Here is a 57,671-nt window from a genome sequence, read left to right as displayed (position 1 = left end):
TCAAAAGATGTTCCTGTTGATAACATACTTTTCGAATAGCGTAGGCGGTAAGATTTACCTGTATAAGTGTTATCTAGTTTCGCACGAGATAAAGTCACATCAGTAGAAAGAGCACCAAATGAGCCTAAAGAGAAGCCAGTACCAACGACCAGAGAAGAATAATCTTTAGCGAGTAACGCACCACCATATAATGTAATATTTTTTGGTAAACCATAAACTAAAGTTCCTAATACGAAATTACTTTTCTTAGAATTTTCTCGTATTGAACCATCATATTTACCAGCAGCAAATTCATACTCAAACTGCCCTTCGCGAGTCATCAATGGTAAAGATGAATAAGGTTGTGTCATAACCCGTTTAGAACCATCTTCTTCTTCGATAGTAATTTCTAAATCCCCAGAGTTACCACTAGCTGGGATATCTTCAATTTTAAAATTACCAGGAGCTACAAATGTTTGATAGATAATATTACCATTTTGGCGAATAGTAACTGTCGCATTAGAATTAGCAACCCCCGAAACAACAGGCGCAAATCCGCGCATGCTACTAGGTCTCATTAACACATTAGTTGCTAAAGAGATCCCTTTCATTGGAATACTATCAAATAAATTACCACTCGTACTAACTTCACCCATTTTTAAAGTTGATGCGAGATGATTGATTGCCCGCATAATATAGGTATTAGAGAATTTGGAATAAGTATTTTTAAAATTTACATTATTTTCCGATTTTACAGAGTCTTTAGAATAACTATAAGTTGTACGTAAACGCCATGGACCAATATTTGCCCCACCATTTAAATTAACATATACATTAGAACTATTTGATGTACCTGAAGACGTTTGTTTATTCCTAGAAAAGTTAGCCATATAGTTAAATAATAAGGCAGTAACCCCATCATCTAATAGCTCAGGAGGAATTTCCCCACCAAAAGAACTTTTCATATAAACTTGAGGGATTGAAATATTTAGCGTTAACTGACTAATATCTTCAGTTAATTTAGCATTAGGAATATACTGTTCTATATTAAAAATAACAGTATCATCAGCTAACCCTTTTAAATCTTTTATTTTATCTACATCAACACCAAATAGTTGTAATAATTTAGGTGTTAATGTTGGTATAACTTTACCCTGATCATTCTTTTCAAACTTTATATCATAATCTCCCATAGGAGATAAATTAACATTAACGTTTAAATTATAAGTTCCTACTGAAAGTGTATTTTCCTGATAAAACTGACTTAAATCAATATCTTCTGATCCTTGCATTAATAAATTAGGATCAAAGTAATTATCAGCTTTAGCTAGAGATGGCATAGTAAGGTATAAAATACAAATAAAATTTGTAAATCCCTTTATATTATTCAATTTAAAACACTTCATAATCTTATGCCATTCCTTAAATTGTTATTAAATGTTACTCTCTAAACGATGAAGTTTTAGATCAAGCATATTTTCATCACTTAGTTGCCAATAAATATCACCAGAAACATTAGGTGGAATCACTAAATTTTTCTGACTAAATGGAGGTAAAAAAATAGGTCTTCCTTTTTCAAAATATAAAGGTGTTTCACCTACTAAAACCTTAGAAAAAGTGATATATAAAGGAGAGTTATTAGTTAATAAAATAGATGAACCCTCTCTTTTTATAACTATTTTTTTATCGGACTCTACTTTTTCTACAGAGAGTTCTTCAATACTTTTAGGCCTATAAATTAATTTAAAAAAAAATGTCGGTGTTACTACTAAAGATGTTTCTTTTTTATCATCACTATTTTTTCTTTCTTTTTCTTCTGGAATTGCTCTTAATGCAATCCAAAATAAAGTTTCTCTGTCTTCTGGTAATTTTTGATTTTTATATTCATTACTAGAACGTTTTATTCTCCAACTAAAAGCTGAATTAGGTGCTAACTTGTATAAAGGAGGTAAGATAATAAAAGGAACTTCATTACCTAAATTATTAGGATTATTTTTTTGATTATCATTTTCAAAAATAGAAGTTTCTATTAAGTAATTGATATCATTATTATTAGATAATTCTATGCTTACACCATTACTAGATTCATTATAAATATAATTTTTTAAAGAAAAACTAATCCCTGTATCGATATTGCTATTTTGCATTAAATGAATATCACTAGCCAATGTACTTTTATAGAAGAACATTAGCATAAAAGTTAAAATCAACACCTTTATATTAAATATATTTTTGGGAATATTAGTTTTTTTCATAATAATGTTATCTATTGTTTTTTTCAATTAAGGATTGTGAATAAACAGATGAATATCCACCAAAATCATCAATAATTTGCCAACTAACATCTTTCACTTTTTCATTATTATCTAAAGCTATTTCCGATAATGGCGGAACCATTACTGGGATAGGTGAAGAATATAAAACTCCATTTAATTTTAATTGAGATAGTGACATAAAATATGGACTAGGGTTTTTTATCACCAGTTTGTTATTAACTAATGAAAAGGATAGTTTATCAGCAAAATCACTACTACTCTTTTCAAGCAATGATTCAGGGCGATAAAATAATTTTATTACAAATCTTGTAACAACAGTAATTTCTGTATTTATTTCGCTCTTTTCTTGACTATTTATTTTTTTACTTTCTGGTATTAACTGTATTGCTATAAAAAAAACAGACTCTTTATCCTTAGGTAAATGTGATAATGACTGAGGTAAAATTTTCACTGTACTTGATAGATTAGGCTCGACTCTAACAAGTGGCGGAATAATAATAAAACTATTATCAATTTGTTGATTATTCAGTGTCAAGTTTATTTGGCTTTGTGCTAAGTAAAGATTAGGAGAATTATTATAAATAACAACACTTTTACTTTTATCTGTTGCTTTAAAAATAACACGGGTCTGTTTTAAAGAAACGCCCGCAATAGTGTATAAAGAAAAACTAGAAATAAATAAATAGATTATACACTTTATTAATAATATTTTTTTCATATCTCCTACTTTATTTATCTTTTAGTTAACATAGTAACTTAATGTCACAGAAGCTGTAAATAAACCAATATCTGGTTCGCAATTTTCAGTTTTACAGCGAAGAGATGCTGTTAATTGTTTCTTTTCAGCTTCTGATTTTATATTATCCCACACAATAGAATTAGGATCAGGTGCCGCAGAATTAGAAGTATTGACTGAGAATACTCTATTATTAGCAACGTCCTTTATCTGAACACCAATATTACCATCTGCTTTATTATTAAAAAAATTAGTTGTATCTGCTAATGTGTTTCCTTGAGAAATATATATGCTAACATTACTTAAATCTTTTGATGTGCATTTTTGTAAACCTATAGTAAAAGGAATATTAATTGAATCATTTTTGATATCTATTGAAGACACAATCCCTGTATCAGGTGTTTTTGATAAAATAATACTCTCAGGTGTTTCAACATCACATGTATTTTTAAAAAATTGCACAGAGAAATTATATTTAATAGAATCTTGTGATGATGCTATTAAAGGGAATAGATATAGAGTGAGAAATAAAATAATTACTTTCTTTTTAAATTTAATTAATTTCATATTCACTCCTGAATATATTCTAATATTACAGCAGCATTGGATATACCTGATGTAACATTTTCAGCTCTTTTCACAAAACTGACTTTATAATTTATCCCAATTAAACTATCAGAATTAGTTGTAAATATTGTTTTATTCTCTACATCTACTTTCTGACAGTTTAAATTTTCACCATCACATACAGTTAATTTAAATCCAGTATTAGTTTTATCATTGGAGCCGAAAAAAACACCATTATCAAAATTTGTACCAGAAGCAGGTTTAGCTGTTAACGTTATATTTTTTTCACTACCTTCGGGAAAGTCTTTACATCTTATTAGATATGAAAAACTTTTAGAATCAATAGATTCCATAATGGATTTTTTTTCAACATCACTGACAATATAATATTTGTTAAAGTCAATTGACTTATTTAAATCATTAGAACTATCAAACTCACAAGTTCCGGCTATAACAGTTGTTTTAAAATTTATTGTTCCGTTAGCAATCGTAAAATTAAAATAAAAGATAGCTATCAAAATTGTACAAGTTCTAATTAATTTTCTGAGAAAACTCATCTAGGCCTCCCAAATCATTAAATACACTCCATTTCACCATACCTTTTTGCTTAATTGTTGAAAATGTCGATGTTGAAAAAGGGTAAAGAATGTTATTCTCTTTATTAAGTTTTATAGCTACTTTATTTATAGTTAGTGATGCGAGATTAATATGGTATGGTGTATTATTCTCAACTACTAACTGAGAACCATTAAATGTAAACTTTGGTTTTGAAAAAGCCATACTTGGTGACATTGATAAACCTTTTGGACGATAAAAAAGTTTAATTACATTTTCTAAACCAATATTCATACCATCTTCATTATTTTTTGATTCAGGAATATTGCGTGAATGAAAATAATAGAGAGATTCTCTGTCTTTCTGAAAATTATTATTAGAAACAACCTGAATCTTTACTGCATTATAACTATTTGGTTGTGCTTTAAATAAATTAGGCGTAATTAAAAACAAACCTTCCATTGGTCTATTTTCGTCATATTTCTTAGTAATATAATTTGCGACTAGATATGGCTTACTACTTCTATTTTGGATATTTATAGCTGTGCTTTTACCCTCTTCCATAACAATCCTTGTTTGACTTAAACCAACCCCGCCTTCCTGAGCCAATACAGGCTGAACAAAAAAGAGAGTTAAAAATAAGCTAAAGAAGATGGATGAAAACTTGAACATAGTCATACCTTAATTTTTAATATAGGGAATAACTAATGAGTTAGTTTATCCCCTAATTATTTTATATAGTTAATGCCTACTCTAAAGAGCAAAGTTTTTCTTATTAGTCGTATGCAACACTAAATGTAACAGGCACATTAATATCTTGTGCTTTCAGTGTGTCACCTTTTACTGTGGTCATTAACCCAGCAGTTACAGGTACAACGAACTCAGTTTCACCTTCTTTTGCATTCAGTACGGCCACTGATTCATTTGGTGTTAATTCAGTATTAAGCATACCTTCATAGTTTGATGTTAATTTAACACCAACCTGTGTAGCTGTAGAACTTGAGAATAAATCATTGTGACCAGCCAGAGTGTTACCTGTAGCAATTATTGTTACTGGAGTTTCTACAGCTTGACCTTCTTCACCAGCGCTTCCTGGGAATACTTTAGTGCAGTTATTTAGCACTAAGTTAAATCCTTTTTCTGCGATAGGAGTAGAAATATCACCAGTAGTAAGTGAGCCAATAGCATGAGTACCTAAATCTACTTTCGCTGTATTTGCACTAATGTCACAAGTTGCAGTCACTAAACGCGCAGTAAAGTCTACTTTCGCATTTTCAGCCGCCATTGATTGACTAGATACGCCAGTCAAAACTAGAGCCATAGTAATTAAGCTTAATTTAGATTTTAATGCATTCATATTTATATACCTTAATTTTAAGAAGTAATGCTAGTAATAAATAAATACTAGTTAATCATCATTATATAAAACGCATTGATAAGTTTTTTATTAACCAATCAATATTTAATTACTATAATAAATATTAATAAAACTTCAATTACTCAAAAAAAGAATGCTTTGATATATTCATTAAATAATCAATTATTTATATTATTCTTAATAATTAATTATTAAGAATTATCCTAATAAGCAATATTAATCTGATTATCATTAAATGATTTTTTTATTTATATATAGGATTAGATATTAATTTGATTATCATTAAATGATTTTTATTTATATATAGAAATAAATATTAATAATTAACTTTAGCATATATTTATTTTAAGTAAGAAGGCGTTAAAAATTGTTTATTGCTTTTTTAGATTAGTACCTTAAACATCCTGACCTTCATAAATATAAAAAATAGATAAAAATGACAATCATAGTTCGATATATTGACTTGAAGGAGACGATCTAGTTAACCAGCAAAATTAAGCAATAATTTTGGAGAATGTACGCAAAATGAAATTAGTTCTCTATCCACCAAAAAAACAAAATACAGTGCATTTCTAGGCCTTGTAGTATTCAATATATTATACTGACTATTAACACCTTTAATTTATTAAAATTTATAATATACTCCCGATTATATCTCTTTTTATTTTGTGATGAAAAAATTAAGAGATTCAAAATCCAGTTTTCCCAGAGCTACCAGTATTGCAAAAATATCATTGATAATAATTTATTTATAGATAATGAAACACCAACTAGAAATAAACATAACTTTGTTTTTCCATAACACTATCTAAAATAATGATGATATATCGTGTTACTTTTTGCTATGCTTCTATAGATTTACGTGTTTGGTGAAGAAGTTAATCCGTGCAGAAAGAAAGGCTAATGCAGGTGAATGACTAATACCGACATATCGGTTAAATAACAGTCAAAAATCACCTAGGATGATCCATCTAAATGATTTAGCATTTTATATAGACCAGCAAAGAGACGAGGCTATAATTGAATTTAATCGCTCAAAATAAAAAAGGTGCTGTATTATCAGCACCCCTAGATACTATAAACTAATTGTTTTAATGTTTTATTCCATCCACTCAGTGTGGAATACACCATCTTTATCAGTACGTTTATAAGTATGCGCACCAAAGTAGTCACGCTGAGCTTGGATTAAGTTTGCTGGTAACACTTCTGCACGATAGCTATCATAGTAAGAAATAGCCGCCGAGAATGTTGGAGTAGGAATACCTGCTTGTACTCCATAACAAACAACATCACGCAGAGCTTGTTGATAATCGTCTGCGATTTGTTTGAAGTATGGCGCTAATAGCAGATTTGCAATACTTGCATTTTCGTTATAAGCATCTGTAATCTTTTGCAGGAATTGAGCGCGAATAATACAACCCGCACGGAAAATCTTGGCGATTTCACCGTAATTTAAATCCCAGTTATATTCATCTGATGCTGCTTTTAGTTGCTGGAAACCTTGAGCATAAGAGACAATTTTACCTAAATACAGTGCGCGACGAACATTCTCGATAAAGGCTTTTTTATCACCTGAGAATGCTTTAGGTGTTGGGCCTGATAGTACTTTAGATGCCGCAACGCGTTGATCTTTTAGTGAAGAGATATAGCGAGCAAACACAGACTCAGTGATAAGAGTCACTGGTACACCTAAGTCTAAAGAGCTTTGGCTAGTCCATTTACCGGTACCTTTATTTGCCGCTTCATCAAGAATAACATCTACAAGGTATTTACCTTCATCATCTTTTTTACGGAAAATATCAGCTGTTATTTCAATCAGATAGCTACTTAATTCACCTTTATTCCACTCGGTAAAAGTTTCTGCTAATTCTTCGTTAGTCAGACCTAAAGAGTGTTTTAATACAGAATAGGCTTCTGCTATCAGCTGCATATCACCGTATTCGATACCGTTGTGAACCATTTTTACATAGTGACCTGCACCATCAGCACCGATATAAGTGACACAAGGTTCACCTTCAGCAACAGCCGCAATCTTTTCAAGGATTGGAGCAACTAATTCGTAAGCTTCTTTTTGTCCACCTGGCATGATTGAAGGACCTTTTAATGCGCCTTCTTCACCACCAGAAACACCTGTGCCGATGAAATTGAAGCCTTGCGCTGATAACTCTCTGTTACGACGAATAGTATCTTTAAAGAAAGTATTTCCGCCATCGATAAGGATATCACCTTTATCTAAATGCGGTGTCAATGCAGCAATTGTTTTATCCGTTGCTTCACCCGCTTTTACCATTAATAAAATACGGCGCGGTTTTTCTAACGAATCAACAAACTCTTCAATAGAATAATTCGGAACCAGTTTTTTACCTGGATTTTCAGCGATAACGTCGTTGGTTTTATCGCTTGAGCGGTTGTAAATGGATACAGAATAACCACGGCTTTCAATATTTAGCGCAAGGTTACGTCCCATAACTGCCATACCAACCACGCCGATTTGCTGTTTTGACATGAAAATAACTCCCGTCTGAAAATAAACCTGCCAGTATCAATGTACTGACAATTTGTTAACCTGATCACATAGTAACTCACTCTCTCACTTGGTGGTAGTTATTGATGTAATTGGTATCACAATCTTTTAGACAAAATGAAATTATTCCCCTACTACTAATAATAATTTATTGAAAAATTCCTTCAAATTGCTCATTATTCTCAAGTCGGCATATGCCGTCTTTATAGAAGGTAAAACAAACTGTATGGAATGGATCTTGGATCCGACAATCTGGGTAGGACTGTCCACCCTAATTGTTCTCGAAATCGTACTTGGTATTGATAACCTTGTTTTCATTGCTATTCTGGCAGATAAACTCCCAGCAAAACTAAGAGATAGAGCTCGTATAACAGGGCTATTATGTGCCTTAGTAATGCGTGTCGTGTTGTTATTTAGCCTTTCTTGGCTTATCACTCTGACAAAACCTCTTATTACACTGTTTGATCATCCTTTCAGTGCAAGAGACTTAATTATGCTGCTCGGAGGGTTATTCTTGCTGTTCAAAGCCACGATGGAGCTTAATGAACGGTTAGAAGGTAAAGATCACGACGAAGGAAAACAACGCAAAACGACCCGCTTTTGGTCTGTCGTTGCACAAATTATCGTGCTGGATGCGGTATTTTCGCTTGACTCAGTGATAACCGCTGTGGGTATGGTTGATCATTTAGGCGTAATGATTGCGGCTGTTACTATTGCAATGTTCTTGATGATCCTTGCAAGTAAGCCTCTAACAAGTTTCGTCAATAATCACCCAACCATTGTTATCTTGTGTTTAAGCTTCTTGCTGATGATTGGTTTTGCATTAGTTGCCGAAGGCTTTGGCTACGCCATTCCAAAAGGTTATCTATATGCAGCGATCGGCTTCTCTATCATGATAGAAGTCTTTAATCAGCTTGCACAATTTAACCGCCGCCGTTTCTTATCTGCTTCTCGCTCTTTACGTGAACGTACAGCAGAAGCGGTTCTACGTATTATTAATGGTAAGCCCGAATCTTCTGAATTAGATCCTCACACATCTGATTTAGTCTCCAGCTCAGAAGAAGTGTTTGATCCTCAAGAACGCCAAATGATTGTGCGTGTGCTTGGTTTAAGCCAACGTAACGTCAACAGCATTATGACGTCTCGTCATGATGTTGAATACGTAGACTTAAATGCAACACAAGATGATATCCGCCAATTATTAGAGAAGGATCCCCACTCTCGTCTGGTGATCACTGATGAACAACATAGTGATGAACCTATCGGCGTGGTTAATGTTATTCAACTACTGAATCAACAGTTACGTAATGAGCCTCTAAACTTACGTTTATTAGTCACTCAACCTTTGATTTTCCCTGAAGGTTTATCCTTGCTGCAAGCGTTAGAACAGTTCCGTAGTGCTCACACTCACTTCGCTTTTGTTGTAGATGAATTTGGCTCAGTGGAAGGTATTGTCACATTAACTGACGTTATGGAAACTATCGCGGGTAACTTACCGGTCAGTTCTGAAGAAAACGATTCACGCCACGACTTGGTTCAAAATGAAGACGGTTCATGGACTGTTAATGGCTTTACACCACTTGAAGACTTAGTGCTTTATATTCCAATCAAATTGGATGAAAAACGTGAGTATGAAACCTTAGCAGGTTTATTAATGGAGCATTTACAACGTGTTCCAACTGTTGGTGAGAAGATCCTTATTGATGGCATTGAATTTGAGCCGTTAGAAGTGAACCACCATCGAATTAATAAAGTCCGAATTGTTGAACCCACACCAGAAAACGAAGAGAACGTTGACGAAGCGTAATCCCCGTCAAATAGCAAAATATCCGCTTTAAAGGCGGATATTTTTTATCTGTATCTTATAAAGATAAAAAAATGGACTTTGCCAATTAATAACAAAGCCCACCAATAAAATTTAAAACAATAATTTTAGATTAATTTAATGAGTTAGTAATTAACCTAGTGTACTTGGTACAAGAATTTCAGTCGCAACAATCACGATAACTAGGCCGACTAATACGGGTACAGAAACACGTTTCATCACTTCAAACGGTGAAATTTTTGCCATACCTGATACTGCAACCACTACACCAGAGACCGGTGATAATGTACGTCCTAAGTTTGAAGCTTGTAACATAGGAATAGTTAAGTAAGCAGGATTAACCCCCATATTGCTTGCTAAACGAGGAATTAATTCAACAAATGCATAGAATGGCGCATTACCAGAGCCTGTTGTCATTGCTGCTAACATGGTAATTAAGACCAGTGCAATCATCATCACAATCGCCCCCGAACCTAATGATTGAGCACCTTCAATTAACGCATTGATAAAGCCAACTGTTGTTAAACCTTGAGCAAATACCCCGGCCGCCACTAATAACATAACAACTTGAGCAAAGGCATCGGCCATGCCGCGATAAGCAACTTCTAAACCTTCAAAAACTTGTTTTGCGCTAAAGCTACGAATAAATTCGATAACAGCCGCTAAAATCATACAGATAATAATAATGGCGACGATATGTAATTCTGGCAACCATTTACCATCAAAGACAAGAACGCCGATAATTGGCGTGAAAGGTAAAATCGCATAGAAACTTGGTGCGTGAGTTTTGATTTCATTCACGTCTAACATTTCAGTTTCAATGTGCTCTTTGCGGTCAAGGTAACGTTGCCAGAAGAAGTGCGCAATACACATACCAATGATTGCAGCAATAGAGATAGGTAATGTGGTTTTAAATGCGAAATCAATTAGCGGCATTTTAGACGCTTCTGCAGCTAAAATAACATCACCTGATGTTGGTGCTAAAATAATAGAAGCTGGAGACGCACAGATTGCAGCAGCCGCTCCGCGGCTAATTCCCATATTCACCATAACAGGGAACAATGTTGCCATTAATAACACACCTAAACCTGTCGCTGATGAAACAGCCAGTGACATCAAACATGCAACAATGTAAGCCGCAACCATTAGCAGATAAGGTGAGTTGATCATTTTCAGCGGGCGTGATGCTAATTTAACAACAACATCATTAGCGCCGATGTGAGTCATATAAGAAGCAAAACCACAAAGTATCATGATCATCATACCTAAATCGCCACCACGGCTCATTAGTAGATTTTTCACATACTCAACAATATCGATTAAACCATAACCTGTCGCAGTTGCGCTTGCTGGTAAAACGGTTCTTCCCATAATAACGCTGATGATCAGTAATAACAGACCACCCGTCATTAAAACACCTGTTGGTGAATAGCCTTTTACAATATAACGTCCAACACCAACAGCAACGAAGGCGCCGATAAGAATTTCGATCATTTATTTATCCTGTCTAACATAGTCATTTATAAAATGAAGTTTTTTATTTTTATCATCATTTTTGCGTTTAGTGTGATTGACACACTCTGCCCAAAGGCAACGTTCCAGTGTATGACATATATCAAAAAAAACGACTATTTTTTTGTATATACATAGCATGAATGCTTACTTTTCATTCAAAATATAAATTAAATGATAGATATAAAGCAAAAAGAACACAATTATCAAAATAGTGTGCTTTTATTAAGAGTGTGATGAAGTTAAAAATTGTGAAATTAGATTTTCTTCAATAGTTGATTAAGTGCTTTTACTTCAGGACTTTCCGCATCTTGTTTATTTAGCCAATTATCGATAGCTTGCTTGGCTTTTTGCTGTAATTGGTCGCGCAATAATTTTTCAATATTAAGTTCATATTGAATAGCATTCCAATCACCATAGAGCCTTAATGGAATTTCAATTTTAGCCAATTGACGAATAAAATCGTTTTCTTTACCCCAACCTTTTTTAATATTAACCAGTAACATCACATCAAGATCATGACGTTGAAGGTTAACTTTACCCTGCCCTTTAATTTGATAAGCCTCTGCTTGCGCATCAAGTGAATTAATGGTTACTTTCCCTTTGGGCGCTAATTTAAATTGGGCAATCACATTATCTGCTTGGGTATAACTTTCGACATCCTCAGGGTAAATCACTTTATCCGTCGCTTGAGCGACAGATTGCTGAATAACCTGTGGTACATTTAATCCTTGCATTTTAAATTGAGTAACAGATGTATTAAGCGTACCTTGCCAATAATTATAAAAAGCTTTTCGGTTATATCCCGTTCCTTCTAAATTTCCTTTTGCTGAAATTAATCCACTGAAATTTTCAGGCTGATTAAACGCACGCAGTAGAGGTTGTAACGGAATATTATTCATTGTGATATCCATACTAATATGTGCCGGCACAATACTTGTAGAAATCACGGTAGGAAGTGAAAAATCACCCTGAAGAATTTTTCCTGTTAAAGTTTGAACATTCAGCGAGTTAGGATTATTTAGCGCATCAAGTTTAAAATCATTAATCTCTAAATCTTTATAAAGAAGCTTATTCAGTGCTAATTTCAGCGTAAATTCAAGATCACCCCAATGCGTTAAATCATATTCTTTATTTTCAATAGTTACTGAAGTAATAACTGGCTTGGCCATAATCGTAGCATTTGGTGCTGGAGCCGCGTGCGCAGTGTTAAATAATGAAAATGATGATGGTGTCTTATTATCTTTAGGGGACAATGATGCAGTTTCAGTTGTTTTAGCCGCAACTAACGCTGGTAACAAGGTATTTAAATTTAATTGTTCACCTTTTAAATCAACCTGATAACGTGTTTTATTTGCAAACTCCGCACTGACACTACCTTGTAATTGACTGTCATTAGCAGTGAGATTTAGGTTATTAAGTGAGATTTTTCTCACACCTTCATTTTGGATATGAAAATCTGAAGTTAAACTTCCTGCAATTCCATTTTCAGGGATCCCAACTCCCGATAAAGCGTAATCTAACTGTGTGATATTACCTGAAACTTGGTAAGGATAGCTTTTCATATCTGCATCAGCGGCAATATTTAGCGTGATCTCACGACGGTCACGATTCACTTTCGTGCTCATTTCAAGACTAACTTGTTTTTTCTCGTCTGTTTTCAACGATAGGTTAATATCACGTAAATTAAGCTGCTCGCCATCTTTCATTTGCCAAATAATTAAGCTATCTGAAATATTCACTTTGGCGATATTCAACTGCCAATTATTGGTTTTAGGTTCAATCACTTGACGAGAAATATCTCGAGGAGTAGACGGTGGTAATATTTTAGGAATTGCCTTACTTTCAGGTGTTTGGCGAACCACGGCACCTTTAAGCATAACTTCTTTTACTTCAAGTTGATGAGAAAGTAGCGGCAATAACTCAACATCAAGACGCATATTATCTGCTGTGACCAAAGGCATTTCAGCGCCAGGTGCTGTCAATGACATTTTACCACTGATAATGCTTAATTTTGGCCACACATGCCAACGCATATCATCTTGTAATGTGAGTTTGTAACCGCTTTGTTTCTCAACCCTTTCAATAAGGTACCCACGGAAATCATTCGGGTTAATGAGTAAAACTAACGCTGTCAAGCCTGCCAAAATAACCACAAGCAAAATAGCCAGTGTTGTCAAAAACCTTTTCATATAATTACCCGTTTAGTGAACATGATAATGATGATTATAAAGATAGTTAATCTTCACTAATCCGACTACCAACTGCACCTTGTTGATTTTTATATTTTGCATCTTGACGACGATTATAAGGTCTATCAGCAGAACCCGACATAGGTTCAAAACTTAATGCACCAATCACCATACCCGGTCTTAATGCAAGAGGCAGTTTACCTGAATTAAAGAATTCTAATACGATTTGCCCATGCCAACCAGGATCAATACGATGTGCAGTAACGTGCACCATCAAGCCTAAGCGTGCTAATGATGAGCGTCCATCTAACCATCCAACAACATTATCAGGCAAAGTGACTGACTCAAGTGTCACTGCTAACGCCAATTCACCAGGATGTAGAAAGAATGCTTCACCTTCAGGCAAAACTATTTCATCACTCATTACACGCTCTAGCGCAGCATTCACTTCAGCCTTAGGGCCACTCAAATCAATATAAGCTGCAGTATGACCTTGGAAAACACGAAATTGATTTCCCAAGCAAACATCTGCTGTTGCGCCGTTAATTCGCTCGACAGGCGGGCGGGGTTCAATGACTAACTTACCTTCATCCAGCCACTGAATAATATCACGGTCGCATAATCGCATTTTATTTCCTTCTTCAAGTTAAACAGGCAGTTTCATCATGCATGAAAGCTGCCTAAAAATGAATCTATTATTCGCAGAATTGCCCAATTTTTGCTTTCAGAATATCAATCGCAACGCGGTTTTTCCCCCCTCTAGGTACAATAATATCGGCATATTGTTTAGAAGGTTCAATAAACTGGAAGAACATAGGACGAACGGTTTTATTATATTGTTCAATGACTGAGTCTAAGCTACGTCCACGTTCATTCACATCTCGTTTAATCCTGCGCATTAAGCAAATATCTAATGGGGTATCAACAAAGATAGAGAAATCCATCTCTTCACGCAGGCGTTTATCTGTTAATAACAAAATGCCTTCAATGATAATCACTTTTTTAGGTTGAAAAGAAATGGATTCTGTTTTGCGTGTATGAGCAACGTAGTCATACTGAGGGAGTTCGATGGCATTTCCTGCTTTTAATGCGCACAAATGCTGGTATAAAAGTGCATGATCCATCGAATTTGGGTGGTCATAATTGACCTTATATCGTTCTTCCATTGTTAAATCACTTTGGTCACGATAATAACAATCTTCTGGTATCACCCCGATATTATGATCACCTACTTGCGCTCTTAACTCACGGTAAAGTGTGCTTGCAATAAGACTTTTACCCGAAGCAGAGGCTCCAGCGATACCTACAATTGTGCACTGATGTGCTGTGTCAGCCATAATCAAAAAACCTGGTTTGAAATAAAAAGAGGGATAACGTAATAATATGTAAATATTACGCTAGCGCAGATTATAGTTTTGAAATCACTCTGGTTCCAGCGTAAAACCAGAAATCTATTTGTTTTTTATCAAAAACAGCCGGAAATCACCTGTAAAAAATGGAAAGCCAAATGACTCTCCATTTTAATCAGCAAATAATTTCAGACATTATTCTACTGTGATTACACTGCGCGGAAAGAAATTTCCGTTGGAATTGCATCACCATCCCAATACATTTGAGAAGATACGGTAGACGCGATTTCGCGATAAATATCCGCAAACTCACCTTCTGGATCACGCATCACTGTTGGTTGCCCGCGGTCTAGGTCTTCACGTAAAGAGATATGAAGAGGAACTTGACCTAATAATTGACAATGATACTTCTCTGCCAATTTAGCGGCACCACCAGTACCAAAGATAGGTTCAAGGTGACCACAGTTACTACAAATATGTGCACTCATGTTTTCAATAATACCTAATACAGGTACATTGACTTTCTTAAACATGACAATCCCTTTCATTGCATCCACCAGCGCGATATCTTGTGGTGTTGTTACCACAACCGCAGCAGTTACAGGGATATTTTGAGATAAGGTTAATTGGATATCGCCTGTTCCTGGTGGCATATCGATAACCAGATAATCCAAGTCAGGCCACAACGTATCTTGGAGCATTTGCATTAATGCTTTGCTCGCCATAGGACCACGCCATACCATCGCATTATCATCAGTCACTAAATAACCGATAGAGTTAGACGCTAATCCATACGCCATAATTGGCGCCATATGTTGTCCATCAGGAGACGTTGGACGCTCCATCGTGGTCCCTAACATATTAGGAATAGACGGTCCATAAATATCAGCATCAAGAATACCGACTTTAGCGCCTTCTTGTGCAAGAGCTAATGCAAGGTTAACTGCTGTACTTGATTTACCAACGCCACCTTTACCAGAGCTCACTGCAAGAATATTACGCACACCATTAACGCCAGGCAGATCATTTGCACGACGTAAGGTGGAAATATTATGCTTGAGTTTCCATTCAATGGCTTTTGCACCAGTGATGTTGCGAAGTTCGGCTGTCTTTTCTTCAATTAGGGTTTGGAAAGGTTTTTTCCAAACAAACGGCATCACTAACTCGATATGAAGAACATCGTCAATCATCGCACATTGGTGTAATGCTTTTAGAGAAAGCAGATTACGTTTCAATGTTGGGTGTTCAAAAGTAGACAAGACACCTGAAACTTTTTCGTTCAGAATCTCAGGGGTGGTCTGCTCGGGGGATTTATCACTCATCCCGGCTCCTCTCGTTTTCATTATTTATTAAATATATGAGTGTATCTATCATATCAGATAGTAGATGACTACGATAATGCCTTACCTCAATTTGCCAACTGAAATTTCTCTTGCAAAAACTCCATTATTGCCCTAGCGACATCATGACGGATCGGTTACCATCAAAGTCCCTTTTATTAATTTTATGGAAGTAAGATCCTTACTATGTCTCACGTCGCGAATAAATTATTGGTAACCTGCGCGTTACCTTATGCTAACGGTTCAATTCATCTCGGTCATATCCTTGAACATATTCAGGCAGATATCTGGGTCCGTTATCAACGAATGCGCGGCAAAGAAGTTCATTTCATCTGCGCTGACGATGCTCACGGCACACCTATTATGCTGAAAGCCCAACAACTGGGTATCACGCCAGAAGCCATGATTGAAGAAATGAGCAAAGAGCATCAGCAGGATTTTGCTGGTTTCAATATCAGTTACGACAATTATCACTCTACACACAGTGAAGAGAGTCGCCAATTATCAACTAAAATTTATCTTGCACTGAAAAAAAATGGTCACATCAAAAGTAAAACTATTTCTCAGCTTTATGATGAAGAAAAAGGCATGTTTTTGCCTGACCGCTTTGTAAAAGGCACTTGCCCTAAATGTAAAGCGCAAGACCAATATGGTGATAACTGTGAAGTTTGCGGCTCAACCTACAGTCCAACAGAATTAATTAATCCGCGTTCTGTTGTATCAGGTTCAACGCCTGTTATGCGTGAAACTGAACACTATTTCTTCGACTTACCTGCATTTAGCAACATGTTACAAGAGTGGATCCGCTCTGGCGCGCTACAAGAGCAAGTGGCAAATAAAATGCAAGAGTGGTTTGACAGCGGTTTACAACAGTGGGATATCACTCGTGATGCACCTTATTTCGGTTTCGAAATTCCAGATGCACCGGGTAAATATTTCTATGTATGGTTAGATGCACCGATCGGCTACATGAGTTCATTCTTAAACTTATGTGAAAAACGTGGCGATTTAAGTTTTGACGAGTTTTGGAATAAAGACAGCAAAGCTGACCTTTACCACTTTATTGGTAAAGATATCGTCTATTTCCACAGCTTATTCTGGCCAGCAATGTTAGAAGGCAGTGAATATCGCAAGCCGACAAACCTGTTTGTTCACGGTTATGTCACTGTAAATGGCGCCAAAATGTCAAAATCTCGTGGCACCTTTATTACAGCGCGTGCTTATCTTGATCATTTTGATGCTGATTGTCTACGTTATTACTATGCTGCAAAACTTTCATCACGCATTGACGATATTGACCTAAACTTAGAAGACTTTGTTCAACGTGTTAATAGCGACATCGTAAATAAAGTCGTTAACCTTGCATCACGTACCGCTGGTTTTATCAGCAAGCGTTTTGATGGCAAATTAGCTGATTCTTTAGATGATGCTAAACTTTATCAACACTTTGTTGATATGAAAGAAACTATCGCACAGTCATTTGAAAATCGTGAATTTGGTAAAGCTGTTCGTGAAATTATGGCATTAGCTGATGAAGCGAACCGTTATATTGACGAAAAAGCACCTTGGGTAGTGGCAAAACAAGAAGGTCAAGACGCTCAGTTACAAGCAATCTGTACCATGGGAATTAACCTATTCCGTGTGTTGATGACGTACCTGAAACCCGTTTTACCATCACTAACAGAACGTTCAGAAGCATTTTTGCAAACTCAATTAACATGGGATGCACTTGAACAACCGCTATTAGGTCAAGAGATCACTAAATTCAAAGCGTTGTTTAACCGCATTGAAATGGATAAAGCCAATGCAATGGTTGAAGCATCAAAAAGCACCATTGCGCCTGTAAAAGAAGTAACAGGCCCATTAGCAGATGCTCCAATTCAAGAAACCATCAAATTTGATGATTTTGCGAAAATCGATATGCGTATCGCTGAAATTAAACAAGCCGATTTTGTTGAAGGTTCAGACAAACTGCTGAAATTAATTTTGGACTTAGGTGGAGAAACTCGCCAAGTATTTTCCGGTATTCGTACAGCATACCCAGATCCTAAAGTGTTAGAAGGTCGCTTAACGGTAATGGTAGCAAACTTAGCACCTCGTAAAATGCGTTTTGGTATTTCAGAAGGCATGGTAATGGCAGCAGGTCCTGGCGATAAAGATATCTTCTTACTTAGCCCAGATTCTGGTGCAAAACCGGGTCAGCAAGTGAAATAACAACCAAAATTCATTTGCCAAACGAATAAAAGGCGGGGTTCTATTAGAGCCCCGCCTTTTTTTTATTGTGATCCATAGCACACTTTCAAAATCGGTGTATGATAATTCTGTTAGTTGATTTGGGACACTTACTTATGAAATCTAAACGGGCACGATTGCAGATTACACTTTGGCACTATTTACGATCTTTTTTGGTACTTTATCTTTGTCTCTTTGCTGGTAATCTTATTTCAGCCCTTCTACCCTTCGCGGTTCCAGGCAGTATTGTTGGCTTACTGATCCTCTTTGGTTTACTTGCTTTTCAGCTTATCCCTGTGCGTTGGGTTAAACCCGGTGCAAATATCCTCTTAAAAAATATGTCATTACTCTTTATCCCTATCGGTGTCGGTGTAATGAACTATTATGATTTATTAAGTCAGCAACTTTTCCCCATCGTTTTAGCCTGCGTCGTGAGTACCTTTGGTGTTATGGCACTCGTTGCATATTGCTCACACTATGTTCATCGTGAGCGCGTTATCGTGGGTTCGAAACCAGACCAAGTTGAAGATATTGTTGAAACAAAAGAGAAAGACGATGATAAAGCGTTAAGTGAGAAGAAAAAATGTTAGCTATGTTGATGAATATTTGGTGGTCACTTCCTTTAAGTATTTTTATTTTTTACTTAGCTCGTAAGCTGGCGGCCCGATTTAATTTGCCTATTTTAAATCCACTGCTAATTGCTATTATAGTAATTATACCTATTTTGTTAATAACTAAGGTACCTTACGAAAATTATTTCGCAGGCAGTCGAATTTTAAATGACTTACTGCAACCCGCCGTTGTTGCTTTAGCTATACCGCTTTATCAGCAATTACACCAAATTCGCGCACAGTGGAAATCATTAATCAGTATTTGCTTTATTGGTAGTATTGCTGCGATGGTCAGTGGCACAGCCATTGCTTTATGGGCAGGTGCAACACCTGAAATTGCCGCATCAATCTTACCTAAATCAGTGACAACCCCAATAGCAATGGCTGTCGCGGACTCCATAGGTGGTATTCCTGCAATCAGTGCTGCATGTGTTATTGCAGTAGGTATTTTAGGTGCCATTTTTGGTCATACATTATTTAAGCTACTGCGTATTCCTACTCACGCCTCTCGTGGTTTGGCTATGGGCACTGTTTCGCACGCAGTGGGAACAGCAAGAGCGGCAGAAGTCGATTATATTGAGGGGGCTTACAGTTCATTGGCATTAATGACATGCGGGATTATTACCTCTTTACTTGCTCCGTTTATCTTCCCTATTATTTTACATCTTTATAGCTAATATCTTTCTTACCCTCTATTCCTAAATCCCCGATTTAATTAAATTTATTTCGGGGATTTTTACTATAAATTTGAGATACATCTCTCAATTAATGAATTTGTTGCAATTGTTTCATTGAAAATATGATTTTCATCACATATAAAAATAGGTAAAGATGCCTAGAATCTTATAATACAGAAAGATTAATGGGAGACTCATGTATGCATACTCGTTTTCAGGCAGTTTGGTCAGATTTATCCCCTCAGTTGCAACAAGCACTTGCTCCTTATCTTGAGCAGGATGAATTCCCTGCAATGTTCACGGCAGAACAGGTCAATGCCATAAAAACACAATTACAATGTAATGATGATGCCTTAGCTCTCGCACTTTTACCCGTCGCTGCCGCTTGTGCAGTGACACCGATATCTCATTTCAATGTTGGTGCTATTTCACGTGGGGAAAGTGGTAATCTCTACTTCGGTGCCAATATGGAATTTGCTGGCGCCCCACTACAACAAACTGTTCATGCTGAACAAAGTGCGGTAACTCACGCATGGCTACGTGGTGAATCTCGCTTAATTTCAATCACCGTTAACTATACACCTTGTGGTCATTGTCGCCAGTTTATGAACGAACTCAACAGTGGCACCCATATTCAAATCCAATTACCGGGTAGAAAAGTGGCGACATTGGGAGATTATTTACCTGATAGCTTTGGTCCAAAGGATCTCAATATCACCTCTTTATTAATGGATAAAGTTAATCACGGTTACGAAATTGATAACCATAGTGAATTAGCACAACAGGCGCTACAAGCCACCAATCGTAGTCATGCACCTTATAGTGAGTCTCACAGTGGAATTGCTGTTCAAATGAAAAATGGCAAAATTTTCCAAGGTAGCTACGCAGAAAATGCCGCATTTAACCCAAGCTTACCGCCATTACAAGCCGCATTGATTTTATTAAATATGGCAGGTGAGAGTGTGATGGAAATTGAATCTGCCGTCTTAATTGAAAAAGCAGAAACAATTTTAACGCAATGGGATGCAACTCAAGCCACATTAACAGCTTTAGGTTGTCGCCAGATGCAACGCATCACTTTGTAAAAAATTTTAACTTATTCCTCTAAAAATCTCTCCTAAAAAAGCATCAGCATGTAAATTTTGCTGATGCTTACCAGAAAAAGTTGTAACAACTGTATCTATCTCTCATTTCTAAGCATAAAAATCATAAAAAAATAACATAAGCTGTACATATTTTTATTATTTTGTAGGATCTACAATTGTCATGTGACTAACTGCCTTACAAGAGTATTTTTCATGGAACTGGAACACGAAAGTAAACGCCCTCTCTACATCCCGTATGCAGGTCCAATCCTGCTAGAATTTCCCCTGTTAAATAAAGGTAGTGCTTTCAGCGAAGAAGAACGCAGCACCTTTAACTTACATGGTTTACTGCCTGAAGCAGTTGAAACCATCGAAGAACAGGTTGAACGCGCTTATCGCCAATATCTTGATTTCAAAAACGATAACGATAAACATATTTACCTGCGAAATATCCAAGATACCAATGAAACCCTGTTTTATCGTCTATTGGAATCTCACCTAACTGAAATGATGCCAATCATTTATACACCAACAGTAGGTGAAGCTTGTGAACATTTCTCTGATATTTATCGTCGTGCTCGCGGTTTATTTATCTCTTACCCTAACCGCGCCAATATCGACGATATGCTACAAAACGCCACTAAACAAAACGTAAAAGTCATTGTTGTAACAGATGGCGAACGTATTCTTGGTCTAGGTGACCAAGGTATCGGCGGTATGGGTATACCTATCGGTAAACTCTCTTTATATACCGCGTGTGGTGGTATTAGCCCAGCGTACACACTGCCTGTTGTACTTGATGTTGGTACTAATAATCCACAACGTTTAAACGATCCTCTGTATATGGGATGGCGTCATCCTCGCATTACAGGTGATGAATATAACGAGTTCGTTGATGAATTTATTCAAGCTGTTAAACGTCGCTGGCCAAATGTTTTACTGCAATTTGAAGATTTCGCACAAAAAAATGCGATGCCTTTATTAAACCGTTACCGTGATGAGCTATGTTGCTTTAACGATGATATTCAAGGCACTGCATCTGTTACCTTAGGTAGCCTAATTGCAGCAAGTCGTGCTGCAGGTCGCCAATTAAAAGACCAAACAGTCACTTTCTTAGGTGCCGGTTCTGCGGGTTGTGGTATTGCTGAGCAAATTATTGCCCAAATGAAATCCGAAGGTTTAAGCGATGAGCAAGCACGTGAACGTATCTTTATGGTTGACCGTTTCGGCTTATTAACAGACAAACTGCCAAATTTACTGGATTTCCAAAGCAAACTTATCCAAAAAAGCGAAACCATTGCTAATTGGGAAACCACAAGCGATGCGATTTCACTGTTAGAAGTGGTTAAGAATGCAAAACCAACTATTTTGATTGGTGTTTCAGGACAAGCAGGTTTATTCACTGAAGAAATTATTCGTGAAATGCACAAACACTGTGAACGCCCTATCGTGATGCCATTATCTAACCCAACTTCGCGAGTAGAAGCGCGCCCTGAAGATATTATCAATTGGACTGATGGACAAGCTTTAGTGGCAACAGGTAGTCCATTTGCCCCCGTTAAATACAAAGATAAAGAGTATCCAATTGCACAATGTAATAACTCTTATATCTTCCCAGGCATTGGGTTAGGTGTTATTGCCTGTGGTGCGAAACGTGTGACTGATGCCATGTTAATGGTTGCAAGTCGTGCATTAGCAGATTGCTCACCAATGGCAAAAGAGGGCGATGGTTCTCTGTTACCTTTACTGGCTGATATTCAGCAAGTTTCGCGTTATATCGCAAAACAAGTTGCCAAAGAAGCACAAGTACAAGGTGTTGCGACTGTAACGTCTGATTCAGCATTAGAAGAAGCCATTGAACGTAACTATTGGTCACCAGAGTACCGTATTTACAAAAGAACCTCGTTCTAAATAGCTTGAAACACTAAGTACCATTCTGAAAAGCGCGTCATTACTTAATATGAGGCGCTTTTTTCTTGCTTCCCTATTCCTGCTCAAGTAGCCTTACGCATTATGAAAGTCATTCTTTATTTGCGTCATTAAGGCAAGGACATGCTAAAACGCCTCATTTATCTCTTTCTCACACTTTTTATGTTGCTTGCAGTCATCTTGATTGCCTGCGATCGTTGGATTGGCTGGAAAACTAATCCTTATATCTTTGAAGATGTGGATACATTGCCCGCTAAAAAAGTGGGTATGGTGTTAGGCACATCAAAATATTATACCAGCGGTTACATTAATCAATTTTATCAATATCGCATCCAAGGCGCAGTTAATGCCTATAACAGTGGTAAGATCCAATATTTATTATTAAGCGGTGATAATGCAAAACATAGCTATAATGAGCCAAATACAATGCGTAAAGATCTCATTAAAGCAGGCATTCCTGCCTCTCGTATTGTGATGGATTTTGCGGGCTTCAGAACACTCGATTCAGTTGTACGAACAAAAGAGGTGTTTGGTACAGATGGATTTACCATTATTACTCAGCGTTTTCACTGTGAACGTGCTGTTTTTATCGCATTAGAAAAAGGAATCGATGCGCAATGCTTTGCGGTTGCATCCCCCAAAAGCATGTTTAAAGTACGTGTACGCGAAGTGTTTGCAAGAGCCGGAGCAATGATTGATGTTTATATTCTAAACCGCGAACCCCGCTTTTTAGGACCACCAGAAACGATCCCCGCAATACAATCTATTCCTGATGGCATTAAAGGATATCCCGCAGTTTTACCTGAGGAAGTTGAATCACTTCCTCTAAGTAACAACAATAACGAGAAAATCTAAAAGAATTGCGCTAATTTTGAGGCTGATTTACGCCAAATCCACTCTATTGGACCTTGTGGAAAATAGCGTAGCCAAATTACGGCAAAAGCAATGTTAATTGCCCAAATAACGACAACAAAAGGCATCAGTTCAGCTAAGGTAAATTGATTAAATAATCCCATCCGCTGAAACAGGATAATGCCGATAAGACTTTGCATTAAATAGGTCGTTAGCGCCATTTTTCCTACACAACGTAAAGCATAGGCAAAATAAGAGTGACGCATTGTATTCCAACTCCAATAAAACAGCGCAATATACCCCAAGCTTTGCACCACTTGGATCAGCATTGTTAAAGGTTGTGCTAAAATAGCCGCCCAGCGGTAATCCCAATCAAGATAATAATCCACCAGTACAATAACCGTTTGTAAGCTTAAACTTATTGTAAGGAAATAAAGTGCTACACGACCATAATGAGCGCGACTAAATTTCTGTTGCAACCAACCTGATGCCATTAATGCTGATCCCATCAGCATTGCACCGAACAAAAACCAACTGTATTGACGAACAAGATTAAAAACAAACAGAGTTAGCTCATTTAAACGATAATAAACACTATTTAAATAAGGCCCTGTTTTCCAATCTGATTCAGCCAATTGGGAATATGGTGTGCTGTACCAAACGGTATCAATAAAATCACGATAATAATAAAACAACACACCTAGAATAAGTGCGCCACAAAAATAGAGTATCGCTCCCAATATAAATTGGTTTTTTATCGTTATTGATTTGATAAACGCAAAAACAAATAAACCACATATACTATATGGAAATAAAATGTCACCTTCCCAAATAAATAATGTGTGAATAACCCCAATCAATGCCAGTACAACGAGCCGCGATAAATTAAAGCGCGTTCCTTTACGTAGTAGCAGGTAAAGCGTACCACCAAATAGTAATGCAAAAATAAAGAGGAACTTACCTTGGGCAAACAGATTTAATGCCATCCATGTTATACGATCACCAAAAGAGGCTTCCCCCGAATGTAACGGATTAAATGAAGCCACTCTTAATAAAGCAAAACCTGAAATATTGAGCAATAAAATGCCAAGGATCGCCATTCCTCTCAACGCATCAAGTGCTTCGATACGTTGATGAGACGATTCATTCATTTATTTGAAATCTCAAAGGTGACGAACAGCGCGTAAAAATTCCTGACGCGTATTTTGACTTGATTTAAATAACCCACCTAACGAGGTTGTTGTAGTTGCACTTGTTGCATCACGAATACCACGAGCTTTAACACAATAGTGAACCGCATCAATAGAAACAGCCACATTTTTTGTGCCTAGTAATGTTTGTAATGCGATAAGAATTTGCTGTGTTAAGCGTTCTTGAACTTGAGGGCGTTGAGCAAAAAATTGCACAATACGATTAATTTTTGATAAACCAATCACTTTATCTTTTGGTATATAAGCCACAATCGCCTTGCCATCAATAGTAACAAAGTGATGTTCGCAAGTACTGGTTAATGTGATATCTCGTACTGTCACCATCTCATCAACTTGCATTTTATTTTCAATTAGTGTGATTTTTGGGAAGTTGTGATAATCCAATCCTGAGAAAATTTCATCAACATACATTTTAGCAATACGACGAGGCGTTTCAGCTAAACTATCGTCGCTTAAATCCAGATTTAACAGCTTCATCACTTCTGTCATATGATGTTCAATTTGCTGTTTACTCTCACTTGGAGATAGCTTTGATTCACGAAGAGGCGTTTCTAAACCGCGTTCAACTAACGCAGCGTGCACCCATTGCGCCTCTTTACTTAATGATGACATTGGACTCTCCGATAAACACATTAATTAAGTATCTGTTTCGCTGTCAGCGACAACAGCCTACACTTTAGATGACATGAATCACATTATCCAGCGATACCGCATTTTTCGTTATGAACTTATTGCATTTTTGTATGAACTATTTTTAGATTAAGCCTAATTTTTCTCTTTTAAACACACCAGAAAACCACCGATGATCAACACAATAAAGGCGACATAAAGTGCAGGTTCTAATTTTCCGGTTAATGCCGTTGAAAGCGAAGAAATGACAGGGCCAACTAATTGCCCAATAGCATAAAAAGTGGTGAGTAAACCCGCCATATAACGCCCGTGATCGGGCGCTAATTCTCTACCTCGTAAAAAAGCCAGTTGTACTGCACACATAAGACCGCCACCAATTAAGAAAGCGCCAATCGCAAGCCCTGTTATTGTCGGGAGCCACTCTGCAATCAAAATACCTAATGCTTGTAACCAAAGCGTAATAGCTAAACGTAACTGTGTATTTAATACATTACGCGTTAAAATAGCGATCCCAATACATAATGCAGCAGAAGCACCGAATACAGGCCAAACAAATTGCGCAATTAAGCTTCCTGGAAAGCGTTCTGCCGCCATTTGAGAAAGAAATGTAGCTGGTAAAATATAACCAAACCCCGCAAAGGTATAACCCCAAATTAACTTTTTCATTGCTGGTGTCAGTGTTAAAGGTGCAACTTTTACTTCTTCTCGACTCATCGCCCAAGGTTTAGGAAGGTGATAACTGACATATATTGCACAAATAAAAGCAAGTGAACCATAAATTAACCATCCCGCCGTCGCGCTCATTTGCCATTTCATAATTAACACAGCAAGAATACCGCTAATAAATATGCCTGCGCCTGTTCCTGCATACACAGCAACGCTTAATGCCGGTCGATTAAGACGAGCGAGTAATTCGTTTGCCCATGAAGCCACTAGCACTAACGTCCAACCACTTGCCCAGCCAATAAAAAAGCGTGCAATACTATGTGTAAATGCATCATTTAAACATGCAGACAGTAGCGTAATTATCACCGCCCCCCAAAGACCTGCCCACAAGCGATATCCCACACCTTTAACGGCTTTCATCGCGTCATAGGAGCCAGCAAGATAACCAAGATAATTAAATGCAGCGACAATCCCCGCACTTGTCAGCGTTAATTGATATTCTGCAATCATCAACGGCACTTGTGGTGTAAAAGTAAAGCGTCCTATCCCCATTGCAACAACTAAAGCAAGAAAACCACTAAACGCGATATGAAAAGCTTGCGCTGAATGACTTTGGTGATTTGAAGTATTCATTGATATCCATTATTTTGTTTTATCGTTTTATACATTTTAAATGTGCTGTTCATTAATAACAGAACAAGAAACATATTAACCCCAGACAGTTAACATTTTTGCAATAATACGTTTCATTTCTTTCTAGTCACAAGATGATCTCTGACATGATGATGCTCATCGTGATAGATTAGTATCATGAAATAAAACAGAACATTTAGATAGATCTTGGAGTATATGATGAGTCAATGTCACGTGAGCGGTTTATTATCTCTTGATGAAGCGCTAGAAAAACTACTTGAAAAACCGCTGGCAATTACCGATACCCTTAACATCCCATTAAATAATGCAGCCGATTATATCTTAAGTGAAAATATTACATCTCCACTAAATGTTCCGCCTTTTGATAATTCTGCAATGGATGGTTATGGACTTCGTTACGCTGACTTAGCTCCCCAAACTCCTCTTCCAGTGGCAGGAAAATCATTCGCTGGTATTCCTTTTGAAGGAGAGCTTCCTGCTGGTCAGTGTGTACGCATTATGACAGGGGCAATGGTTCCTGCTGGTGTTGATACTGTCATTATGCAAGAAGAAGCAGAAGTCACTGAACATGGTATTCGTTTTTCACAACCCGCTAAGAAAGGCCAAAATATTCGCCGTATTGGTGAAGATATTAAAGAAAATGATATTGTATTACCTGCTGGCACTAAGCTCTCAACAGCACAATTGCCATTAATCGCCTCTTTAGGGATCGCCTCTGTACCGGTTTATCGACGTTTAAAAGTTGCCGTTTTCTCAACAGGTGATGAATTACAAACCATTGGTCAGCCATTAAAAGCAGGCCAAATTTATGATACCAACCGCTTTGCGGTACGTTTAATGCTTGAAAAACTAGGATGTGAAGTCTTAGATTTAGGTGTTATTCCTGATTCACCGGAAAAACTGCGTGAAACTTTTAAAAAGGCTGATCAAGAAGCAGATTTAGTGATCAGCAGTGGTGGTGTTTCTGTGGGCGAAGCCGATTACACCAAACAAATTCTTGATGAAATTGGTGAAATTGGTTTTTGGAAATTAGCGATTAAACCAGGCAAACCTTTTGCCTTTGGTCATCTGCACAATGCGTGGTTCTGCGGTTTGCCGGGTAACCCAGTCTCGGCAACTGTGACATTCTACCAATTAGTCCAACCTTTAATCGCTCGTTTATCAGGATTTAGCCATTGGAAAGCACCACAACGTTTCCAAGCTATTGCACAATCTCCATTGAAAAAATCCGTGGGTCGTCTTGATTTTCAACGTGGTATCGCAAGTATTAATGCGGAGGGTATATGGCAAGTAGACACTTCTGGTCACCAAGGCTCACACGTTTACAGCTCCTTTAGTGTCGCTAACTGCTTTATTGTCTTAGAACGTGAGCGCGGTAAAGTGGCAGCGGGTGAAACGGTCACAATCGAGCTATTTAATTCTCTACTAAAAAGTGAATAGTTTTATGAGTATCGAATTAACCGATGAAGAAACACTGCGCTACAATCGCCAGATTGTATTAAGGGGTTTTGATTTTGATGGCCAAGAGGCGCTGAAAAGTGCCTCTGTTTTGATTGTTGGTGCAGGTGGCTTAGGATGTAGTGCTTCGCAATATCTTACAGCTGCAGGTGTAGGAAAACTCACATTATTAGACTTTGATACAGTTTCCCTTTCTAATCTTCAGCGCCAAATTCTTCATCGTGATGCGACGATTGGGCAACCCAAAGTGCTCTCTGCAAAAGCAACATTAGAAGCAATTAATCCTCATGTCACAATAGAAACCGTTGATGCATTACTTGAAGATGAGGCTTTAGCTAAACTTATTAGCCAACATAATATCGTAATGGACTGTACGGATAATGTGGCAGTACGCGAGCAACTTAATCGCCTCTGCTTTCATCAGAAAAAACCGCTAGTATCTGGTGCAGCTATTCGAATGGAAGGTCAAATCAGCGTATTCACTTACCAAGATGACGAACCTTGCTATCGTTGCTTGAGCCATCTTTTTGGCGATAACGCTTTAAGTTGTGTTGAAGCAGGCATAATGGCACCTGTTGTGGGTACTATTGGTACATTACAAGCTGTTGAAGCAATAAAGTTACTTACTGGCTACGGTGAAAATTTGCATGGTAATGTATTGATGTTTGACGCAATGCGAATGCAATTTCGTGAGTTCAAATTACCCAAAAACCCACATTGCGAAGTGTGTTCTGCCAATTTACCAGACAACTAACCACTTTCTATTCTAAATAAGGTAAGTCTAACCTATTTAAACTTACCTTATCGCCTTTCAAAGATAGAGCTATTAATCTGTTTTTTAAATATTTTAATCGTCCTATAAATCATATTTTTCATTACGTCGATGTAACAAGCTTATAGTATTCACTCTGATTTAATTCTACTATGACCGCCCGCGTCAAAACGCAACAGGATACCCTATAAGCAGAATAATCATTTAAGCACGCATTCTACGTGCTAAAAAAGCAATACAAGGTAGAAGAATGACATTTCAAATTGCAGACACTCTCTATTACAACGGACTTATTTATACCGCTGATCATAATAACAATATTGTTGATGCTATCGCGATCAGCCAAGGTGTAATTATTGCTTCAGGTAAAAAAGAGGCGCTACTTTCTTACTGTAATGAAAATACTGAGCAGATTGATTTGCAGGGAAGAATGGTCATGCCGGGCATTATTGATGCGCATATGCACCCTTTCTGGGGAGGTGCAACGTTAGCTGGTTGCCATCTTGATTATCAATCACTCTCTATCGATGACATTTTATCGCGTATTCAAAAATACCTTGATGAAAACTTTATTGATAATGATACCGAATGGCTAAAAGTCTCTGCATGGTATCGTGAAGGCATGCAACCGGAAGGTGTGCAAATGACACGTTATCACCTTGATACCTTAAAAACGACGCGTCCTATTTTACTCTTTTCTAGTGATTGCCATAGTGTTCTTGCTAATTCTCGCGCTTTAGCGCTGTTAAATATCACTGCAGAAACGCCCGATCCCCCTGATGGAAATATTGAACGTGATAGTGATAGAACGCCTATCGGTATTCTTGAAGATGCACCTGCAATGCAAGCTATTGATAGCTTGCCACCACTCACTGAAGCACAAAACCTACAAATCGCCCGTCATGTTCAAAAACGATTAAATAAACAAGGTGTAACCACTATTATGGATGCGCGTGTGGGTGAGCCTCAATTACGCGCCTTTAATAAATTAAGAAACACGGGTGAGCTGACCCTTCGTGTTGAAAATGCTGTTGAAATTACGCCAGATGATGTGCCATCTATTGATGATATTCCAAACGCTGTACGCCATGCTGCAACTCGTTTTTCACAATGGCATCAAATCAGCAATGGCGCTCAACCCAGTGTTGCGATCCGTCATATTAAACTTTTCCTTGATGGTGTATTACAAGCTCCGATTATGACAGCGCGCTTACATGCACCATATCGTATTAATGTTGGCACTGACGATACGCCACATTGGCAAGACTCTGAACATATTGGTGATCTCTATTTTTCACCTGAAATCTTAACGCCATTAATAACAGAAATTGCTCGTGCGGGTTATCATCCTCATATTCACACTGTTGCTGAAGGTGCAATCAGTACAGCACTGGATGCTATTAGTGAAATGCGTAAAGTCTTACCTGAGAAAGACATTAGACCGGGGCTTGCGCATAATGAATTGATGTGTGAAAAAGATTACGCGCGTTTTACACAATTAAAAACCTACCCTTTTCTCTCTTTCCAATGGGCGGCTGTCGATCAGAGCAATATCGAGAAAGATATTGAAATGCTCGGTAAATCTCGCTGTGACTATTTGGAAACAGCAGGGAAATTTATAGATGCGGGTGTCACTGTAGCTTTTGGTAGCGACTGGCCAATTGATCCACTTAATGAATGGTATGATTTTAAAGTTGCGATGACTCGCCAAAAAGATGCAACAAGTCCACGCCTTGATAACGATCGTAATCTAACATTAGTGGAAGTCTTACGTGCAGCCACCATTAATGCGGCAGAAGCTTTGGATATGGATAGGCAAATTGGATCATTAGAAGTCGGAAAATTTGCCGATTTTATTGTATTAGATAGAAACCTGTTTGAAATATCGGCAGAAGATGTTGAAAATGTCAGGGTATTGTGTACGATCATTGCGGGGAAACCCACAATTTAGCTGAATAATATAATTAATAAACCCGCCATTGAAGCGGGTTTATTTTTATCTGCGCACTTAATCCTATGAGAATTAACGTAAATTGGCTCTGCTATAAAGCAATGCCCATCACTGTGCTCACTTCTTTTAATCCTTCACGCTGGTAAAAACGTTTAGCCGCACCGTTTTCAGCTAATACAGATAACTCAAGATGAGTCATTTTTTCCGATTTGGCCCACTCTTTCATTGCTGTTAATAGCAAGCTACCTACGCCTTGGCTACGAATGGAAGGGTCAACAATAATATCGTAAATATAAGCGTATTTACGTTGAACCAAGCAGTTAAACATAGGTGTTTCTTGAATTTGCGCAATGCTAAATCCAACCACTTTGCCATCTAAATCTGCGACCAAAAGATGAAACTTATTATTTTTTATTCCATTAATAATAAAAGCTTCATCTTGCTTACCCGGTTTTAATCGATCGGGTTGTAAATTAGCCATTTCATTAAATAAATGGGAGTAAAGATCATTAATTTCTTCTACATCAGACAAAATCGCTTTTCTTATTATTATCATTTTTTACCTTTATTTGTCGTAGGTTTTTACTGGAGGTGCAATATATGTTTCAAATTTATCTAATAATTGAATAGGACATTGTTCCACAATCGCCATATTACGGTATTTTTCATGTAAGAATTGTTCATCCGCCATTTTATCAATCATCATTAATAATGGTGAATAAAACTGATTGATATTAAGTATGCCCAATGGTTTTTGATGTAAACCAATTTGGCTCCATGTAAAGACTTCACTAAACTCCTCTAATGTACCAAAACCACCAGGTAAAGCGACAAAACCTTCTGCCAGTTCTATCATTTTACTTTTACGCTGATGCATAGTCTCAACAATATGCAGCTCAGTCAGATTTTTATGAGATATTTCACGCCCTTCTAATAGCGAGGGAATAACGCCAATCACCTTTCCGCCTTCAGCTAATACTGTATCGGCAAGTGTGCCCATAATTCCTACACTTGCACCACCATAAATTAAGGTGATATTACGTTTAACCAGCTCTTTGGCAAAAATAATGGCCTGTTCTTTATAAATAGGTGAAGCACCTAAACTAGAGCCACAATACACTGCGATAGATTTTATTTTATTCATTTTTTATTCTCTTTTAGCTAGTTAAAACGAGTTTGGAATTATACTGAAGGTGCTTTTAATAAAAAAGGTTAAAAAAAATGTTTTTACGCTTTTTATCGCATATATATTTTTAACCATTATTAATATTTATATTCATAAGAAGTTATTTTATTAAATATAAATTAATTTATATTTTAACCAATCTCACTAAACGAAATTAAAATAAAAAATATTTATTAATGAATAGCTATATTAAAGCGGGTAATTTTACTTTATATTATGCGATCCTTTGTTAGCTTTTAACAGAGCACACATACGATTGATTATTGACGAGGTTTTATAGGATGTTGTCAGCCAGGCACTCAGCTAAATTACAGGTGTTTTATCCCGTGCTTCTTTTGCTTCTCTCTATGCTTTCAATTCAAAGTGGCGCATCCCTTGCTAAAAGCCTATTTCCTGTTATTGGAGCCCCAGCTGTAACGGCATTACGTCTATTATTGGGTACGTTGATCCTCTTTTTTATTTTTAAACCGTGGCGACTCAAGTTCACTCGAGAATCGATTATGCCACTGTTTTTATATGGCTTATCTTTAGGGGCAATGAATTACCTTTTCTACCTCGCACTTGAAACTATTCCGCTAGGTATTGCTGTTGCCCTTGAATTTACAGGCCCTTTAGCCGTTGCAATGTTTTCATCACGTAGAGCTATCGACTTTTTATGGATAATTTTAGTGATTGCGGGTTTGGGCTTATTGCTCCCTATTGGTGATAATATCCATGATGGTCTTGATCCGCTTGGTATGCTTTATGCGTTGGGTGCGGGTGTAGGTTGGGCATTATATATCGTATTCGGACAACGTGCAGGAAAAGGCTATGGTACGGCAACAGTTTCAATTGGCTCATTAGTTGCTGCCTTTATTTTCGTACCTATCGGTATGTTACAAAGTAGCCCTGATATTATGTTTAGCTGGTCTATTTTACCTATTGCCTTAGCCATTGCGATTTTATCAACCGCTTTCCCCTATACATTAGAAATGATTGCTCTTACACGTTTACCAGCTAAAACGTTTGGTACTTTAATGAGCTTAGAGCCATGTATGGGTGCTTTTATTGGTATTATTTTCTTACACGAACATTTGACGCTAATACAATGGGTTGCCTTAGCCTTTATTGTTTTAGCTTCTATTGGTTCAACAACAACCATGAAAAGTAAAACTAAAATTGAGGAAGTAAAATAGATATTTAACTCATTTTACTCAGTAAAAATAAATATTAATTTAAAAAGGATCATATGATCCTTTTTACTTATTAAATAATAACTTTACTGACCTATCATTGCTATTTTTCGTTCATTGTCTTACCCTAAATAGACTATTTCGATAGATTAGATTTTTTTAAATAGATGACCTATCAATTTAATAGTATCAATCGATAAGACTAACCATTAATAATTCACTATCATAATTAACAGAAATTAAGATATTAATTATTTAGGGAGAACGATTATGAGTACTGCTAAATTAGTCAAATCCACACCTTCAAGCCTGCTTTATACCCGTAATAATCTCGATGACAGCGTAAAACTACACGCTATCGAGTTACTGCAACAGATGGTAACACAGTTTATCGACCTATCTCTCATCACAAAACAAGCGCACTGGAATATGCGTGGTAGAAACTTTATTTCTGTTCATGAGATGGTTGACGGCTTCCGCGATACCATTAATCAGCACACTGATGAGTTTGCAGAGCGTGTTGTCCAATTAGGTGGCACAGTATTAGGCACTGCACAAGTGGTGAGTAAGAAAACCCCCTTAAAAGCTTATCCTCTGGATATCCATGATGTACAAGATCACCTAAAAGCATTGGCTGATCGTTATGCTGTTGTTGCTAATGATATTCGTAAAGCCATTGACGAAGTTGAAGACGAAGATACCGCCGATATGTTTACGGCTGCATCGCGTGATCTTGATAAATTTTTATGGTTTATTGAAGCCAATATTGAGAACTAATTTACATCATGTAGCAATACGTTGTTAATAACGAGAAAGGCTGTCATTTAAGACAGCCTTTCTCTATTTTCTATTTAGCTAAAATTTATAGACAACACCTGCATTAACGCTAAAACCATTTCCTGGAAAAAGTAAGGCATCATTTTTATTCACACTTGGATTAGCTAACGTACTTGCTGCATAGCGTTTATTCGTTATATTGTCTAAATTCAAATAAGTAGACCATTGATTATCATATTGATAATGTGCATTAAATCCTAATAATGCATAGGGTTTACTCTTTTGAATATTAAGATGGTTACCATGATCGACAGCAACATTTGTTGGTGACCAATACAGTGTAGGGCCGAATCTCAATCCATTTAATTGATAGTTAACTTCACCTGAAATAAGATTTCTAGGAACACCTGCAATATAATTTCGGTTATATTCTCCGCCCATAAAACGAAAATCATTATAAGTCCATGTTGCTCGATAAAGAACATCACCTATTGAAAGTGGCTGAATTGCATTTAAACCGAATTCCACACCTTGGTGACGTGTTTTTGCTGGGTAATTATAAATATCAACAATATTCCCATCGGTGTCATGCGAAGTGATATATTCATCTTTAACAAGGCTACGATAAAATACCGCACTCAAACTTATGTTGTCGGTTAATTCCATATCACTACCTATCTCAAAACTAGTTGCTTTTTGAGGTGAAAGTTTTAACAAATTAACCTTATTTAACGGCGCTTTAGGATTAATAATATCATTAAAAGAAGCGGGCTCTTGGCTCATACTAACATTAGCAAATAAGCGTGTTTTGTAATTAGGATACCAAATCAGCCCAACTTTAGGTGTTAAGAAATTAAAGGACTGTTCAAGGGAATTATTAATCGAAAATACATCTCTTTTCGCATGAGTTCCTTTTATATCCAGATTAAACAACACACTGTTACTAATATGTATTCCTGCACCTAAAGATGCATAAATATTTTCGGCACGTCCATCATATCGCCCTAACCAGCCTTTTGGATTTTTCTCAATATCATCTTTCATTATCGAGTGATCCCACGCTAATGCTGCACGATAACTAATAAGCTCAGTCTCTAATTTATAATTAAATTGCGCCCCTTTAGTGTAATAATTTACAAATTGATAATGGCTAGGCGTTTTAAAATTATCGTGTGTTTGTGAATACCACCATCCAAATTGGATATCCTGAGCACCACTATTCCATATCGATTTATTGACTATACGTAATTGTTCGACATTCCTATGAGGATCTTTTTTCTTAATGGCAGGTAATACGCTTTTCGGATCATCGCTAAGCATTTGTGATGTAGCAGGACCAGGAACATCAAAACGCAAATCAGTCCAATTAATCCATGTTCTATTTTCAAAGTTATCTGAGGTATACCCAAGTGTTGAACGCATTGTTTTACGCTGAGACGCTGAATGCTCACGATAACCATCATAATGGTCATAACTTAGGCTTATTCTGGCATCAATAGGATGATTATCACCATCTCCCCCTAATGCCATTTGTAAACCTTGACGCCCAAAAGAGCCCTGCTCATAACGTAATTGGTTTTGGTTATCTCGTCCTGTATAGGTGATAAAATCAAGCTCACCGCCTAAATTATTACTTTGCAATTGTGTACTATTTGCACCACGGCGAAGACTAATAAATTGTGCATCTCGCACATCGACCATACTGGAGTGAAAGCTGCCATCGGCTTCATTGAGGGGCAGTCCATCTTGTAGTAACAGTACCCCTCTAGAAAGCGGTGCACTTTGAACCCCTGAACCTCGAATGCTTAAACGGGGTTGATCTAATCCTCCAAATAAACTTTGTATAACAACACCCGGTTGATTTTTTAAGGCATCATTCAATGTTAATAAGCGATTATCATGATCAACAGTAATTAAGCTTGTTCCACCAGCAATATTACTTATATTCTCAGATTCAATTTTATAAATACGATTTGACGTATGATCTTCTTTTTGTCCACTGACAATAATGTATTCCGGTTTATTTTCACTCGCTTGCACATAACTGAATATGGGTATAATTAAAAACAAAGAGGATGAAATAAACCATAAGGATTTTTTTAAAATAGGCATATTTATCGTTCTATTTATTATTAAGAAAAGAATAAAAAATATTTTTTGGTTTTGTAGATAAAAGAATGCCCAATAAAATTGGGCATTAAATTAATTAATGTTTGGCGTCATCATGTTCAATAATACGGAAGTTTTCGCAGATAAATAAATAAGCAAGAACACCCATTGCAACAAGACCAATAGTGATAGTTAATTCTGGTAATGATGGCCAATAAGAGACACCTGTTGATGTGACCATACCTGTAACAACCACATTATAACGGTTTAAAATAACTCCCGAAGCCACCAATGCACCAAATGTCACTAACCAGCCTCGACGTTTTATTAATGGAGAGAAACAGATAATTAACGGCACAATAACGCCGAAACCCACTTCAATCCAGAAGAATAAAGATTCAAAGCTACCTTCAAAAAGGTAATGTACTTTACCTTCTGTAATAATACTGCCGAATTTCAACGCTAAATAAACCAGCATTGCATAACCTGAAATTCGCACTAATCCACTTAATACAGACATAGGAACTTTATGATTAAATGCTCTACCTGCTAATGCAGTTTCAACAGCAATCATGGCAGGCCCTACAAAGAATGACGAGATTAAAAATTGAAAGAAAATAATTGGCGACCACCACAATGGATGCAGTTTATCTACCATTAGTAAATAAAGCGCCCCAAGTGATGATTGATGCATTGATGGAATAGCAATACCAATCACCAGTAAAACAGGTAATATTTTGCGGAAAAATTGATGGTATTTGCGCCCAATACGTTCAGTAGCAACTTCACCAAATTCAATTAATTGCACACTGGTATAAACAGAAACACAAATAAAGACTTCAAAAAGCACTGAACTATGCCCTTGAGAAACTAATGGTCGCCAGAAGTTCCACCACTGCCCAATATCAAGAAAAAGCCCTACCATCACCAATAAATAGCCAATTAATGAGGTTAATGCCGCACTACGTGCAATACTTGAAAATTGTTCTTGTTTAAAAACATAAACAATTAATGCAGTACCATATCCCCCACCTGCTAACGCAACACCACACATCACGTCAAACGAAATCCAAAGGCCCCAAGGCCACTCATCATTAAGATTAGTGACTAATCCTAATCCAGTGACTAAGCGAAATAAAATAAGCCCTACTGCAATCAAACTGATAGCAACAAGCACCCAGCGTACTGGTGTCATAGGAAAACGCCACTTATTAAAGCGGGTCATATTATCGATAACACTCATTCTGATCTCCTTGTTTCTTCATCAGTGCTATTCTTCTGGTTATGCTCTATATGCTGATGTGATTGCTCATCTCGGCTCACTTTGTCTTTTCTATGATTAAACATCGCAATACCACCAAGGATCACAGCCCAAGTTGCTCCTGCAATTGGCGTATATTTCATAAAATCAGATGTGTAAGAAGAGAGTGGTTTTTCAGTTAACCCTGTTTTAAAGCCTAGTTTTTCGAATGGCACATCAGAAATGTAGAGCCACTCCGTTCCCCCAACTTCTTTTTCACCATAAATATGCTGAATATAACTAGGGTTATTTGTAATGGTTTCTTTCGCTTTTTCTAATAAGGTTTGTCTATCACCAAAGACTAAAGCTTGCGTTGGACATACTGCGACACAAGCCGGAGATTGTCCCTCTTCTACACGAGAAGAACACATCATGCATTTAGTGACATAAGGAAGTGATTTTTCCCACTCATATTTAGGAATATCAAATGGACATGCCACCATACAATAACGGCATCCCACACAGAGATCAGGATAATAAACCACAGGCCCTGCTGGCGTTTTTTGAAAAGCTTTAGCAAAACACGCTGATGCACAAGCAGGATCAATACAGTGAAAACACTGTTCTTTGACATAACGCCACACTGCTTTATCTTCTTTTTCAACCGTGACTGTTTTGATAACAGTCCAGTTTTCATCCGCGAGTTTGGCATTCTCACCACTTGTGGGTTGTCTGTCTTCTATCCATTTATTTTCGTTGTACATTTTACATGCAACTGTACAACTACCGCAGCCGATACACTTTGTAAGATCGACTAATACACCTTTAGACATAATGTGTTTCCTCAATCTTTAAGCTTTCTTTTTGTTAAAATGAATACTGCGATCTTGATAATGCGTATGAAGTAATTGATGAGCACGTTCACCACAAGGTTCGCCTAAAAATTGTTCGTAAATGCTTTGGATTTCGCTGTTTTCATAACTTAAGCGAATAGTGGCTCGCTCATCTTTGCTATACAGCGCTTTCATACGTAATGCTCGAATTTCATCTGAAGGTGGTAATGCAGAACGAGGTTGGCCTCCCCCCGCAATACACCCTCCAGGACATCCCATAAATTCAACGAAATGCCACGATTTTTCTCCATTTTTAATGGCTTCTAAAACGGGACGGGCATTTCCCATACCAGAACAAACCGCTACACGAATTTCACCCACACTCGGTATATTCACAGTAGCTTCTTTAATGCCTTCTAATCCGCGCACTGGTTGTAAATTAAATAGAGGCTCTGGTGGTCTTTCACCTGTAATAAAGTAATAACTGGTTCTAACTGCTGCTTCCATAACACCGCCTGTTACGCCGAAAATAGCACCAGCACCGCTGTATTCAGACATTAAGCGATCGTAATTTGCGGGTTGAAGGGAGGTTAAATCGATATTATGACTTTTAATTAATCTTGCGAGTTCTCTTGTTGTTATAACGATATCGACATCACGAAGATTAGGTTTTTCCCATAACACACTTGCACCATTCATTTCAGGGCGAGCAGCTTCTGATTTTTTAGCGGTACACGGCATAATGGCGACGGAGATAATTTTACTCGGATCGATATCTTGCTCTTTGGCGTAATACGTTTTTATCATCGAGCCAAGCATCGTCATTGGTGACTTTGCAGAAGAGAGATTAGGTATTAATTCAGGATAAAACATCTCACAAAATTTAACCCACCCTGGAGAACAAGAAGTAAATTGGGGCAAAACACCATTATTTTGAATTCGTTGCAGTAATTCTGTTGCTTCTTCCATAATGGTTAGATCAGCAGAAAAGTTTGTATCAAAAACTTTATCAAAACCTAACTTTCTCAGCGCCGCAACTTGAAGTAATTCGATATCTTCACCTGGTTGCATACCAAACTCTTCGCCTAATGCGACTCTTGTGGCTGGGGCTGTTTGTACAACAACATGCAAGGTTGGATCTAATAACGCTCTAATCACCTTATCTGTGTCGTCAACTTCTGTTATTGCCCCTGTTGGGCACCAAAGCGTACACTGCCCACAATCGATACAAGGAACACTATCAATTAGCGGTAAATCATAGTTCCCCATTACTGTTTGTACTTTTTCACATACCTCAACGCATTGACCGCATAAAATACACTTTTTGTCATCACGACAAATGGCAACGTTATTAGGATCAATAGGAATACGGCCTCTCACTTGGACAGGAAAAGTACCTTTCGCATTATATTGCTCAGGAACCCAACCTGTTCCACCAGAAATATTGCCATCACATCCTGCAGTAACAGCAGTTACCCCTGCGGCAAGGCTTACCTTTCCAGCAAATGAAAAGAAAGAGCGACGAGATAATAATTTCTCATCACTTTCTTCTTTTGTAGGAAGAATAGATTTCATTTTTTACAATGCTCCTGCTTTAATATATAAATAAAATCACCCTTTAATGGCAATAATATATAAAGAGTTAAAATTTATTTTTGTTAAAAACATTTTTATTATTTTATTAATAAAAAGATCAATACTTAAATTAAGCATTAACCTAAGTGGAATCGATTTATTCTGTGTAAAAACACCCTATCAACAATCATCGTTTCATTTAAGAAAATCAGGAGAGATTTTTTTAATTCAATAAGTGATAGGGTGTTTATGAGAGATATTGTACTGAAGAGAAATCAAAAAAAAATAGCTTACAACCTTATTAATTAAATATATTTTATTTTATTGATACATATCAAAATATAAATACAAGAATAAAAACACACCCATCAAAAAACATAAAAACAACAAAGAAATTAAAATAAAAATCACTTTAAAATCAATAAATTAAAATAAATGTTATTTTTTATAAATTTATTGAGCATTTATCTTAACTAAATAAAAAAAAGATTATTGCATAGTATTCAATAGAAAAATATAATTAAAAAAATATTAAGTTAATAATTTCTAAATAAAGTATTCACTTTTTCTAAATCAATAAAAAAGCTCATTATAATATAATTATTTATTTTGTTATAATTATAATTATTTATGTAAAATAATTATTACATTTTAAATATAAGATAATTTTAAATATTAATAAGTTTCATAAGAAATACAAGTTAATAATATTCGGTAGATTACTAATTAAAAACACAATGAAATGATTAAATATATTTAACCATAAGATGAGATGTGTTGTTTTAAACAAAAATATAATCTCTATTTTATTAAGAATATAAAAATTATAGTAAATAGCCTATATTTATTAATAACACATTAATAACGATATCAAAATAAGTTAGAGAAGCATAAATCACTAATAAAAATGAAATCTCTATAAGATAATAGAAAATTATTTCTCTTTAGGCATATCCGGCTGATAGATAGGAAAAACAGGCAGTGCCGTTAATAAGCGTGAACCATAGTTTTTAGTTAACAGACGTCGGTCATAAATCACGATTTCACCGTGGCAATGATGACTACGAATAAGACGCCCAACTTGCTGAATTAGATTAAACGATGCACTTGGCAAGCTCTGCACTTCAAAAGGATAACGTTTCAGCGATTTAAGCCACTCACCTTCTGTCACAATCACCGGGTCCGTCACTGGCGGAAAAGCAATTTTATGAATATGCACTTGCGTTAGATAATCACCTTTTAAATCGAGCCCTTCGGCAAAAGATTGCAAACCTATTAATACACTATTATCACCTGCATCAATGCGCTTACAATGTGTTTCAACTAATCTATAACGAGGCTGATCCCCTTGTACCAATAAGCATAAACGTAAGTCTTTCACTTCTTCTAAAAAGCCTTCCATTGCCCGTTGGCTACTAAATAGAACCAATTGTCCTCGATGGTTATTCTCTTCCATGCTTTGACGAAAATAACGCGCCATCTCTTTTAAATGTTCGCGCTCATGAATCATTGTCGGTTCATAGCGCATTTTAGGAATAACTAATCTACCCTGATCTTTATGTTCAAAAGGTGAAGATAACGTAATAAAGCGATCATCAAAATGCTCACTCAGCCCCGTTAATTCTTGAATGCGAGAATAGCTATTTAACGAGCGCAAGGTTGCAGAGGTAATAACCACATGCGGGATATTTCTCCATAACAATTGTGTCAGTTGTTCGCTGACACGAATACCCGCACAATGAAAATAGAGATGAGACTGCTTTTTATCGTAACGGCGAGTTAACCATTTGGATACTGGTGCTTTTGAGGTTTGCTCTAATGTAGCTAAACGCCACAATTTTGCCATATTCTCTAAATAACCCACCATTCTACTGGTCGTTAAAATGGCACGATGTAAACGCACAATATCTTCTTTCGCTGTCCGTTCTGTTAAATCAGTTAAAATGGCTTCACCCAGCATTTTTAAACCATCCGTTAGCTTAAATAATGTCTGGCAACTTAACAGGAATTGTTCAGGTAATTCACCTAACGGAAAGAGATATTCATCTTGTTCACTGCGTTCTGGTAATAACGTACGCGTAAAGGTATCAACCTCTTGATAAGCCTCACGTAACTTAGCAATATGAGCATCAAAACGAATAGGATCAGCCAATTTAGGTGGTCTTACAGGGATAAATTGCGCTAAATACTGACTAACATGGCGAGTGATATTATCAAGCTGATTATTAAGGGAAACTAAGGTTATTTCCCCTTCGACTTCAAGTGCATCTCGCGCAACATCAGGAATATGATGCCCTTCATCAAGCACCAAAAGCAGATTTTTAGCATCAGGCAATACGGATTCACTTTCCATTGCCGCCATCACTAAAGCGTGATTAGTAATAATTACATCTACTTCATCAATTTCACGACGTGCAATAAAGAAAGGGCAGCGATGATAATATTGGCAATTACGCCCTAAGCAATTCATTTTATCCGTGCTGATTTTGCGCCATAAACTGTCTGTTAGTGCGCGTTTATGGTGATCACGCAAACCATCCCAACCGAAACTAGTGAAATCATTTTTGAGCTCTCGACAAATTTCTCTTTCTGCACTCGTCGCAACATCAACTTTATCTTCAAGCAAAAACATTAAGTCAATTTGTTCGCCTTCTGTTGCACAAATCGCATCTAAATTACGCGGGCATAGGTAACGCCCACGACCGAAAGCGCCTGTAAACGTAAGATCAGGAATGATTTTTTTTAGTAATGGCAGATCTTTGCTATAAATTTGATCTTGCAGTGCCACATTGGCCGTACTGATAATCAGTGGTTTTTTCTCATCACGACTAATGGCAATACCCGGAATAAGATAAGAGAGTGTTTTTCCTACACCAGTTGGGGCCTCTATCACTAAATGACGTCCCATTTCATCAGAAAAAGTCTTAGCCACTTCAGCGATCATTTCACGCTGTGGCGCACGCGGAATAAACCCTTCAATATGATCTGGTAGGGCTTTATACCACTGACTTATTTGATTTTTAACTGATTGAGAAAGGGACATAACCACTCTGCAACTGATTTTAAGAAAGGCGCCATTGTCTCATAACACTGTATAAAAATCAGTAGTTACCTTCGATTGCTCTCCTTTTTCATCAAAGAATGGATAACACCTCGAAATTATTGAGCTTTGTTATGGATTATTAATTCAACTATTCATAGTATGAGTATTCATTATGTAACATCTAAAATAGTCTTATAAAAATATGATTTATTGTTTTTACTAAACACAACATCAGTTAAGAGACTCCTATAATGACCTCTGCAAAGCGCCCTATTTTTAACTTAGAACTTGATTTACTTCGAACCTTTGTTGCTGTTGTCGATGGTAATACCTTTGCTGCAGCGGCGGAATCTGTTTGTCGTACACAATCTGCGGTAAGCCAACAAATGCAACGGCTAGAATCTCTGATAGGCAAAGAGCTGTTTGCTCGCCAAGGTCGAAATAAAACACTGACAGAAGCCGGTACACAACTACTTAATTATGCTCGCCGTATTTTGCGTCTGAATGATGAAGCGTGTCTTTCATTGATGCATGAAGAAATTGATGGGATCTTAAAAATTGGCTCTCCTGATGATACGGCAAACACGATTTTACCTGATCTCCTCGCGCGTTTTTCTGGAGCCTATCCTCGCTTAATCATGGAAATTATTGTGAAACGTAGTCCGTTCTTAATGTCTATGTTAGAAAATAACGAACTTGATTTAGCCATTTCCACCGAAGAACATGTAGGTTATCCCAAAATTGTATTACGCGTTTCCCCCTCTTTATGGTATTGCGGAAAACACTTCCGATTTGATCTTGATGATCCCCTACCATTAGTTGTATTAGATGAACCCAGCACATACCGCGATATGATGATTAATCACCTTGATCAGCAAGGTATTCGTTGGCGAATCGCTTATGTTGCTACAACACTTTCAGGTGCCAGAGCCGCAGTACGTGCAGGCTTAGGTATTATGGCGCGTTCAATTGAACTATCAGGTGATGATTTGCGTATTTTAGGCGAAAAGGAAGGTTTACCCGCTTTACCAGCCATTAGTTATAACCTGTATCTCAATGCCAATAGCCCAGGGAAAGCCGCACAAATACTGTTTGATTCATTAAAAAATGAACAAAATGAAGTGATTAATCATGCTGATATTACTCTTCAACAAGAATAATAAAAATAAATAAACCATTGCGATATCACATCAGAAAGTTCGCAATAACAAAGACTAGATTTTATCTATGCTGGTCTTTGTTATCTATTTAACTCAAATTTCTCAACCAAAAGACAGGCTAACACTGTACGATATTGAATAAGAATGAAATAATAGCCACCCTTTTTGTAAAATAAAGTTTATCCTATCATCATAACGAGGAGAAAATGTATGCCCATTTCCGTCAGTGAAATAATGGAAATATTGCCTCATCGTTATCCATTCTTATTAATCGATCAGGTTATTTCTAAACCCGCTGAACTTGCCAGTGGCAAATTAACCGCTATTAAAAATGTCACAACCAATGACACTGTTGTTTTTGGCGAATTTTACCCACCGTTATTACTACTTGAAAGCATGGCTCAAGCATCAGGCATTCTTGCACATTACTACCTTTCACCTATGAGTGAAGATCAGCGATGTTATTTTGCCAGTATAAAAAATGCACGCTTTTATGATGTGGTTAAAGCCGGTGATCAGCTACTTATTGAGATCCAATTTTGCCGGCAGCGACGCACTATTGTTAGCTTTTCAGGTACGGTGAAAATTGGGGAAAAGATAGTTTGTACCTCTGAATTTATGTGTGCAAGGCAATAAAAAAGGATTGGTAGCTCAAACCAATCCTTCATATCATCATCTTATTGACATTATACTTAACTTAATTGGCCACTTCTTCATTACGCAATAATTGTGTTATCTCAGAAAGAGTGATCTTTTCAAAATTCAATACTTTTTCAACGAGTTGAGCCGATTGTTTATCCTCTATTACTAAAGAGGCATTATCGTAAAACTTACTGATCACATCTTTATCTGTTATTGGATTTTTCGGATTACCATATTGAATATCTAACCTCTCCGTGATCTTCTCGCCATTTTTTAATGTCACAAAAATTAATCCAGGAAAATAGGTAGGAAATGGAATTTCGCCTTTTTCTGGATAACGATAACTCACTTTTTTCGCTAACCTTTGAATATCTTCACGTTGTAGGTTTTCAGGAAATAATGAAGATAGCGTTAAAGCATTATCTAAAAAGCCCGCTGCAAATAGCCACGGTAAACTAAATTTTGCCCCATAAGCTGTTTTAGGCGCCCATTTTGTTTCAAGTGGCTCGCAAATTAAAGCGGCTGCAACAGGATCAACCACGCACTCAACGCTTTCAATATCATCAGCCGTGATCCCTTTTTTCAGCAAATTACGGCCACAATCAATAGTGGCATGAGCAAAATGACACACTGGGTAAGGCTTAATAGAAACATTTAAAAATTCCCATATTTCACCTAATCCCAATGCGACTTGTTCGGGTTGTGCTTGCTCTCGAATACCATGAGTTTGATAAAGACTATAGCGACCTTCAAATATCGTTTCAGGGCCAGTCATTCCACCTTTTGCTAATGATGCTGCGATAATACCAGATTGCGCAGCCCATCCCGCATGAAAGCATTTAGAAGATGAGCTATTAGCAAGATATTCTGCTACTCCTCCTGCTTGGCTTCCTGTTAATCCTAATGCATTCACAGTTTGTTCAGGCGTTAATTTTAATAGTGAGGCTGCACAAGCTGTTGCACCAAAAATACCAGCAATCGCTGTGGCATGAAAACCACGCTGATGAAATCCACTATGGCTTGCTAAGCCCACTCTTGCTGCTACTTCCCAGCCAATCACCCATGCTGTTAAAATATCTTGTGATGATGCACCAATAGATTCACCCAATGCAAAAGCAATCGGCGTTAATACCGCACTGCCATGTGCAATCGAGTCTGTGTGTGTATCATCAAAATCTAATGCATGTGAAGCAATACCATTTGTCAATGCAGCCACAGTGGTACTTGCCGTTAGCGAACTCCCCCAGATTGGAACATTTCCTTGACTATCAGGTAAAAAAGCTACACCTTGGCGACTTTGAATAGCGCTTTGTTGCACACTTCCAGCAAGGGCGACACCTAATGTATCTAATAAATGAATTTTAGCGCGCTCTACAACTTGAGCAGGTAAATCAGAAAAATGGGTTGTGGTAATAAATTGGGCTAACTGCTGACTCAATGTCATAAACACCTCGGAATAGATAAGAAAAAGCCAGCAATATCACCGGCTTTTAGGATAATAAGAAGGTTAGATACAATTAAGTCACTTAGTCATTTAGCCAGCCAGAGGCTTTGGTTTGTGCAACAACACGATCAACTTGGGCTGGTGCATTACCAACATATGTCGTTGGATCTAAAAGCGCATCAAGCTCTTCTTGAGTAATGTGATCACGAATACGAGTATCACGATTAATCGCTTCCACAAAGGTGATACCTTCTTCTTGCCCAGACATTGATGCTTCATACACAATTTCATGTGCAGTTTGTTTACCCGCTTTATCAGATAATGCAAACATCACACGCTCTGCCAACATGAAGCCCCCTAGGATATCCATATTTTCGCGCATTTTCTCGACATGCACATTCAGTCCGCCTATTACTGTTTTCATATTATCAAAGATTACAGATAGCATCAGACACAGTTCTGGCATGATCTTCCATTCCATTTTCCAGATTGCACCATCACGCTCATGTTGATGTTTCATCATATCCGTTAAAACAGAAAGATTCGCTTTTAGGGTATTACTCACACAGGCCGCATTTTCAACAATGGCAGGATTACGTTTATGTGGCATGGTCGAAGAACCCACTTGCCCCTTACCAAAAGGCTCAGATAATTCATCAATTTCGTTATGTGCTAACAGTAAGATTTCATTAGCAATTTTACCTAAAGTTCCGCTAATTAAGCCTATTAGCATGCCATATTCACTGAATCTATCACGCGCAGGTTGCCATGAAATTTCAGGTACAGCTAAACCTAAGCGTTTTAATACACGAGCTTCTAATTCATCTGCCTTATCGCTTAAAGAGGCTTTTGTACCGACCGCTCCGACAACACTGCCAACAAATAAACGAGGTTCTATCTCTTTAAGACGTTGATAATGACGCGCTAATTCAGTTAACCAAATCGCTGTTTTATGTCCAAACGTAATTGGCAGAGCTTGTAATGCTAATGTACGCCCAACCATTGGTGTGTTGCGATGTTGTTCGCTTAATGAAAGCAGAGCACGACCTAATACTTTGATATCACGCAAGAAAGTATGATGAGCATCTTTTAGTTGCAGTACAAGGCCAGTATCAATTACATCTTGTGTTGTTGGACCAAAGTGAACATATTCTCCATAATGTTCTGGACAAGCATGCTCTAAACCACGAATTGTTGGCACTAATGGATGGCGAGTAAGACGCACTTGTTCTAATACATAATCCATATCAAGTTTTTCAAGCTTCGCAGTCTCTGCAATAACTTTTGCAGCGTCTTTTGGAATCAAACCTAATTCAGCTTGCTCAATCGCTAATGCAGCTTCGTAATCAAGCCAATTTTGCATTCTAGTTTTATCAGAAAAAATAGTTCTCATTTCTTCTGTTGACCATAAATTCTTTAATAAAACAGAATCAAAAACACTGGTTCCCATAATTATTTCCCCTGTTAAAAGAATAATAAAAAAATCGTTTTTTAAATAAAACGACTTGTTAGATTGTTATTTTATTTATGCAATATAATCTCAATAAAAACACTTTGATAATTTTAATCTAATTTAAAGCTTTTCTAATCAATTAAAAAATAACATCAATTCAAATGGTTACAAATAACTCTTTATTTATTAGTTATAACTTTTGAATCTTAAATGTTATTTAAGATTTAATTAGAATAATTAATGCTAAAAAATTAGAGGAAGATCATCATTTTTAAAAAATAGCTATTTTAAAAACAAATAAGTTTGTTATAAATAATAGAAACAAAATAAGCGCAAACAGTAATTAACCCTTTTATTTAATTACCAGGGAACTCTATTTCTATATTTGGAGATATTAATAATGAAACAAAATAAACAAACAAAACTAATACACAGTGGACGCCAAGCAATCAAAACTTCTGGCCCTATTAATCCACCAGTCATGAGAGCCAGTACCATTGTTTTTGATTCGATTAAAAGCTGGCGCGAAGTGCGTGATCGCCGAGCAACAGAGCGTGTTTTAAGCTATGGCGCACGTGGTACCGAAACTGCATTCGCCCTTGAAGCTTTAGTAACCGAATTAGAAGGTGGCTATCGCGCTCAGTTGTTCCCTACTGGATTGGCAGCTATCGCCGTCACTATTATGGGATATGCGCGTAGTGGTGGGCATGTTTTATTTGCTGATTCTGTTTATGAACCTGTGCGTAAAATTGCATCGGCTTTTCTTGAGCCCAATAACATTGCTTATAGCTTCTTTAAAACAGATGGTTCAGATTTTGAGCAAAAAATTCAACAAAATACACAGCTTATTTTTGTCGAATCACCCGGCTCATTACTTTATGAAATGCTCGATTTACCTGAAATTTGCAGAATTGCTCATGAACGGGATATTCCTGTCGGTGTTGATAATACATGGGGCTCTGCGTGGCTTTATAACCCACTGGAATTAGGCGCTGATGTCTCTGTTATTGCTGCAACTAAATATTTATGCGGTCACTCTGATGTGATGATGGGCATTATGGTTGCGAATGAAAAAGCATGGAAAAAAATTGGTGCATTACCTGAAGCATTAGGTCAAGCCAGTAGCCCTGATGATGCAGCACTGGTACTTCGCGGAATGAGAACATTAGGTCAACGTATTGCTGCTCATGGCAAATCAGCTTTGGCTATCGCACAGTGGTTAGAGACACGTCCTGAAGTTGAAAAAGTATGGTTCCCTGAATTACCTAATCACCCTCGTCATGATTTATGGAAACGTGACTGCAAAGGCAGTAATGGCCTATTAACCATTGAGTTTAAACAAGAATTTACCGCAAAACAATCAGAGAAATTTATTGATGCGCTTGAACTATTTGGTATTGGTGCATCTTGGGGTGGATTTGAAAGTCTTGCATTACCCGCCAATGTCGTTGGCGCAAGAACAGCATCTAATTGGCGTGAAGGTCATGGCCCTTTTGTACGTTTACACATCGGCCTTGAAGCAACTGACGACCTCATTGCAGATATTACACAAGCTTTTTCAGCATTAAACCAATAACAAAAAGTATTGCATCATTACCGGGGAATTCACTATGACAGGTTTAATTATTGCCGCGCTGGTAACAGTGCTGGTGGTTTATTTACTGGCGCGGGGTTATAAACCTCAACCAGTATTATTACTCGGCGGGTTATTACTCTTGCTCTTAACAGCATCTCTAGATCTTAATCCGTTATTACCAGAAAATAAATCCACTCAATTTAAATATTTTGATGTTTTCCAAATCTTTACGAATATTATGAGTTCTCGCCTAGCGGGTCTTGGTTTAACATTAATGGCAATTGCCGGTTTCTCTCGTTATATGGAACACGTTGGCGCAAGCCGTGCTTTATTCGCTATTTTTGAAAAGCCATTAAAAGCGATAAAATCACCTTACTTATTATTAGTGATTTCATTTCTCGTTACTCAAATCTTGGTGATCTTTATCCCTAGCCATGCAGGTTTAGGTATGCTGTTAATGGTCACTATGTATCCGATATTAATTCGTTCTGGTATTAGTCCACTTTCCGCTTTAGCCGTAATTGGATGTTGCCAGTTTATCGACCATGGTCCCGGTTCTGGTAATGTGATTATGGCAGCAAAAACAGCGGATATTGAACCTGCCGTCTATTTTGTTCAGCACCAATTACCCGTTACTATTCCTATTATTATTGCGGTTGCGATTACTCATTTCTTTATTCAACGCTGGTGGGATAAACGTGAAGGATTTGTTTTCGACCCAACAACCATTGATGTCGTAAAAGAAGAAGGTAATAAAGTCCCGTTATCTTATGCCTTATTACCCGTGATCCCTTTAATTCTGATTATCGGCTTCAGTCCTTTGCTACACCCTTATATTAAATTAGAAGTCACCACAGCGATGATTATTAGTACTGTGATTGCACTTCTTTTTGAATATGTTCGCTTACGCGATGCAAAAGCGGTAATGAATAGCTTTATGCTGTTTTTTGAAGGAATGGGTAAGCAATTTGTATTAGTGGTCTCGTTAATTGTATCAGGTGAATTCTTTGCGAATGGTTTACTAAAAAGTGGTGCCGTCGACACACTCATTAGCTCTGCTCAAGATGCAGGTTTTGGTATTGCCGCCATGATCATTGTCATGAGTGCCATTCTTGCATTAGCCGCCTTTTTAATGGGATCAGGTAATGCGGCATTCTTCTCATTCGCCGCCTTAACACCGAAAATTGCTGCATTCTTAAAAGTAGATGTGGTCACTTTAATTTTACCAATGCAAATAATGACAAGTTTTGGTCGTACTGTTTCACCCATTACTGCCGCTATTGTCGCCATTGCAGGTATTGCGAATGTCTCACCTTTCCAAATAGTTAAACGTACTGCTATTCCTATGGCTGTCGCAGCCATTGTGAACTTAGCAATGACATTCTGGTTTTTATATTCTTAATTAAGTTGCGTTACCCCTTGCCCTTAAGCTCATTTACTCCTGAGTTTAAGGGGTTTTTTCTTATCATTGACTGTAACCTTTGATTGAAATAATTAACGCCAACACCAACTTTACTCAGGCTATTTATAAAAAATAAATAGCCTGTTTATTTAACTATTTATCTCTTTTTTAGCCACTATCATTTGTCGATTAAACTGACTTAGCACTTGTTTCAACTTCATATCTCGATATACTTTTGCGCAACATTCATCTGCAAATGAACATTATGAAAAAAATAATTATTGTTATTATCGCGCTACTTGCCTTTGGTTCTATCGGTGGTGTTTTCCTTGCGGGCTTAAATATCTATACACGCTCCACAACACCAATAGAAACAGAGCAAACTCAACCTGAAACATCACCTACACAGCAATTTCCAGCTATCCCAGACAGCTCACCTTCTGCTAAATAAATGAGGTCGCACCGTGGAATACGATTACTTTGTTACACCCCAATGGCTATTTGAACATCAACATAATGCTGATGTTGTGATCCTTGATGTCAGCGCACCAATGCCCACTCAACAGATTGACTATCAAGCACTTTACCTTGAACGTCATATTCCACATGCTCATTTTTTTGATCTCGATGAAATCGCAGATAAAACGACAACATTGCCACATATGTTGCCATCTGATGCACTCTTTTCAGAAACGCTGACGCAATTAGGTATCTCTAATACCACAACGGTTATTCTTTACGATCAAGGCAACTTATTTTCCGCACCTAGAGGTTGGTGGACATTAACAACGCTAGGTTGTTGTAATGTGTGTATTCTTGCTGGTGGCTTACAGGCATGGGTTGAAGCTGGATTTGCAACAGAACAAGGTGAAGCAATTAAAGTGCCGGCACTGTCTCCTTTTATTGTTGAACGTCATGCACAACGTTATGCCAATAAACAGCAACTTCTTGATAATTTAGAGACCAAACAAAAACAGGTAGTTGATGCACGTTCTGCTGATCGTTTTTATGGTAGAGCACCTGAACCCCGTCCTGGTTTGCGTAGTGGACATATCCCGGGTAGTAAAAATGTGCCTTGGAATGAACTCGTTGTTAATGGGCAATTGAAAAGCAATGCTGAGCTAAAGCAAATTTTTGAACAATCTGGTATTGATTTATCACAACCTATTATTGTGACTTGTGGTTCAGGTATGACCGCGGCAATTTTATTTTTAGCGTTAACCGTATTAGGTTGCCAATCTATCGCACTTTATGACGGTTCTTGGGCACAATGGGGTGCTGAAAGTGCCCTTCCTTGTGAATGCTAACTTGATCTATTTTGCCTGAAAAAGTAAACCCGCATTACGCGGGTTTGTTGTCAATCTCTATTTGGTATGAAGATATTAACTTGCAAATATCTTTGCAAGATAGAGCACCACAATGGCACCAATCACAGCAACGACAAAACTACCAAAGTTAAAGCCATCCACTTTGCCTTTGCCAAAGAAGCTACTAATTGCGCCACCAACAACCGCCCCCACAATACCTAAAATACAAGTCCATATCAGACCAATATCATAAGAGCCAGGCATTAAGAATTTCGCCAGAATACCCGCAATCAAACCAAAAATAATCCAAGAAAGAATTCCCATATTTCCCCCTAAAATAGTCATGATATAGACAACATACCTAAAAATGTCACCTATTGAGTGTAAGTCGAAATAGTTATTTTTTCCAATTGTTAGAGATAAGTAACATCATATTTAAGATAAATAGAGAGATTATTGCTTAACGAACAAAAAAATAGCGCTGATTAATGAGCGCTATTATTATCGAATAAGATTATTTTTAAACTACAGCGCCTCTATGGCGAGCGCAATTTCTGGCGACGTTTTTAATGTTCTAATTTGCCGAAATAACTCATCGGCCTCGGGATACTCTTTGCGTAAATAGCTAAACCACTGTTTAATCCGTGATGCATGATAAATTGTTGTATCGCCACGCTTTTCTAAACGAACATAGCGCTTTAATAATTCAATCACCTCTTGCCAAGGCATTCTTGCTTCAATCCCCTTTACAACACGGCTTAAATTAGGCGTGTTCATGGCGCCACGACCAATCATTATCGCATCACAACCCGTTGTCGCTAAACAGGCGAGTGCGTCTTCACGGTTCCAAATTTCACCATTGGCAATCACAGGTATTGAGAGTCTTTGACGAATATCACCAATGGCTTGCCAATTAATTTTTTCAGCATTATAGCCATCTTCTTTTGTCCTGCCATGTATCGTTATTTCCGTAGCACCACCTTGTGCTACGGCATCAGCAATTTCATGACTATACGCAGAAGAATCCCAACCAAGTCTTACTTTAACAGAGACAGGTAACGCTGAAGGCACTGCGTCACGCATTGCTTTTGTTGCTTGATAAATCGTTTCTGGCTGTTTTAGAAGAGAAGCACCACCACCACTACCATTGACTGTTTTTGAAGGGCAACCACAGTTTAAATCAACCCCCCAAGAGCCTAATGATACCGCCCTAAAGGCATTTTCAGCCAACCATTGTGGATGTTGCCCTAATAATTGCACCCGCACCAGTGTTCCACTTTTAGTGCGACTTTCTGTATGTAGTTCAGGACATAAGCGATAAAAAGCTTTTGATGGTAATAATGAATCAACAACACGCACAAACTCTGTAATACAGAGATCGTAATCGTTAATCGAAGTGAGTAACTCTCTCACAAGGGGGTCTAAAACCCCCTCCATTGGCGCTAATAGAACTCGCACTTTTTAACCTCAAAACTCTTTTCTAGCTTTTGACCAAGGGCTTTGATTATTACTACCTTCATCACTTTTACGTGAACGACGAGACCCTAATTTACCAGTACGAGAGCCATCTTTATTACGGTAGTTTTCTTTGCTTTTATAACGACCACCGTCTTTACTGCCTTCGCTATCATTCTCTTTACGAGCATTATTACGATTATCTTTGCCACGAATATCTGCACGCCCATGACCACCGCCACTTCTACGTGGTGCATTATTTTTTGGCTTCTTATGCAATGGAGCAGCTTTAATTGAAGGATCAGGATCGTAACCTTCTAAGGCTAAACGAGGAATTTCACGTTTTAATAGACGCTCGATATCAGCTAATAATCCATGTTCATCAACACAAACCAATGAAATAGCTTTACCTGTTGCAGCAGCACGACCTGTTCTACCAATACGGTGAACATAATCTTCTGCAACTTGCGGTAATTCAAAATTGACGACATAAGGCAGTTGGTCAATATCAAGGCCACGAGCGGCAATATCAGTTGCCACCAGCGCTTTTAATTTACCGTCTTTAAAGTCAGCTAAAGCACGAGTTCTCGCACCTTGGCTTTTATTGCCATGAATAGCCGCTGATTTGATACCATCAGCATTTAAATGTTCAGCAAGCTTATTAGCACCGTGCTTTGTACGTGTAAAAATAAGCACTTGTGGCCAGTTTTCTAATCCAATTAAATGTGATAACAACTCTGTTTTACGTTTTTTATCCACTAAATGGACATATTGATCAACAGATTCAGCTGCTGAATTTTTTGGTGCAACGGAAATACTCACAGGATTATTTAACAACGAGTTGGCAAGTCCTGTGATCTCTTTAGAAAATGTCGCAGAGAACAATAAATTTTGACGTTTTTTCGGTAATTTATTGATCACACGGCGAATATCATGAATAAAGCCCATATCTAACATACGATCAGCTTCATCAAGCACTAAGACTTCAACACGAGAAAGATCAACTGCATTTTGATGTTCAAGGTCGAGTAAACGCCCAGGCGTTGCGATCAATACATCAACGCCACCACGCAATTTCATCATTTGTGGGTTAATACTCACACCACCAAAAACCACAAGTGAACGAATAGGAATATAACGGCTATACGCTTTTACGTTTTCAGCAATTTGAGCGGCAAGCTCACGTGTTGGTGTCAAAATCAGCGCTTTAACGGGTTGGCGACCTTTAGTTTTTGTAGCTGATTGAGATAACTTTTCCAATATTGGTAATGTAAAAGCTGCTGTTTTACCTGTGCCTGTTTGTGCACTGGCTAATACGTCTTTACCTGCCAAAATCGGCTCAATCGCCTGTTGTTGAATAGGGGTTGGGGTTTTATACCCTTGTTCATCAATAGCGCGGAGAAGCGCCTCACTTAAACCAAGCGATGTAAAATCGGTCAAAACAGTAGTCTCCTACAACCAAAACGTATAACACGGTGATTGAAATTAAAAATGACGGGCTTTCATACTGTCAATCTATAAATATTATTACTCTATAGGTACTATCATTTCTAGGTATAGACAGTGATAAAAGAGAATGAACCTTGCTAGGTTAACCTAATAACCCCTATTTTAACAGTTTTTGCTATATTCAGAATACAAAAATAATTTTCAATAATAGATAGTATTTTTTATTACAAATCACTTTTATTCGATTATTTATTACAAATTTTCCCTATTGTTCAATATCATCTAATATAATACGCCTTGTTATCGCTGTTTTTAATATCATTGGTTTTGTTACATTTTACTTAAGTAAGGTATCTTCGATTATGTCAGAAACCCATCAGAAGACGACACGTGGTGAACTAGCAAAACGACAATTATTGGAAGCGGCATGTGAGATCTTTGGTAAAAATGGCCCCGATGCAGCCACCACACGCCAAATTGCACAAGCTGCTCAACAAAATATTGCCGCTATCGCTTATTATTTTGGTTCTAAAGAAGGGTTATATCTCGCCGTTGCACAACATATTGCTGATCTTATTCGCCTTGATTTTGAACCGACAGTGGTCATTCTTGACGAATTTCTTGAACGACCTAACCCAACAGAACATTTGCCATTACTGCAAACGCTTATCACAGATAGTTTTCTACAATATGCTCGTCTTGTGCTTGATAAAGAAAATATTCATCTTAGTCGTATCATGGCAAGAGAACAGCTTGTTCCCACAGAAGCATACTCTTTGATCCACCAACAAGCATTATCGCCGCTTTTAACGCGTGTAAACAAACTATTAGCTCTCTATATTGGTTTAGATGCTACACTACCCACAACGATGTTACATACTCACGCTATTTTAGGCGAAGTGCTATCATTTCGTTTAGTAAGAGAAACCATTCTTAGACAAACAGGATGGGATAGAATAGGTAAAAATGAATATCAAATTATCTCGAATACCTTAAAAACTCATATTACTTTATTACTCAACGGATTAAGAGAGATTTACACTAACCCACATCACGCATAAATAGAGTTATTATGAAAACTAAAAAAGTCAGTTTGTTTATTATCTTAATGATTATTATCGGTATTATTGCAGGTATCTATTATTATGAAGAAAACAAAGAGTCTGAATTAGTACTCTATGGCAATGTCGATATACGTACAGTCAATCTTAGTTTTCGTGTTGCTGGAAGATTAGACACATTACTCGTTGATGAAGGTGTCCCTGTCAAACAAGGGCAATTGTTAGGAAAACTTGATGATGCCCCCTATCGTAATGCACTAAATAAAGCTTATGGTGAGCGTGATAGTGCTATTGCTGCATTAGCGTTAATGGAAGCCGGTTATCGCAGTGAAGAAATTGCACAAGCCCAATCTGATGTGTCATTAAAACAAGCAGCTTGGCAATATGCCAACAACTTTTATAAACGCCAGCAAGATTTGGCTAACCGAAAAGTCATTTCAGCCAATGAGTTAGATAGCGCAAGAAATAATCGCAATCAAGCAGCCGCAGCCTTAAAAGCAGCCCAAGATAAATTAAATCAATATCAAAATGGTTATCGAAAAGAAGATATTGATGCGGCGAAAGGACAAGTTATGCAAGCTAAAGCCGCCGTCGCACAAGCAGAATTAAATCTCCAAGACACGCAATTAATCTCTCCATCACAAGGTACTGTGTTAACTCGAGCTGTGGAGCCAGGCACAATATTATCTGCTGGAAGCCCTGTATTTACGGTGTCATTAACTAACCCTGTTTGGGTCAGAGCTTATATCAGTGAAACACATTTAAACGAAGCTATTCCCAATCGAGAAGTTTATCTCTACACCGATGGACGTAAGGATAAGCCATACCATGGTACGATTGGATTTGTTTCCCCAACAGCCGAATTTACGCCAAAAAGTGTGGAAACACCTGAATTAAGAACGGATTTAGTTTATCGCCTCAGAGTGGTTGTAACAGATGCCGATGACGAATTGCGCCAAGGTATGCCTGTCACCTTAAAATTTGCCTCCTCTCATTAAATGTGAGGGAAAAATGGAACACACTGATTACACTATCGAACTTCAAGGTGTTGAGAAACGCTTTATAGGGATGGAAAACCCTGCAGTTTCGTCATTAACAGCCACCATCACAGGTGGCTCTGTGACGGGATTAGTTGGCCCCGATGGTGCAGGTAAAACAACCTTAATTCGGATGCTTGCTGGGCTATTAAAACCAGATGCCGGTGATATTCGTATTTTAGGCATGGATCCGCAAAAACAGAGTGTCGATGTCAGAGCTATTCTTGGCTATATGCCACAAAAATTTGGGCTCTATGAAGATTTAACAGTATTAGAAAACCTTAATCTTTATGCTGATTTAAAAAATGTCATCGGTGAAGAGCGTAAAAAAGTTTACCAACAGTTGCTCTCTTTTACCGATCTCACTCGCTTTACCTCTCGCCTTGCAGGCAATCTTTCAGGCGGAATGAAACAGAAATTGGGGCTTGCTTGTACTTTATTAGGTAGTCCTAAAGTTTTACTGCTTGATGAGCCCGGTGTTGGGGTCGATCCCATTGCACGCCGTGAACTTTGGCAAATGGTGCATGCTTTGGCCAGCGATGGCATGTTGATACTATGGAGCACCTCTTATCTTGATGAAGCAGAGCAATGTAAAAACATTCTTTTGCTTAACAAAGGAGAGTTACTTTATAGTGGTATTCCACAAGACTTAACAGCAAAAATGGCAGGTCGTTCTTTTCTGCTTGATGTTGAAGGCCATCAGCGAAGAAAAGTATTACAACAAGCTATTATTCAACCTCAAGTAACTGATGGTGTTATTCAAGGACAATCTGTTCGTTTGATCCTGAA

At 37.4% G+C, this 57,671-nt stretch carries 50 protein-coding genes (2 of these 50 cut by a window edge); 22 read left to right on the top strand and 28 right to left on the bottom strand.

Going from position 1 to position 57,671, the window contains the following annotated elements:
• The 7 genes from H1225_RS03530 to H1225_RS03500 form a co-directional block, all read right to left on the bottom strand.
• Positions 1-1,370, bottom strand: the 5' portion of a protein-coding gene (locus H1225_RS03530; RefSeq protein ID WP_239739454.1) for a fimbria/pilus outer membrane usher protein. 1,174 nt of this gene lie to the left of the window's left edge; only the first 1,370 of its 2,544 coding nucleotides appear in the window; it begins with the start codon at positions 1,368-1,370; the stop codon falls past the left edge of the window.
• Between the two features lie 42 nt (positions 1,371-1,412).
• Positions 1,413-2,234: a fimbrial biogenesis chaperone gene (locus tag H1225_RS03525; RefSeq protein WP_147280383.1), complete on the bottom strand. Its 822-nt coding sequence runs from the start codon at positions 2,232-2,234 to the stop codon at positions 1,413-1,415.
• 7 nt (positions 2,235-2,241) lie between these two features.
• A complete protein-coding gene (locus tag H1225_RS03520; protein ID WP_109847501.1) occupies positions 2,242-2,973 on the bottom strand; it encodes a fimbrial biogenesis chaperone in 732 nt (243 codons plus the stop codon).
• Positions 2,974-2,994: 21 nt separating this feature from the next.
• The gene (locus H1225_RS03515; RefSeq protein WP_109847500.1) at positions 2,995-3,558 is read right to left on the bottom strand and encodes a fimbrial protein; all 564 of its coding nucleotides are present in this window, start codon (positions 3,556-3,558) and stop codon (positions 2,995-2,997) included.
• A 2-nt stretch (positions 3,559-3,560) separates the two neighbouring features.
• The gene (locus H1225_RS03510) at positions 3,561-4,115 is read right to left on the bottom strand and encodes a fimbrial protein (protein WP_115065196.1); all 555 of its coding nucleotides are present in this window, start codon (positions 4,113-4,115) and stop codon (positions 3,561-3,563) included.
• The gene (locus tag H1225_RS03505) at positions 4,090-4,785 is read right to left on the bottom strand and encodes a fimbrial biogenesis chaperone (RefSeq protein WP_161669158.1); all 696 of its coding nucleotides are present in this window, start codon (positions 4,783-4,785) and stop codon (positions 4,090-4,092) included. Before H1225_RS03505 ends, H1225_RS03510 begins: the two co-directional genes overlap by 26 nt.
• A 103-nt stretch (positions 4,786-4,888) precedes the next feature.
• Positions 4,889-5,470, bottom strand: a complete 582-nt coding sequence (locus H1225_RS03500) for a fimbrial protein (protein WP_006537524.1) — start codon at positions 5,468-5,470, stop codon at positions 4,889-4,891.
• Between the two features lie 983 nt (positions 5,471-6,453).
• On the opposite strand from H1225_RS03500, the gene H1225_RS03495 reads away from it, so the two are divergent.
• Entirely contained in the window at positions 6,454-6,534 is an 81-nt protein-coding gene (locus H1225_RS03495) for a hypothetical protein (protein ID WP_082147309.1), read from the top strand.
• Positions 6,535-6,590: 56 nt separating this feature from the next.
• On the opposite strand, the gene gndA is transcribed toward H1225_RS03495, so the two are convergent.
• The gene (gene gndA / locus H1225_RS03490; protein ID WP_006537525.1) at positions 6,591-7,997 is read right to left on the bottom strand and encodes an NADP-dependent phosphogluconate dehydrogenase; all 1,407 of its coding nucleotides are present in this window, start codon (positions 7,995-7,997) and stop codon (positions 6,591-6,593) included.
• Between the two features lie 244 nt (positions 7,998-8,241).
• On the opposite strand from gndA, the gene H1225_RS03485 reads away from it, so the two are divergent.
• Positions 8,242-9,822, top strand: coding sequence for a TerC family protein (locus tag H1225_RS03485; RefSeq protein ID WP_006537526.1), 1,581 nt, complete (start codon positions 8,242-8,244; stop codon positions 9,820-9,822).
• Between the two features lie 150 nt (positions 9,823-9,972).
• Here H1225_RS03485 and dcuC (H1225_RS03480) read toward each other — a convergent pair whose 3' ends face one another.
• The 5 genes from dcuC (H1225_RS03480) to apbC form a co-directional block, all read right to left on the bottom strand.
• Positions 9,973-11,334 carry an anaerobic C4-dicarboxylate transporter DcuC gene (gene dcuC, locus H1225_RS03480; RefSeq protein ID WP_006537527.1) on the bottom strand — a complete coding sequence of 454 codons (1,362 nt, stop codon included), beginning with the start codon at positions 11,332-11,334 and terminating at the stop codon, positions 9,973-9,975.
• Positions 11,335-11,609: 275 nt separating this feature from the next.
• Positions 11,610-13,544 (bottom strand): outer membrane assembly protein AsmA, encoded by a 1,935-nt coding sequence (gene asmA, locus H1225_RS03475; protein ID WP_161724636.1) that lies wholly within the window; start codon positions 13,542-13,544, stop codon positions 11,610-11,612.
• A 46-nt stretch (positions 13,545-13,590) separates the two neighbouring features.
• Complete coding sequence (dcd, locus tag H1225_RS03470) at positions 13,591-14,172, bottom strand: dCTP deaminase (protein ID WP_006537532.1); 582 nt, start codon at positions 14,170-14,172, stop codon at positions 13,591-13,593.
• A gap of 67 nt (positions 14,173-14,239) precedes the next feature.
• The gene (udk, locus tag H1225_RS03465) at positions 14,240-14,881 is read right to left on the bottom strand and encodes a uridine kinase (protein WP_072062857.1); all 642 of its coding nucleotides are present in this window, start codon (positions 14,879-14,881) and stop codon (positions 14,240-14,242) included.
• Positions 14,882-15,102: 221 nt separating this feature from the next.
• Positions 15,103-16,215: an iron-sulfur cluster carrier protein ApbC gene (apbC, locus tag H1225_RS03460; RefSeq protein ID WP_072062858.1), complete on the bottom strand. Its 1,113-nt coding sequence runs from the start codon at positions 16,213-16,215 to the stop codon at positions 15,103-15,105.
• A 204-nt stretch (positions 16,216-16,419) separates the two neighbouring features.
• Between apbC and metG the strand changes: the two genes are divergently transcribed.
• The 6 genes from metG (at position 16,420) to sanA (ending at position 23,622) form a co-directional block, all read left to right on the top strand.
• On the top strand, positions 16,420-18,447 hold the full coding sequence (metG, locus tag H1225_RS03455; protein ID WP_072062859.1) for a methionine--tRNA ligase: 2,028 nt from the start codon (positions 16,420-16,422) through the stop codon (positions 18,445-18,447).
• Positions 18,448-18,581: 134 nt separating this feature from the next.
• Positions 18,582-19,055, top strand: coding sequence for a CidA/LrgA family protein (locus tag H1225_RS03450; protein ID WP_072063009.1), 474 nt, complete (start codon positions 18,582-18,584; stop codon positions 19,053-19,055).
• Between the two features lie 2 nt (positions 19,056-19,057).
• Positions 19,058-19,753, top strand: a complete 696-nt coding sequence (locus H1225_RS03445) for a CidB/LrgB family autolysis modulator (protein WP_109400733.1) — start codon at positions 19,058-19,060, stop codon at positions 19,751-19,753.
• Positions 19,754-19,953: 200 nt separating this feature from the next.
• Positions 19,954-20,838 (top strand): cytidine deaminase, encoded by an 885-nt coding sequence (cdd, locus tag H1225_RS03440; protein ID WP_115065193.1) that lies wholly within the window; start codon positions 19,954-19,956, stop codon positions 20,836-20,838.
• A 213-nt stretch (positions 20,839-21,051) separates the two neighbouring features.
• Positions 21,052-22,749 carry an NAD-dependent malic enzyme gene (locus H1225_RS03435; RefSeq protein ID WP_109400724.1) on the top strand — a complete coding sequence of 566 codons (1,698 nt, stop codon included), beginning with the start codon at positions 21,052-21,054 and terminating at the stop codon, positions 22,747-22,749.
• Positions 22,750-22,890: 141 nt separating this feature from the next.
• Complete coding sequence (sanA, locus tag H1225_RS03430; RefSeq protein ID WP_072062862.1) at positions 22,891-23,622, top strand: outer membrane permeability protein SanA; 732 nt, start codon at positions 22,891-22,893, stop codon at positions 23,620-23,622.
• Here the strand turns inward: sanA and yeiB are convergent.
• The 3 genes from yeiB to H1225_RS03415 all read right to left on the bottom strand — a co-directional run bounded on the left by yeiB (position 23,619) and on the right by H1225_RS03415 (position 26,759).
• Positions 23,619-24,770, bottom strand: coding sequence for a DUF418 domain-containing protein YeiB (gene yeiB / locus H1225_RS03425; protein WP_109847492.1), 1,152 nt, complete (start codon positions 24,768-24,770; stop codon positions 23,619-23,621). The genes sanA and yeiB overlap by 4 nt on opposite strands.
• A 12-nt stretch (positions 24,771-24,782) precedes the next feature.
• Positions 24,783-25,442: a GTP cyclohydrolase I FolE gene (gene folE, locus H1225_RS03420; protein WP_036938265.1), complete on the bottom strand. Its 660-nt coding sequence runs from the start codon at positions 25,440-25,442 to the stop codon at positions 24,783-24,785.
• A gap of 153 nt (positions 25,443-25,595) precedes the next feature.
• Positions 25,596-26,759 carry a YbfB/YjiJ family MFS transporter gene (locus H1225_RS03415; protein ID WP_109847491.1) on the bottom strand — a complete coding sequence of 388 codons (1,164 nt, stop codon included), beginning with the start codon at positions 26,757-26,759 and terminating at the stop codon, positions 25,596-25,598.
• 219 nt (positions 26,760-26,978) lie between these two features.
• Between H1225_RS03415 and moeA the strand changes: the two genes are divergently transcribed.
• The 3 genes from moeA (at position 26,979) to H1225_RS03400 (ending at position 30,961) form a co-directional block, all read left to right on the top strand.
• Positions 26,979-28,220, top strand: coding sequence for a molybdopterin molybdotransferase MoeA (moeA, locus tag H1225_RS03410; protein WP_072062865.1), 1,242 nt, complete (start codon positions 26,979-26,981; stop codon positions 28,218-28,220).
• A gap of 4 nt (positions 28,221-28,224) precedes the next feature.
• Complete coding sequence (gene moeB / locus H1225_RS03405) at positions 28,225-28,992, top strand: molybdopterin-synthase adenylyltransferase MoeB (RefSeq protein WP_239739452.1); 768 nt, start codon at positions 28,225-28,227, stop codon at positions 28,990-28,992.
• A gap of 268 nt (positions 28,993-29,260) precedes the next feature.
• Positions 29,261-30,961, top strand: a complete 1,701-nt coding sequence (locus H1225_RS03400; RefSeq protein ID WP_006537555.1) for an amidohydrolase — start codon at positions 29,261-29,263, stop codon at positions 30,959-30,961.
• Positions 30,962-31,052: 91 nt separating this feature from the next.
• Here H1225_RS03400 and H1225_RS03395 read toward each other — a convergent pair whose 3' ends face one another.
• Both H1225_RS03395 and H1225_RS03390 read right to left on the bottom strand, forming a co-directional pair.
• Positions 31,053-31,517, bottom strand: coding sequence for a GNAT family N-acetyltransferase (locus H1225_RS03395; protein WP_072062868.1), 465 nt, complete (start codon positions 31,515-31,517; stop codon positions 31,053-31,055).
• A 9-nt stretch (positions 31,518-31,526) separates the two neighbouring features.
• Complete coding sequence (locus H1225_RS03390) at positions 31,527-32,105, bottom strand: LOG family protein (RefSeq protein ID WP_161706382.1); 579 nt, start codon at positions 32,103-32,105, stop codon at positions 31,527-31,529.
• A 323-nt stretch (positions 32,106-32,428) separates the two neighbouring features.
• Here H1225_RS03390 and rhtA point away from each other — a divergent pair, with 323 nt between their 5' ends.
• Positions 32,429-33,322 (top strand): threonine/homoserine exporter RhtA, encoded by an 894-nt coding sequence (rhtA, locus tag H1225_RS03385; protein WP_239739444.1) that lies wholly within the window; start codon positions 32,429-32,431, stop codon positions 33,320-33,322.
• Positions 33,323-33,589: 267 nt separating this feature from the next.
• Positions 33,590-34,096, top strand: a complete 507-nt coding sequence (gene dps, locus H1225_RS03380) for a DNA starvation/stationary phase protection protein Dps (RefSeq protein WP_006537560.1) — start codon at positions 33,590-33,592, stop codon at positions 34,094-34,096.
• Between the two features lie 78 nt (positions 34,097-34,174).
• Here the strand turns inward: dps and H1225_RS03375 are convergent, their stop codons facing one another.
• The 5 genes from H1225_RS03375 to dinG all read right to left on the bottom strand — a co-directional run bounded on the left by H1225_RS03375 (position 34,175) and on the right by dinG (position 42,896).
• Positions 34,175-36,208 (bottom strand): TonB-dependent receptor domain-containing protein, encoded by a 2,034-nt coding sequence (locus tag H1225_RS03375; protein WP_161671382.1) that lies wholly within the window; start codon positions 36,206-36,208, stop codon positions 34,175-34,177.
• Between the two features lie 94 nt (positions 36,209-36,302).
• A complete protein-coding gene (gene nrfD / locus H1225_RS03370) occupies positions 36,303-37,448 on the bottom strand; it encodes an NrfD/PsrC family molybdoenzyme membrane anchor subunit (protein WP_202608982.1) in 1,146 nt (381 codons plus the stop codon).
• A complete protein-coding gene (locus H1225_RS03365; RefSeq protein ID WP_161671381.1) occupies positions 37,445-38,278 on the bottom strand; it encodes a 4Fe-4S dicluster domain-containing protein in 834 nt (277 codons plus the stop codon). Before H1225_RS03365 ends, nrfD begins: the two co-directional genes overlap by 4 nt.
• An 18-nt stretch (positions 38,279-38,296) precedes the next feature.
• The gene (locus tag H1225_RS03360) at positions 38,297-39,853 is read right to left on the bottom strand and encodes a [FeFe] hydrogenase, group A (RefSeq protein WP_161671380.1); all 1,557 of its coding nucleotides are present in this window, start codon (positions 39,851-39,853) and stop codon (positions 38,297-38,299) included.
• Positions 39,854-40,787: 934 nt separating this feature from the next.
• Complete coding sequence (gene dinG, locus H1225_RS03355) at positions 40,788-42,896, bottom strand: ATP-dependent DNA helicase DinG (RefSeq protein ID WP_161707270.1); 2,109 nt, start codon at positions 42,894-42,896, stop codon at positions 40,788-40,790.
• 251 nt (positions 42,897-43,147) lie between these two features.
• Here dinG and H1225_RS03350 point away from each other — a divergent pair, with 251 nt between their 5' ends.
• Both H1225_RS03350 and fabZ read left to right on the top strand, forming a co-directional pair.
• The gene (locus H1225_RS03350) at positions 43,148-44,056 is read left to right on the top strand and encodes a LysR family transcriptional regulator (RefSeq protein WP_072062873.1); all 909 of its coding nucleotides are present in this window, start codon (positions 43,148-43,150) and stop codon (positions 44,054-44,056) included.
• A 210-nt stretch (positions 44,057-44,266) separates the two neighbouring features.
• Positions 44,267-44,692, top strand: coding sequence for a 3-hydroxyacyl-ACP dehydratase FabZ (gene fabZ / locus H1225_RS03345; protein ID WP_006537564.1), 426 nt, complete (start codon positions 44,267-44,269; stop codon positions 44,690-44,692).
• 61 nt (positions 44,693-44,753) lie between these two features.
• Here the strand turns inward: fabZ and H1225_RS03340 are convergent, their stop codons facing one another.
• Both H1225_RS03340 and purB read right to left on the bottom strand, forming a co-directional pair.
• On the bottom strand, positions 44,754-46,142 hold the full coding sequence (locus H1225_RS03340) for an MmgE/PrpD family protein (RefSeq protein ID WP_115065187.1): 1,389 nt from the start codon (positions 46,140-46,142) through the stop codon (positions 44,754-44,756).
• A gap of 82 nt (positions 46,143-46,224) precedes the next feature.
• Positions 46,225-47,592, bottom strand: a complete 1,368-nt coding sequence (gene purB, locus H1225_RS03335; protein WP_006537567.1) for an adenylosuccinate lyase — start codon at positions 47,590-47,592, stop codon at positions 46,225-46,227.
• 403 nt (positions 47,593-47,995) lie between these two features.
• On the opposite strand from purB, the gene metC reads away from it, so the two are divergent.
• The 4 genes from metC (at position 47,996) to sseA (ending at position 51,880) form a co-directional block, all read left to right on the top strand.
• A complete protein-coding gene (gene metC / locus H1225_RS03330) occupies positions 47,996-49,171 on the top strand; it encodes a cystathionine beta-lyase (protein ID WP_161707271.1) in 1,176 nt (391 codons plus the stop codon).
• 34 nt (positions 49,172-49,205) lie between these two features.
• Positions 49,206-50,573, top strand: a complete 1,368-nt coding sequence (gene dcuC / locus H1225_RS03325; protein ID WP_072062877.1) for a C4-dicarboxylate transporter DcuC — start codon at positions 49,206-49,208, stop codon at positions 50,571-50,573.
• A gap of 265 nt (positions 50,574-50,838) precedes the next feature.
• Positions 50,839-51,024, top strand: coding sequence for a hypothetical protein (locus tag H1225_RS03320; protein WP_036912140.1), 186 nt, complete (start codon positions 50,839-50,841; stop codon positions 51,022-51,024).
• Between the two features lie 13 nt (positions 51,025-51,037).
• Positions 51,038-51,880: a 3-mercaptopyruvate sulfurtransferase gene (gene sseA / locus H1225_RS03315; protein ID WP_161727644.1), complete on the top strand. Its 843-nt coding sequence runs from the start codon at positions 51,038-51,040 to the stop codon at positions 51,878-51,880.
• A gap of 75 nt (positions 51,881-51,955) precedes the next feature.
• On the opposite strand, the gene H1225_RS03310 is transcribed toward sseA, so the two are convergent.
• From H1225_RS03310 to rhlE, 3 genes are all read right to left on the bottom strand, one after another.
• Positions 51,956-52,204 carry a GlsB/YeaQ/YmgE family stress response membrane protein gene (locus tag H1225_RS03310; protein WP_072062879.1) on the bottom strand — a complete coding sequence of 83 codons (249 nt, stop codon included), beginning with the start codon at positions 52,202-52,204 and terminating at the stop codon, positions 51,956-51,958.
• A 201-nt stretch (positions 52,205-52,405) separates the two neighbouring features.
• Positions 52,406-53,338, bottom strand: coding sequence for a tRNA dihydrouridine(16) synthase DusC (gene dusC, locus H1225_RS03305; RefSeq protein ID WP_239739443.1), 933 nt, complete (start codon positions 53,336-53,338; stop codon positions 52,406-52,408).
• Between the two features lie 9 nt (positions 53,339-53,347).
• A complete protein-coding gene (gene rhlE, locus H1225_RS03300) occupies positions 53,348-54,775 on the bottom strand; it encodes an ATP-dependent RNA helicase RhlE (protein ID WP_115065185.1) in 1,428 nt (475 codons plus the stop codon).
• A gap of 371 nt (positions 54,776-55,146) precedes the next feature.
• Between rhlE and H1225_RS03295 the strand changes: the two genes are divergently transcribed.
• The 3 genes in view from H1225_RS03295 to H1225_RS03285 are tightly spaced (at most 13 nt apart) and all read left to right on the top strand, a layout consistent with a single transcriptional unit that may run on beyond the window.
• Entirely contained in the window at positions 55,147-55,845 is a 699-nt protein-coding gene (locus H1225_RS03295; RefSeq protein ID WP_006537579.1) for a CerR family C-terminal domain-containing protein, read from the top strand.
• 11 nt (positions 55,846-55,856) lie between these two features.
• Positions 55,857-56,843 carry a secretion protein HlyD gene (hlyD, locus tag H1225_RS03290; protein WP_161730011.1) on the top strand — a complete coding sequence of 329 codons (987 nt, stop codon included), beginning with the start codon at positions 55,857-55,859 and terminating at the stop codon, positions 56,841-56,843.
• A 13-nt stretch (positions 56,844-56,856) separates the two neighbouring features.
• Positions 56,857-57,671 carry the 5' portion of an ATP-binding cassette domain-containing protein gene (locus tag H1225_RS03285; RefSeq protein WP_115065184.1) on the top strand. 955 nt of this gene lie beyond the right edge of the window, so 815 of the gene's 1,770 nt are visible here — the first part of the coding sequence; its start codon is at positions 56,857-56,859; its stop codon lies off the right edge, out of view.

Origin of the sequence: Proteus penneri (genome assembly GCF_022369495.1) — a bacterium.
GTDB classification, from domain to species: domain Bacteria; phylum Pseudomonadota; class Gammaproteobacteria; order Enterobacterales; family Enterobacteriaceae; genus Proteus; species Proteus penneri.
The sequence above is the reverse complement of the archived record's forward strand: the minus strand, read 5'-3'. Positions and strand labels throughout refer to the sequence as shown.

Excerpts from the sequence above, each read along its gene's own strand:
- H1225_RS03525 (WP_147280383.1), bottom strand. The coding sequence starts at position 2,234 with ATGAAAAAAACTAATATTCCCAAAAATATATTTAATATAAAGGTGTTG.
- H1225_RS03520 (WP_109847501.1), bottom strand. The coding sequence starts at position 2,973 with ATGAAAAAAATATTATTAATAAAGTGTATAATCTATTTATTTATTTCT.
- H1225_RS03515 (WP_109847500.1), bottom strand. The coding sequence starts at position 3,558 with ATGAAATTAATTAAATTTAAAAAGAAAGTAATTATTTTATTTCTCACT.
- H1225_RS03510 (WP_115065196.1), bottom strand. The coding sequence starts at position 4,115 with ATGAGTTTTCTCAGAAAATTAATTAGAACTTGTACAATTTTGATAGCT.
- H1225_RS03505 (WP_161669158.1), bottom strand. The coding sequence starts at position 4,785 with ATGTTCAAGTTTTCATCCATCTTCTTTAGCTTATTTTTAACTCTCTTT.
- H1225_RS03500 (WP_006537524.1), bottom strand. The coding sequence starts at position 5,470 with ATGAATGCATTAAAATCTAAATTAAGCTTAATTACTATGGCTCTAGTT.
- H1225_RS03495 (WP_082147309.1), top strand. The coding sequence starts at position 6,454 with ATGATCCATCTAAATGATTTAGCATTTTATATAGACCAGCAAAGAGAC.
- gndA (WP_006537525.1), bottom strand. The coding sequence starts at position 7,997 with ATGTCAAAACAGCAAATCGGCGTGGTTGGTATGGCAGTTATGGGACGT.
- H1225_RS03485 (WP_006537526.1), top strand. The coding sequence starts at position 8,242 with ATGGAATGGATCTTGGATCCGACAATCTGGGTAGGACTGTCCACCCTA.
- dcuC (WP_006537527.1), bottom strand. The coding sequence starts at position 11,334 with ATGATCGAAATTCTTATCGGCGCCTTCGTTGCTGTTGGTGTTGGACGT.
- asmA (WP_161724636.1), bottom strand. The coding sequence starts at position 13,544 with ATGAAAAGGTTTTTGACAACACTGGCTATTTTGCTTGTGGTTATTTTG.
- dcd (WP_006537532.1), bottom strand. The coding sequence starts at position 14,172 with ATGCGATTATGCGACCGTGATATTATTCAGTGGCTGGATGAAGGTAAG.
- udk (WP_072062857.1), bottom strand. The coding sequence starts at position 14,881 with ATGGCTGACACAGCACATCAGTGCACAATTGTAGGTATCGCTGGAGCC.
- apbC (WP_072062858.1), bottom strand. The coding sequence starts at position 16,215 with ATGAGTGATAAATCCCCCGAGCAGACCACCCCTGAGATTCTGAACGAA.
- metG (WP_072062859.1), top strand. The coding sequence starts at position 16,420 with ATGTCTCACGTCGCGAATAAATTATTGGTAACCTGCGCGTTACCTTAT.
- H1225_RS03450 (WP_072063009.1), top strand. The coding sequence starts at position 18,582 with ATGAAATCTAAACGGGCACGATTGCAGATTACACTTTGGCACTATTTA.
- H1225_RS03445 (WP_109400733.1), top strand. The coding sequence starts at position 19,058 with ATGTTGATGAATATTTGGTGGTCACTTCCTTTAAGTATTTTTATTTTT.
- cdd (WP_115065193.1), top strand. The coding sequence starts at position 19,954 with ATGCATACTCGTTTTCAGGCAGTTTGGTCAGATTTATCCCCTCAGTTG.
- H1225_RS03435 (WP_109400724.1), top strand. The coding sequence starts at position 21,052 with ATGGAACTGGAACACGAAAGTAAACGCCCTCTCTACATCCCGTATGCA.
- sanA (WP_072062862.1), top strand. The coding sequence starts at position 22,891 with ATGCTAAAACGCCTCATTTATCTCTTTCTCACACTTTTTATGTTGCTT.
- yeiB (WP_109847492.1), bottom strand. The coding sequence starts at position 24,770 with ATGAATGAATCGTCTCATCAACGTATCGAAGCACTTGATGCGTTGAGA.
- folE (WP_036938265.1), bottom strand. The coding sequence starts at position 25,442 with ATGTCATCATTAAGTAAAGAGGCGCAATGGGTGCACGCTGCGTTAGTT.
- H1225_RS03415 (WP_109847491.1), bottom strand. The coding sequence starts at position 26,759 with ATGAATACTTCAAATCACCAAAGTCATTCAGCGCAAGCTTTTCATATC.
- moeA (WP_072062865.1), top strand. The coding sequence starts at position 26,979 with ATGAGTCAATGTCACGTGAGCGGTTTATTATCTCTTGATGAAGCGCTA.
- moeB (WP_239739452.1), top strand. The coding sequence starts at position 28,225 with ATGAGTATCGAATTAACCGATGAAGAAACACTGCGCTACAATCGCCAG.
- H1225_RS03400 (WP_006537555.1), top strand. The coding sequence starts at position 29,261 with ATGACATTTCAAATTGCAGACACTCTCTATTACAACGGACTTATTTAT.
- H1225_RS03395 (WP_072062868.1), bottom strand. The coding sequence starts at position 31,517 with ATGATAATAATAAGAAAAGCGATTTTGTCTGATGTAGAAGAAATTAAT.
- H1225_RS03390 (WP_161706382.1), bottom strand. The coding sequence starts at position 32,105 with ATGAATAAAATAAAATCTATCGCAGTGTATTGTGGCTCTAGTTTAGGT.
- rhtA (WP_239739444.1), top strand. The coding sequence starts at position 32,429 with ATGTTGTCAGCCAGGCACTCAGCTAAATTACAGGTGTTTTATCCCGTG.
- dps (WP_006537560.1), top strand. The coding sequence starts at position 33,590 with ATGAGTACTGCTAAATTAGTCAAATCCACACCTTCAAGCCTGCTTTAT.
- H1225_RS03375 (WP_161671382.1), bottom strand. The coding sequence starts at position 36,208 with ATGCCTATTTTAAAAAAATCCTTATGGTTTATTTCATCCTCTTTGTTT.
- nrfD (WP_202608982.1), bottom strand. The coding sequence starts at position 37,448 with ATGAGTGTTATCGATAATATGACCCGCTTTAATAAGTGGCGTTTTCCT.
- H1225_RS03365 (WP_161671381.1), bottom strand. The coding sequence starts at position 38,278 with ATGTCTAAAGGTGTATTAGTCGATCTTACAAAGTGTATCGGCTGCGGT.
- H1225_RS03360 (WP_161671380.1), bottom strand. The coding sequence starts at position 39,853 with ATGAAATCTATTCTTCCTACAAAAGAAGAAAGTGATGAGAAATTATTA.
- dinG (WP_161707270.1), bottom strand. The coding sequence starts at position 42,896 with ATGTCCCTTTCTCAATCAGTTAAAAATCAAATAAGTCAGTGGTATAAA.
- H1225_RS03350 (WP_072062873.1), top strand. The coding sequence starts at position 43,148 with ATGACCTCTGCAAAGCGCCCTATTTTTAACTTAGAACTTGATTTACTT.
- fabZ (WP_006537564.1), top strand. The coding sequence starts at position 44,267 with ATGCCCATTTCCGTCAGTGAAATAATGGAAATATTGCCTCATCGTTAT.
- H1225_RS03340 (WP_115065187.1), bottom strand. The coding sequence starts at position 46,142 with ATGACATTGAGTCAGCAGTTAGCCCAATTTATTACCACAACCCATTTT.
- purB (WP_006537567.1), bottom strand. The coding sequence starts at position 47,592 with ATGGGAACCAGTGTTTTTGATTCTGTTTTATTAAAGAATTTATGGTCA.
- metC (WP_161707271.1), top strand. The coding sequence starts at position 47,996 with ATGAAACAAAATAAACAAACAAAACTAATACACAGTGGACGCCAAGCA.
- dcuC (WP_072062877.1), top strand. The coding sequence starts at position 49,206 with ATGACAGGTTTAATTATTGCCGCGCTGGTAACAGTGCTGGTGGTTTAT.
- H1225_RS03320 (WP_036912140.1), top strand. The coding sequence starts at position 50,839 with ATGAAAAAAATAATTATTGTTATTATCGCGCTACTTGCCTTTGGTTCT.
- H1225_RS03310 (WP_072062879.1), bottom strand. The coding sequence starts at position 52,204 with ATGGGAATTCTTTCTTGGATTATTTTTGGTTTGATTGCGGGTATTCTG.
- H1225_RS03295 (WP_006537579.1), top strand. The coding sequence starts at position 55,147 with ATGTCAGAAACCCATCAGAAGACGACACGTGGTGAACTAGCAAAACGA.
- hlyD (WP_161730011.1), top strand. The coding sequence starts at position 55,857 with ATGAAAACTAAAAAAGTCAGTTTGTTTATTATCTTAATGATTATTATC.